The organism is Mycobacterium sp. TY815 (assembly GCF_030755135.1).
In the GTDB taxonomy this organism is placed as follows: domain Bacteria; phylum Actinomycetota; class Actinomycetes; order Mycobacteriales; family Mycobacteriaceae; genus Mycobacterium.
Window position 1 is genome coordinate 57,672 of record NZ_JAUFRX010000006.1, and the last position, 57,671, is coordinate 115,342.

Here is a 57,671-nt window from a genome sequence, read left to right on the forward strand (position 1 = left end):
CGCTGACATCAACGACTGGGGCGCCACCTTCACTGCCACTGTCAGTACCGTCGAAGTCAACGCGACAGGCACTAATCTGCGCCCGGTCACCAGGGTCGGCAAGTTCTGCAACCTGCCCGAATTGCTTGCCATATCATCAATTTTCACCGACGTGGTAACACGTGACGAAGTTCCAATCCAACTGCCGCAGCTCGTCGACGGCCGGCGACGCATCGTGAGCATCACGCCAAGCCAAGAAGTCAAGGACTTCATCAGCGATCTCGGCTGGCGTCTCGACCATCTCGACCCGCGGCGCCCCGATATCGACAACCAACTCAAGATCGCCAACGACGGTCGCAACGTCTCGCTCGACCCGAGGCTGGCCCACATAGATGCCCCGGCCAGATCAAGACCCGCCGAGGTCGCCACGGAAATCATGCGGATCCACACCGCCAACGCACATCGCATCTACCGCGATCCCGAAACCGGCTTAGAAATGCCACGACGCGGCGCATTTCAGATCGTATTCTGCGACCGCGGGACGCCGTCGAAAGACCCGCGACAGTTCACTATATACACCGCCATCCGTGGCGAACTTATCACTCGCGGAATGGAACCCGACGCTATCCGCTTCATCCATGACGCCGTCAAGCCAGCGGAGAAGCTCAGCCTCATGCGTCGCTGTCGCACCGGAGAAGTGTCAGTACTGATCGGCTCAACCGAGAAGATGGGTACCGGAACCAACGTGCAAACCAGGCTTATAGCGCTCCACCATGTCGATGTGCCCTGGCGCCCAGCCGATCTCGAACAACGGGAGGGCCGGATACTGCGCCAAGGTAACCAAAACACCGAAGTCGAGATCATCAACTATGTGACCGCGGGCGCCTACGACACGGTGATGTGGCAGAAGGTCGAAGCGAAAGCTCTTTTCATCGAACAAGTCAAACGTGAGAACGTCACCGTCAACGAAATTGAGGACCTCGGGGGAGGGGACCTCAGTGGCGCGGCAGCCGAAACCAAGGCAATTGCAACCGGAGATCCGCGCTACATCAAACAGGTTCAACTCGACGACGATGTCAAACGTCTTCAGGCGCTAGAGAATGCACACCAGGACGCAGCAGCGCGACGTGATCGCCAAAAGCTGCTCACGCAGAAAGAGATCAGGACAACAACCAGCGAAATCGACGCACTCGCACCGCTAATGCAGGACATCGCCGATCGCGTCACTCGACCAGCACACTTCGAGGTCGCAGGTCGCTCCTATGCCGAACGTAAGGACGCTGCGGCGCCGTTCGTCGCCGCATGCCATACCACGTACAACACCTTGCGCGACGCCTCAAGCTTCACGACCAAACCGCTGGGCGTGACCATCAACGGGATACCGATCATTGCCCGCCGCAACCACTTCAACAACGAGTTGCAGTTGACCCTGCAAGTGCCATCAACCACGCTAGCGATCAGCGGTGATGAGATTCTGGCCGCGAAGGCCACCGGCGGGGGAGAGGGGGCCGCTGCGAAGTCGCGCGGACTGCTACAGCGGATGGAAAACACGTACAAAGACTTGCCCCACCACTACACGCGCCTGCAGCACCGCCGAGACGGCCTACGGGGCGAACTGGACGACCTGGAAACCACCCGCCTGGGCGACTTCGAACACGCCGGCGAGCTGGCAACGAAGCGCCAGGAACTGACCGCGCTGACCATGCAACTTCGACTCGAAGCTCAAAGCGCTGCGGCGCGACAAGCCGCCGAAGCAGCAGCAAGGCGTCTGGCCGAAGTCGGACGCCAACCCGGATGGACCCTGCATCTCAACCCCGCCCCAGCACTGATCGCAGAATCAGGATTGCCCGATGCCGACAGCTACCGCGCGGCTCAACGCATTAGCGAACATCACCGAGCCGCAGAGTACCGAGACAAAGACCGCGGACTCGGCGACGACGGAATCGGGCTTTAACGCTCGTTACTGCAAGCTTTACTTCTGACTTGACCACGCCAGCGCTGGGTTGGGCCAGTTCCGTCGAATCATTCCCTATTACCCGGGAGCGCCCTCGAGTGTTGCGGGTGCGCCTGACCTGGCGGCGGAATCCGCGTGAGCTTGAGGGCTTCGACGTGAGCGGCCTCGCGAGCTGACTCGGGTGAATCGCCCTGGAAATCCCGGAGGCTCCTGACCTTGGAAACGAGGATGCAGGTATGCCGAAGGAACAGGCGTCTGGGAAGCCCACGGCGCGTCGCTACAGCCCGGAGGAAAAGTCAGCGGCGGTGCGGATGGTGCGGACACTGCGGGCCGAGTTGGGCACCGAGCAGGGCACGGTGTCACGGGTGGCTCGCCAGCTGGGCTATGGCGTGGAGTCGGTGCGTGCCTGGGTGCGCCAGGCCGACATCGATGATGGGCATGCGCCCGGAATGTCCACAGCTGAGTCGCAGCGGGTCAAAGAACTCGAGCAGGAGATACGAGAACTTAAGCGTGCCAACGAAATACTGAAACGCGCGGCCAGTTTTTTCGGGGCGGAGCTCGACCGCCAACACAAGAAATAGTCGACTTCATCGACGCCCACCGCGAGGAGTTCGGGGTCGAGCCCATCTGCACCGTCCTGCGCTCAGCAGGGGTGTCGATGGCCCCGAGCACCTACTACGACACCAAGACTCGCGCTCCCTCGGCGCGCGCCCAACGCGACGCAGAGCTTGGGCCTGTCCTGGTAAAGCTCTGGGAGGACAACTACCGGGTATACGGGGCCCACAAGCTGTGGAAAACGGCACGTCGGGCAGGCCACGACGTCGGGCGGGATCAGGTCGCGCGGCTGATGCGGGCCGCCGGCATCGCGGGGGCGCGGCGTGGCAAACGAGTGCGCACCACCACGCCGGATCCGGCTGCGGCGCGACACCCCGATCTGGTCGGGCGCAAGTTCACGGCGATCGCGCCGAACCAGCTCTGGGTGACCGATCTGACGTTCGTGCCGACCTGGGCCGGGGTGGCCTACGTCTGTTTCATCATTGACACCTTCAGCAGGATGATCGTCGGCTGGCGAGTCGCCTCAAACATGCGCACCACGATGGTGCTCGATGCGTTGGAGATGGCACGTTGGTCACGCGGAAATCGCTTGGTGGGCTTGACATGTCACTCCGATGCTGGATCGCAGTTTACGTCTATCCGATACGGTGAGCGGCTCGCCGAGATCGGCGCGGTCCCCTCGATCGGGTCGGTCGGGGACAGCTTCGATAACGCTTTGGCGGAGACGGTGAACGGTTACTACAAGGCCGAGTTGATCTACGGCCCCGCCTGCAGCGGGCCGTGGAGGACCGTCGAGGACGTCGAGCTGGCCACCCTGGGCTGGGTCCACTGGCACAACAACAGCCGCCTCCACGGCTACCTGAACGACGTACCGCCCACCGAGTTCGAAGCCGCGTTCTACGATGCACAACGGACCGACCAACCACTAATCGGAATCCAATAGCCCGAGTCTCCGGCAGAACCAGGGCGATTCACGGGAACGCCGCGGCAGCCGTGACCCGGTGAGGCAGTGCGTGAGCACGCCTGGTTACACCGCGCCGGCGATCGGACGCAAATAGGGCGAAAGTCACGTACGGAAATGAAGAAAAGTCGAAATCCTACCGCCCGACTGCCCGGTTGACGATGCCTCCCATTATGGAAAATAAATCTCGGAGGGATTTGGCCATGTCGAAGCAGGGCGGCTGAGTGGGATCCATTGCGGGACACATGGCGTTGACATAATTCCGATATGCAGCAATGTATGTGACGATTGTAACTAATAGATCAGTTTGGAACTTGCTTTGTGGCAGCGCCGATACGTCGTTCTTGAAACCCTCGATACTTGCATTTTGCAGACCGATACACGCGCTGTAGTAGCCTGCCGTAGGTTGCTGAGGGTCGCATGTGAGCGCGAGATACCCGCTGTAGTGATTTTGGATGTACTCCCACGTGCCCGGTTGCAGGGTGACGGTCGAAGCGGTCACCGTGACCGTTTTCGTGTCCTTGCTCCCGGCGTTGTTGCTGTCGTTGCTACACGCGCCCAGGCCGCAGGCGACGGCAGGAACCAACAGGCAGGCTACGAGCGACTTCCTCAACATGGGTGGAACCATAGGGGACGCCACCAATTCGTGCCCACGTTCGCCCCACAATCAGACTGCAAACAGCGTGACAGGGTTGCGGGGGAGGGGGCCGCTGCGAAAGTCGCGCGGACGCTACAGCGGACGGAAGACACGTACAAAGTACAAAGACCTGCCCCACCACTACACGCGCCTGCAGCACCGCCGAGACGGCCTACGGGGCGAACTGGACGTACCCGCCCACAACGCCAAGTGCGCCTAAGGCCAGCGCAATTGAGACTCACATCGACGAGCGCGCAAGACGCCCTCAGCACCCTAGCGAGCCCCGATAGCGCGGCATTGCGTTCATCGGGACCAATTTGGTCGCCGGGCTGGAAATGCATGCTCTTGGATTCAGATGAGTCGTTTAATCGGCGATGGCCTCGACCAACATCGTCGGACCGAAGTGGCGAACTCGCGCGGGGGTGAATCCGGCGTCACGCATCAGAGCCTGTACCTGTTCAGGGGAGCGTTCTCGCCCACCTTCGCAAAAGACGAGCATCATGACGTCGGCCATGGCAGTAAACGGGTTAGGACGGGCAGATTCGTGATGTTGATCGATGGTGACCAGCTTGGAGCCGATCGGCATGGTGGCGCGCACCCTTTTGAGGATGTCGCGACATGCGTCGTCGCTCCAGTCATGCAAGATCCATTTCATCGTGTACACGTCCGCTTGAGCGTCGAGTTGGCTGAACAGGTCGGCGGCGCGGCATTCGATCCGGTCGGCGAGCCCCTTCTCGCGGAGAAATCCGTCTGCCTGCTCGAGGACATCGGGGGCATCGAGCAGGATGCCTCGCGCATCAGGGCGCTGTTCAAGGATGGCCGCAAGCAGGTGGCCGACTCCGCCGCCTATGTCACAAATGATTCCGCGCTTCGGCCAGGGGTAGGACCGCGCGATCCCGGCAAGATCGAACTCGGTGAGTTGGCGCATCGCGTCTGCGAATGCCGCTCCCCGTTCCGGGCGTTCACCTAGGTACTCCCACAATGATTTGCCGAATGCTCGTCTATATCCGGATATTTCGGCCCCCTCGCGCAGTTGGCCGTCCAGGTGTGCGTACACCGCCGCGGTGTCTGCGTCTGCGTAGTAGGCGGCCCAGGATGCGATCGACTTCGGGTGATCACGCCGTAATGGCGCACCGACCCTCGTCAGGCGCACACGTCCGGTGCGGTCGCGTTTGATTAGCCGCAGGGTGATCGCTGCGTTGACGATCCTGGTTGTCACGTCGGAATCCAAACCGAGTTCGTCGGCCAGATCGACGGCCCGACGGGAGGTTTCGCCAAGGGCATCGGCGATCCCAGAGGTGACGAGCACCCCCGCGATCTTCGTCTTCTGTAGCCCGAAAATCACATCGAGGAACAGCGTGATCTCGCCGGGGACTGTGGAGTCGGCGAGGCCCAGCAGCCGTTCTCGAAGGTCGATTACCCCGCGTGCGACCCATAGTGGGAGTGGCAGGAACGGCAGGCGCATCATCGGCTCCTCGTGTCAGTTGGCAGCCAGTTGCATCAGGTGGTCCGTGGCTGGCGCACGTCACCACTGACCGGGCTAGCTGTGTTGTCAGGCCGTTGCCGTGGGTGCAGGCGTAACAGAAAGTCGGATGGTTTCAGAGTCAATGTTTCGGCGATCTTGAGGTGATATCCCGGCTTGGGCTCCAGGTCGAACTGGTGCAGAATCGCGGCGAGGGTCAATACGATTTCGTGGAGTGCGAATTGGCGGCCTATGCAGGCTCTTGGCCCGGTGCCGAAGGGCTTGTAAATGTGCGGGCGCAGCTTGCGCAGGTTCTCCGGGAGAAATCGGTCTGGGTTGAACTCGTCGGCGTCGGGTCCCCAGGCCGGGGAGCGGTGGGCGGCCAGCAGAACGACAGCCACCCAATCTCCTTGTCGGAAGGGGTATTTGCCATCGCCGATGGTGGTATCGCGGCGGGCTTGACGGTAGTATCCGGGGGCGACCGGCCACAGACGCAACGTTTCATCGACCACCCGGCGAAGATATCTGAACTTGGCGATGTCGTCGAACTCTATTTGCGGAAATTCCGACTGAGGCCAGCGTTGGTCGATTTCGGCCCGTGCCCGAGCCGCCACTTCGGGGTGGGCGGAAAGGTAGTGCAGGGCGAAAGAGATTGTGTTAGCTGACGTCTCACTACCGGCAGCCATCATGGTGAGGATCTGGTTGACAACGTTCTCGTCGCTGAGTTTTTCACCGGTGTCTGGATCCGAGCTGTTAAGCATGATGTCGAGCATGTTCTCGGTTGCGCCTGGCGTCGGATTGTTGCGGCGTGCATCGACAATGCCGCACACGAGGTTTCGAATAAATTCCCGGTCGGCCAAGTGCTCTAGATAGCGTCTCTTCCCGAACAGCCTGGTGTAGAAGGGAATCGGGTCGAGGCGCATCGCGCGCCGGACATAACCCAGCTCGCTGATGATGGCCGCGCTGAAAGCGTTCTCCCCAGGAGCACCGAGGTTGCCGAAGGTGTGGCCCAATCCCGCGCGGGCGATGATCTCGACGGTAAGCCGGTTGGCTTGGGCGGGGACGTCGATCCAAGATCGGTTGGCGCTATGGCCTTTCCATGCCTGGACGAGTTCTTGGACGGTGGTAGCCATGCTTTCGTGGTAGTTCTTCATGGCTGTTTTGGTGAACGCCGGCATCAAGATGTTGTGGGCCTTGTGCCAGTTGGGTTCATCGTTGTAGGCGGTGAAAAGCCCGTCACCGAGTGTGAGGCGCAGCTTGTCGACAAGCGGCCCGACATGTTTTTGCCAACGGGTTTCGTCGTTGACTTCCTCGATCAGGGCAGCATCGGAGATAGCGACGGCTGACAGGGCGAAGATGCGCTGTTCGAAGATTCCGTCGGCGGACTTGCGCAGCTTGTCGGTCGTTCCTAGTACAGGGCTGGCGAAGTCGATGGTGAGGAGATCGCCAAGCAAAGGAAGCCGAAAGCGTGAGTGCGGAACGGCGGCGGCGGTTGGCGTGGTCATGGTGTTGGACTCGCTTTCGTGTGGGCCGCAGAACTCGCTGCGGCGTACGCGCTCGGCCACCATCTCGCCAGCGTGACCAGTTCGTCCGCTTCTTCTTCGAGAGTTGTCGCTCGCGAGGTGACGATCAGCGCGGAGTCTCCGTCGGCGGGATCGGGTGTGATGCCGACAGTTTTCGCTTTCGCGGCATGAGCGAGGCGCAGCGCTGCCAGCGCCGCCTCGCGTTCGCTCGCAGGAACAGACTTTGACTCACCTAGAAAACGAACCACTTCATGCTCGGGCATCGCACGGACATACGGACGCAGGCGCAAGATCGCGTCGCGAATCTCTACGACGGTGTGATGCAACTGTAGCGTCGACTTTCCGCGCCGGCCGAACTCCTCGTCGTCCGATTCGACGAATCCTCCTGGGGTGACGGCCCTCATCGCCTCGCGCAGGGGTTGTAGTTTACGCCAGCTTCGAGTCGTGCGATCCAGTCCGAGCGATCGGAGCATCTTCAGCTCGAGTGGCACTGCGGCGATCACAAACGGTGCCAGGATGCCGAAGAAGAGGCCGGCCTCGTGCGACCCCTTGCGGTAGTCGGCGGTGTGAGTCCAACCCAGCTGGTCGAACAGTTGCAACGTAGCCTCTTGTAGTACAACGCCGACACCGAACAGTCCCATTAGCAGTGTGCTAAGCGCAATCCAGCGTTCCCGCTTGCTGTTGGCCGCCCGCAACTCGCTGAGGGAATTCCACACCAGGCGAATGGCAAGGACCATCAGCATCGCCGTGAGGCAACTCAGCGTTGTCACTGAATCCCAGCCCACCAACAGCTCCAAAGGTTTCTTGGCAAGACGGGCGCGAGTTCCGAAGATGAGAAACCCGGCGATCAGCAATATTGCCGCCACGCGGTAGTACCGGTGTTTATGACGGGTTTCCACTTCCGACATTCCCGACCACAGCATGCTGAATCCGATGAATTCGGTGAAGCTGTAGCCCATAAGCGCGGTACTCAATTGCCACGCGCCCGGCTCAGTGACGAACGCTGAATCGACCATCACCCTTTGTACGAAACGTTCGCGGAGTACCTGCGCCGCCCACAAGAAAGCCAAGGTGTTGTTGATGTACTTCTCCGAGAGATTCTCGTTGAACCATCGGTAGCGCCCCAGTAAAACCACACTCATGAATGCGATCAACGGCCAGGCGAGGAAGCCCGGCACCGTGGAAGCGCTCACCGACGGAAGAACACGCGACGCAACATCGATTGGCGTTCGGAGGCTTCTGCAACGGCCATCACCAGCGCGGAAGCGAACAGCTCGGCCTCGCGCTCCTGCTCGCTCCCATAGTCAGTGCGACCCAACATCGCTTTTACGAAGCTAGGGTCAAGATCACTGAGGTATGTGCTACACAACTCGGCATAATCGGCGCCGGCGCCGCCCCGCACGCCCTTGTCGTGCTCAAGGAGCATATGGCCGATTTCGTGCCCCACTATCTGGTCGATGTGATAATCGGACGTCCCGGCTTCATGAAGGATGACGTCTTCGTCGTCGTACATCACCCATAGCCCACACGGGCCATCGGCAAATGCAGCCGTATCCGCAGCGACCAGCCGGATTGGGCGGCCTCTCAGCTGCGCGACATTCTCTATGAATGCATTCCTATCCCAGGGGACAGGAATCGGAAGCTCGCGTGCGATCGCGAGCATTTCAGCACCCGATCTTCTCATCTAAACCTCGCCGGGAATCTGAGCGATCGGCGGTAAACGCTCAATTTTACGGGCCGCATCGACCATAGCAGCTACGCCTCTAAGTGCATCCGGGGTTAGCCCTGATGCGCGCGCTGCCAGGTCGCGCACGCCGCTGTCACGAAGATTGACAAGTAATCCAAGCTGCGCTTCGATTCGTTCGTCACTTTCATTGTCGACCAAGTAGGCGGTCGGCACCCCGAAAAATTTCGCAATCGCGCGCACGTGCTGAACCGTAGGGTTAGTGCGGGAGCCGTTCCTGAGCTGCCACATGTACGTCGCACTGATCGCAACGCCAGTCTTCTCCTGGATTTTCTCGACAGCAGCCTGATTCGACATGGGCGGCTCGTTTGGCTTGCGCACGATGTCAAACAGCCTGTTCAGCTTCGCAGCTAGATCAGAACTGACCTGAGATCCACCGCCGCCCGATGCGCCAGCTGACACTTATCACTCCCTTACTGCACCCATAACCTAGTCCCGCTGTGACCTGGAGTTTTTCCCCATAGTCGCTCGGGCAAGCGCCAGCACTGGCGAACGCGTCACCGCAGCGAGGAGAGAGCGGACGGACCGGACTGCGGGTGGTCAGCGCACCGAACCCTCGATGGCAATTTACATCAGCAACGGCGAAGAACGAAAGTCGGGCCGTTCGCTGGAGTAAACACGGGCTGCGAACCTGGCCCTGGGAGCTGTTACATGGCGCCGGTCGCCGATGCTCAGACGTCTGCAGCTTGCGTCTGCACAGATGTACGCATCAGCGCGTAGGCGCATGAAGGAATCGTAAAGCATTGTCTCTCAGGGGGTTTACCCGTTTCGAAGGATCCCTCTGGTTCGGACACCTCCCAAGTCTCGTCGCGTCTATGCAGTTGATGGCCGGTCGAGGCCGTCGATTTGCGCGTTCCGCGCGGAACGTCCAGGTTAGGCGACTGCGGTGGCGGCTATAGCTGAGATAAATGTTGCACCTTTCCAATACTCGCTGATATAAACAGCGCCATCGCGCAGGACCGCGCAACAGGCTACGTACTGACGAAGAAACGCTGGGCGACACAGGAGGCGGGCGAGATGCTGGAAGGGCAGCCAAGCCGAGTCCGAGGCATATCGGATTATCGGGTCCATCTGCGCAGACGCCCCAGGTGTTACGGCGCTGCGGCCCGCCACGCGACCTTAACTGTCGACTTCACGCCCGCCTAAGCAAATTAGAGGATACCCACGCCATGAGCCTTGCTGTATTCGAAGAAGCCGCCCGGGCGCACTTCGCTAACCCGCCTGTCACGTGGTATGTGGTTGCGGCACAAGAGATTGGGTGGCGACTCGTCGACAACCACGACGTCGTCGTAGACCGGGCCCCGACAAGAGAGCGGGCTGAACAGCTTCGCTACAGCTGCCCGGCGGCCATACGCTGGCATGCCCGCACTGACTGGTACCTGGGTTATGACACTCAGGGCAGGCGGCTTACCGCTTCCGAACAGCTCGTCATTTCCGACATCGTCGAGCGCATCGCGGCTGCTGCAACCGTGTTTAAGGACCCGGCCGCCACCATTCGGCCGGCTCAGTTCCGCGAACGAGGGGCCGACGATGATCGCATCTGGCCGGCCGTGGCGCTCCCGGACGGCCGCTACCAATTGCGCGGCGACTACCTGCACGCCTACGACCCGGACGACCTCGATTTTCTGGATGAGACATCCGCTAGCGACTTCATGGCGTTGCTGTGTGACCTGCTGAATATCGACGCCCTTCCACGCTCGGCGTGATCAGGAAGCCCTAAGTCACGGTCGTGTAACTGCGCGAGTGACGAAGCGCATAGACCGCGTGGTGCGAGCATTAGATTCTTTAATGTATCGTATCCACAAAAACATCCGATGCGTTACCGTCTTGGTTAGCACTGCGGTGACACACGCCCACCAACTTCTACGAATTGCGGGAACCTGAAATGTCGTTTGTCACCATCACTCCTGAGTTGGTCGAGTCCGCGGCAAAAGACCTGGCCGGGATCGGTTCTGCGCTGGAGGAGGCTGGTGCGGCCGCGGTCGCGCCGACCACCACCGTATTGGCAGCGGGCGCCGACGAGGTATCAGCGGCTATTGCTGCGCTGTTCAGCTCCCATGGCGCGGCTTATCAGGCGGTGAGCTCGCAAATGTCGGCGTTTCACGGCCAGTTCGTGCAGTTGATGACTGCTGGCACCGCGTCGTATGCCTCGGCCGAGGCAGTCAACGCCGATCCGTTGCAAAGCGTGGAGCGTGAGCTGTTGGGGGCGATCAATGCGCCGACGAACGCGCTGCTGGGTCGCCCCTTGATAGGTGACGGCGCGGCCGGAACGGCGGCCAATCCGAACGGGCAGGCCGGGGGTCTGCTGTGGGGTAACGGCGGCAACGGCTACAACGGCTTGGGCGGAAACGGCGGCGCGGCAGGGCTGATCGGCAACGGCGGCTCCGGAGGTACCGGGGCCGCTGGCGGTGTCGGCGGCACCGGGGGCGCCGGGGGCTGGTTGTACGGCAACGGCGGCGCCGGGGGTACCGGTGGTCTGAGTCTTGTTGCCGGCGGCGCCGGGGGTAATGGTGGCGCTGGCGGGGCCGCGGGGCTGTGGGGCACTGGTGGCGCCGGCGGGAGTGGCGCCATAGGGACCGCCGGCCTGAGCCCGGGTGTGGGCTATGGGGGCACCGGTGGAAGCGGTGGGACCGGCGGCATCGGCGGTAACGGCGGGCTGCTTTACGGCAACGGCGGCGTTGGCGGTGCGGGCGGTGGCGGCGGCATCGGCGGCACCGGGGGAACGGACCCTGTCATCAACGGGTGGGGTTTTAACGCCGGTGCCGGCGGGCATGGCGGAGCCGGCGGAGCGGGTGGCAACGGCGGCTGGATCTACGGCCACGGCGGCGGCGGGGGGGTCGGTGGTGCGGCCGGCCACGGAGGGACTGGCGGTGCGGCTGGACCCCTTAACGGCTTCGGCGGCGTCGGCGGCACGGGCGGCACCGGGGGAGTGGGCGGCGCGGGTGGTCAGGGCGCGGCCCTCATCGGTAACGGTGGTGACGGTGGTCTGGGTGGTGCCGCCGGCAACGGCGGTATGGGAGGTAAAGGCTCACCGGTCGGTGGCGGCGGCGGTGCAGGTGGATGGGCCGGAACAGCCGGTTTGGGCGGGTCCGGCGGCAAGGGTGGGGCGCTGTTCAGTCAGCCGGGTCTGACCGGTGCCACGGGAGCAGCCGGATTCAACGGCGGCTCCGGAGCCTCGAGCCCGATCAGTGTGCCCGGCATCCAGCAAGGCCTTAACGGGGTCTCTCAGCAGTGGCAGAGCTTCGTCGGCGGCATCGGCACGAATTTCGATTCTGCGGTCGCCAATTCCGTGTACAACGCCAACCTGCTCGCCTACAACGTGAACTTCAATACCAACCTGCTCGCGGTTAACGCCAGTATCAACACCAACCTGGCCATCGCCCAAGTCAACGGCTCGGTCGATGCTGTCGGTGCCTCCATCACTGTTGGGATCAACAACCAGATCGCCAGTTTCAGCCTGAGCATCCAGCAGGGCATCCACCAGGCCGCTGTGGGCATGCAAAAGACAGCGTTGAACGCCTTCGGCCTGGGCTTTCTGGACTCTGGCACCGGGAACCTGGGTCTATTGAACTTCGGTGACCGCAACACCGGGTTCATGAACTTCGGCAACGGCAACAACGGTGTCTTTAACTTCGGCGATGGCAACAACGGCAGCTTCAACATTGGCAGCCGCAACATGGGAAGTCTGAACTTCCTTGGCGACAACAACATTGGCATGTTCAACCTCGGAGGTAGCAACGCCGGCAATTACAACGTCGGCTTCAACAACATCGGTAACAACAACCTCGGGTTCGCCAACCTCGGCAACCGCAACTTCGGTGTCAGCAACGTCGGTGATAACAACCGCGGCATCGAACTCATCTCGAACCGCGCCCTCGGGTTCGGCCCACTGGCTATCGGGCTGCCGTTCTGAGATCACCATGACCACGCAACCAGCACGTAGAACGACCCCACTGGCGTTGTTCCGCCGCGCCGTAACGGCATCCGGCGGCGCCAGCGCGCGGGCGGATGACACGGTGGTCGGCGTCAAAGTGCTGGGCTTAGCTCTGTGTGAGTGCGGGTGACGCGACGTCATGGATTGCACCCTGCGGCAGGACCCGCCTACCCGGTATCTGAACTGGTTTGATGCCTGCGCTGAGCTCGGCTTGGTCGGAGTCAGCGTCTGCCGTGAGCTACGGGCGGTGGTGAAGGCCGCCGTGTTATCGGTTTGCGGGAACCGTCGGCATTGCGGGGCGCCATGCTGACCCGGCCCACCGCCGCGGCGATCGGAGCCCTCGCCGTGGCGTTGTTGAGCGCGGGCTGCACCATTCGCGTGGACGGAAACGCGGTTGCTGCGGCGGATTTGGGTCGTTATCCGGCTCCCGTCGCCGTCAGCGCACTGGAAGCGTTACTGCTGTCGGCGGCTGCTTTGGACGCAGCACTGCGCGTGGAGGGGATGACCGTCGAGGACTCCTCCCACAGCGGAATCAGCGGGCAAACGGCCTCCGACGATTGCGCCGCGATCTGGAATGTCGCGTGGCGCCCGATGTATGCCGGTTCGGGATGGATAGCCATACGGAATCAGTTCGTGCAGACACACGACCGGTTGATGCGGGTGTGGCAGGCGGTGGCAGCCTTTCCGCTGCCGGTAGATGCCACCGCATTCCACCGCAAGCAGGCGGCCGCGTGGCGTACCTGCGAACACCGCCGCCTCGAGATGCGTTTCCTTGACGAACCGGCATCACGAGACGGGTTCTTCAATATCGGTGCAGCACAGGATCATCAGGGCGTTCTATTTCAGTCCTCAACTCAAGCCAACGACACCACATGGGCGTGCGAGCACGCGCTGAGCGCTGCCAACAACGTGATCGTCGACGTGCAGGTCTGCGGGGAACGGTTAACCGGGCAGGCGGAATCGCTGACGCGGGCCATCGCAGCGAAAGTGCCGGTGAGCTAAATGAGTACACGATTTGCCGTCACGGTAGCCGCCGGTGTGGTGTGCGCGGCGGTCAGCGGCGGATGTTCCACCACGGTGCCAGGTGTCGCCCATGTTGCTCATGCCCGGGTTGGCGCGGCGCCGACGGTCACAGCCGACGGATTGGACCGGTTGTTGCTGACCGAACAGCAGATCGGGCCAGCAGTGGGCGTCAGCGCGCTGCTGGCTGGGCGCAGCTACACGGTAATCGAGCCCCCACGCGGGGAGTCCTACACCGATCCCTCCTGCGCCTCAACACTGTTCAACACGATGTACACCGGCTATGAGGGCAGCGGCTACACCGCGGTCGCAGGCCGCAAACTCCACGAGTCCTCAGCGCACCACACCCACGAAATCGATGAGGCGGTTGTGGCTTTCCCGAGCGCCGACGCCGCCGCGCGGTTCGTAGTGCGCACCGCACTGGACTGGGAGCGGTGCTTCGACATCCACCTGGGCGTGAGCAACCCTCACCCAGATCCGGTGACCGTCTTCTACACCTTGGGTTTTCCTTCCACCTCCGGGGATGTCGCCACCGTGGTCAACACCCTGGAAGGGGGAGAGGGCGCGGTCTGCGCACACGCGATCGCCTCGCGTTCCAACGTCGTCATCGATGTACACGTGGGCGGTCCCGACATCACCGCAGCCCAACCGGTCGCGGTCATCACCGCGATCGCCGCGAACATGCCGCAGTAGGAATGGAGAAATTGTCATGAACGATTGGTCACCGAGTCCGTGGACCTCGCCGCCGGCGCCGCCGCACGCCCCCTTGCCGCCGCAAGGCGGACTGCACTCATGGGCCCCGGCCCCGGCCCCGGGCCCGGCGCCCGCGCCCGGGCCGCTACCGGGACCCGCCGGGCCGCAGGGTCCGTACTTCGTGCCGACCTCCGCAAATCCCAAGCGCCGCAAGGCGTTGTGGATCACCCTGGCGGCAGGCGCCGCGGTCGTGGTGACGGTAGCGATCGTGCTGGTCCTCACCCTGGCGGGGGGAGGACCCGCCAACGGTGGGGCCGCCAGCGCCGGCGATGCCGTCAAGGGCTATCTGCAGGCGCTGGCGCGCGGTGATGCCGAGGCGGCGCTGTCCTACGGGGTGGATCAGCCCGCAAGCAAACAGTTCCTGACCAACGAGATCCTGAAAAAGCAGATCACCCAATGGCCGATCTCCAATATCCGGATCCTCAGCGACGACTCCGGCGGACTGGGGATGGGGCGGGTGCACGTGGTCGCCAATTTCGGTGACAAGAACTCCGACACCACGCTGTATGTGAAGAAGGATCACGGCAGCTGGAAGCTGGATGCGGCCGCGATCAAGCTCGACGGTCAACACTTTTCCACCTCGGGCAACGCCGCGGCCAAGACAATCACATTTTTCGGCAAGCCGGTGGCCGACGGGACGGCGTATGTGTTTCCCGGCTGGATCGACATCGCCTCCACCAACCCGTATCTGACGGTCAGCGCCAAACCAGTACTGCTTGACCAGCTCTCGCTGAGCGGGGGGACATGGATGAGCCCAGAGATCGCCCTGTCTGACACAGGAAAGGCGGCGGTCAAGGATCAGTTCAACGCCGCGATGGCGGCCTGCCAGCACTCGAACCTGCTGACCCCACCGGGGTGTCCGATCAAACTGGACTCCTACGACACCCGCACCCTGGTCGATGGCACGGTCAGCTGGGGCGCGGCCGACACCAGCGCCGTGGATTTCTCCCGCTTCGATCCCTACCGGCTATCGGTGAGCTTCTCCGGCAAGGTGACGGTGCCGATCACCGCCGCCACCCGCAAGGGCGGCACCGAGACGGCCACCGCGAGCCAATTCCTCTTCGGCGCAGCGGATATGGCGAAAACACCGCCTGCGCTGACCTTCGACTAACCCAGCAAGGAGACCCGCTCATGACCGTGGACAACACGTGTGTGTCCCCTCACGAAATTGAGGGCGCGCAGATGAGCATCGCCGCCTTGGTGGCGGCATTTTCGGCCAAAGTCGTCGGCCAGAGCACGCTGCGGGAAACGCTGCTCATCGGGCTGCTCGCCGGCGGGCACGTGCTGCTGGAAAGCGTTCCCGGGCTGGCCAAGACGACCGCCGCACGAGTGATCGCCGAATCGATCGAGGGTCGCTTCGCCCGCATCCAGTGCACCCCGGACCTGCTGCCCAGCGACATCATCGGCACCCAGATCTTCGACTCGGCCACCAACTCGTTTGTGACACGCCTGGGTCCAGTACACGCCAACATCGTGCTGCTCGATGAGATCAACCGCTCCAGCGCCAAAACCCAGAGCGCGATGCTGGAGGCGATGGAAGAACGGCAGACCACGATCGCGGGAACGCTGTATCCGATCCCGGACCCGTTCATGGTGATCGCCACCCAAAACCCGGTCGATCAGGAAGGCACCTATCCGCTCTCAGAAGCCCAGACCGACCGGTTCATGCTCAAAGACATTCTGCGGTATCCGAGCGTGGCCGAAGAGGTCGAAGTCATGATGCGCCGCGACAACGGCGTCTACCGCAAAGACCGCCCGACCCCGCCGGTGATCGGGCTCGAGGTAGTGCGTCGGCTGCAGGCCGTGACCGCCAGCATCCACCTGGATCCCGCGCTGATGAGCTACGCCAGCCAGCTGGTCGCCGTGACCCGCACCCCTGGGCAGTTGCTGCCGCCCCCGCTGGCCGCGGTCATCGAATACGGCGCCTCGCCACGGGCCAGTCTGGCGTTGTGCCACGCCGCGCGCGCGCTGGCGCTGCTGCGTGGCCGCAACCACGTGCGACCCGAAGACATCGCCCACGTCGCGCACCGGGTGTTGGCCCACCGGCTGGTCCTGGGCTTTGAAGCTGCCAGCACCGGCATCACCGCCCACACGGTCATCGACGCGGTACTGGCCGCGGTGCGTCTGCCCTGAGACTGTCATGGGTCAGCTCCTGCACGCCGCCAAGCGGCATTTCCCCGGCCCCACCCGCGGGTTGCTCGACGGCGGCCGCTATGCCCTGCTGCACACCCGCACGATGGAATTCGACGATCTGCGCCCGTATGTGGCCGGTGACGAGATCCGCGACATCGACTGGAAAGCCACCGCCCGCGCCGGCACAGTCCTGATTCGCCGCTACGTCTCTGAAAAGCACCACAAAATCCTGCTGATCGCCGACGCGGGACGCAACATGAATGCGCTGGCTCCCAGCGGGGAACTCAAGCGCGACGTCGCGCTGCACACCCTGGGCGCGTTCGGGCTGATCACCCTGGGGCGCGCTGATGAGCTCGCCCTGGTCTACGGCGATCACCGCGGCAGCGTGCGGGTGGGTGCCCGCCGCGGTGAAAGCCACGTCGAGGCGCTGCTGCACCGCTTCTACACCCACACAACCACCGCACCCGGGCGCAGCGACATCACCACCCAATTAGACTATGCAGCAACGCATTACCGGCGAAGGATGCTGGTCATCGTGATCAGCGACGAACCCGACGTCGATGAGCGGCTGCACCGTATGGTGCGCCGACTGGGTGACCGCCACGACCTGCTGTGGGTCATGATCGCCGATATGCCCGCGGTCGGTACGGCCGCCGACGAACCCGACGGCTACGACGTCGACAGCGGCGCGCACGTCCTGGGCGGCGCCGCCCTGGGACCGCGCATCGTCGAGGCCTACCGCCGCCGCGAAGCTGAACGCCGCGCCGCACTGCACGATTTCTTCAGCACCCGCGGCATCCGGGTGGCCCGCATCGCCGCCAGCAGCGACATCCGAGCCAGCATCGTGGCCCTGACCCGGGAGCACTCCTATGCCGGGTGATCTGCTGCGCTACCTGGGAGCCCCGACCGGATTCCCCGGCTGGTGGTGGCTGGTCGTCGCAGGATGTCTGGCCGTGATCGTGGGATGGTTTGCCGGACTGTACATTTGGACGCTGCCCCCGGCGCGGCTGCGCCGCACCCCGCTCCTGTCGGTCTTGCACCGCCGACTCCTGCGACGCCGGTTCACCCGCTCGATCAGCCGCGCGGTCCAGGAGCACCGCGGCGGTCACCTGTCGCCCGCGCAGGCCGCCGCCCAGATGAACCACACCCTGCGCAGCTTCCTGCACCTGTCCACCGGCGCCCGGGCGCAGTACCTGCACATCGACGCCATCAGCGCCAGCACCGAGCTGATATAGATCGGGTTGGTCCTTCACAAACGCCTCCGGAGGTGTCAGGAAGGGATCTGTAAGTGATTCCTTTTGAGGTCCGTGTGTTGGCGCACGGGTTCTCCTGACACACCCCGGAGGTGTTGTTGTGTCTGTGCATGTTGCTCCAGTCACGTCGTCCACGATCGTCGTTGCCGTTGATGTCGGCAAGACTTCAGCGATGTTGTCGGCAACCGACAGTGCCCGTAGGCGGTTGTTGGGTCCGGTCGAGTTTGCGATGAGCCGTTCGGGGTTAGCTGCGGCGGTGCATCGAATCGTGGCTGTGGTGCCGCCATCTGCGCAGGTGAAGGTAGGTGTCGAAGCGGCGGGGCATTACCACCGTCCGGTGCTGGATTATCGGTGGCCGACCGGGTGGGAGGTTTTGGAGTTCAATCCGGCTCATGTTGCTGAGCAACGGCGGGTCGCGGGCCGGCGGCGCGTGAAGACCGACGCGATTGACCTGGAGGCCATCACCGAGCTGGCGTTGGCCGGGCGAGGGCAGTTGATCACCGATCGTGCGGTTCGCATTGGTGAGCTGGCTGCCTGGGCTACCCACCGATCGCGGCGGGTCGCCGCGCGTAGCGCGACGAAAAATCAGCTACTCGGTCAACTCGACCGCGCGTTTCCGGGGTTGACCCGGGTGTTGCCTGATGTGTTGGGCACCAAGATCGGCCGGCTGGTCGCCGCCGAATTCAGCGACCCCGCCCGGCTTTGTGCCCTGGGAGCCAGCCGGCTGATCCGCTTCGCCGCCCTCCGCGATGTCCAGCTGCGCCGTCCGGTCGCGCAGCGGCTGGTGGCCGCCGCCAAAGACGCGCTACCCACCCGCGACGCTGTGGTGGCCCGGCGGGTGTTGGCCGCCGACATGGGGTTGCTGGTCGACCTGGACACCCAAATCGAGGATGCCGAGGCTGAACTGGCGGCGTTGTTGCCGCTGAGCCCGTTCGACACGCTGACCTCGGTGCCGGGCTGGGGTGTGGTCCGGGTATCCAATTACGCTGCAGCCCTCGGTGATCCAGACCGGTGGCCAGGACCCCGTCAGGTGTACCGGGCGTCGGGACTTTCACCCATGCAGTACGAATCGGCCGGTAAACGCCGGGACGGGAAGATCAGCCGCGAGGGCAGTGTGGCGCTGCGTCGAGCCCTGATCGACCTCGGTATGGGTCTATGGCTGACCGAACCTGCCGCCAAAGCCTATGCCGGCGAACTGAAATCGCGCGGCAAGCACGGCGGGATCATCGGCTGCGCGCTGGCGCATCGCGCCACCCGGATCGCTTATGCGCTGGTCCGCGATCAGGCCGGCTACGACCCGTCCCGCTGGAGTTGACACCGGTTTGGGATTTCCTCGGTCCTGGCCGTCGGCGCCGGAGACGCAGGAGCTGTCCACCTGCAGCGCCCGCAGCGCAGCGAGGACGAACGACGTGGACGGCGACGAGCACCGGCGCACCCTTTGCCCGGACGAGGAAACCACCCCCCTGACGCCCCCGGGAGGCCACACCACCCTGGAACTGTCCCCTTCACAACCGCGGCTGAGAGTGCCAGGCTGGAAGGACGACGAAGGGCCGGATCAGATGCCGTCTGAGCTATGGCGGACCCGACACGGGTTACGCCGAACCTAGCTTGGCACCCGGCCCTTCGCCTCTACAGCAGCCCGAACGACGCCAGATGACCCACCAACCGAGTGAGGTCGCATAAGTCAGCGTGGGCGCTCGGCACTCCTCACAGCACACCGCGCACTCAAGCCAAGTCTTCTAACGCCAGCAACCACCGGCGACAATGCCCCACGCACCACCTATGACTTGACACGACCTACAGCCAGCTAGGTGCCGCCGCGCCGGTGCTCAGTGCGCTCAGCGACGCCCAGTTCTCCCCAGCACCGGTCGATGTCGCGGGTGTGGCCCGCCATGTTCAGCAGGTGATCCGCGCATGGACGTGAGATGGAGTGCGGTCCTGATTTTCGGGGCCGCCGCCCTGACAGCGGTCACCGCCTGGGCCCTGCTGGTGCCGCTGGCGACAACCCCTACGGTGCGCCGCCCGCTGGCCCACGTCGCGCGGCTGACCAGCATGCCCGAATACGCGCGGCTGGCCACGCTGCGTTTCTGGTCGATGCTGACCACGCTGGGTCTGCTAATGGCGTTGTTGGCCGTGGCGTTGCTGATTGCCGCGCGGCCGGTGGGCTTTTCGGCGGCCACCAAGAATTTCGAAGCCGCCCACCCCGAAGACATCATGGTCTGCCTCGGTCAGCCCGTGACCGACCCGACCACCGCCGGATTTCTGCACTATTTCGCTCACCAGATGGGCACGTTCACCACCCAGCGCATCGGGCTGACCTCACCGAGCCTGCGGGTGGTGCCGTTGACCGGCGACTACGAGTACGCCGCCGCGCAGTTCGAACGCTTCGCCGCCCTGGCCGGCCTGCAACACCAGCTCGACACCACCAAGGAACTGCCGGGCCCCCAAGCTGAGCAGCTGCGCACGGGCATCAACGACTTCTCCCGCGAGGTGAGCTACCTCGACTACACCCGCAGCGTCCAAGACATCTTGGCGCTGTGCATGACCGGCTTCCCCTCCTTCGAGGACAAGAGTGTTCGCCGGCGATCGATGATCTATTTGGGCTTCAACGATGTTCGCGACCCTCGCGAGGGCCGCCCGACACTGTTGTCCGATCAGCAGGTCAAAGACATGGCCGCCGCCGGCGGGATCCAGATCAACGTGATCAGCCGCGCTGATGTGCTCAAGTCGGATCAGTCCAGCGGCGCGCTGGCCGCGATCACCGCCGCCACCGACGGCCGCTTCAGCCTCTACAACCCGGCCGGCACCGCCGGGCCCAGCATGTCAGGAACCGACGCGAACCTCGCCGGCGTGCTCAAGACGGTCCGCGACAACCCCCCGGGTGTGGTGCTGGCCAGCGGGACCGCCATCACCCGCCGCTCCTGGGATTACCCCAACCCCGTGCTGATCGCCGCGCTGGCGCTGACCGCGGTGTTGTGGGCCGCGCTGGCGGTGCTGCGGCGATGACGTTCGAGCCTGTCCTTCCCGCCGCGGCGCTGCTCACCCTCGCTGCACTGCTCGTCGTGATCCGGATGGCGGCCCTGTACCGGGTGCTGGTGCGCACCGGCAAAGGCCGCTACCGCCGTGTCGTGGCGCGATGGGCCGCATTGACCGCCGCCGGGCTGCTACTGGTGCTGGCCGCGGCCCGCCCCGGGCTGCCTGTCGATGACGCACGCGCCCGCGCCACCAACAAACCAGCGCCCAGCTCGGCCAATGTCAACGTGTTCTTCGTCGTGGACCGCTCCGTGGACGGCCGCGTCGAGGACTATGCCGGCAACGCCTCACGGATGTCGGGCATTCGCAGCGACATCGCCGCACTGATCGACCAGTACCCACGGGCACGTTTCGCGGTGATCAGCTTCGCCTCCCGAGCCCGCCTGGACTGGCCGCTCTCCGATGATGTGTGGAGCCTCAAACCGCTCATCGCGGGACTGTCCCCGTACACCGAGGTGCCTACTGACGCCATGTTCACCGTCAACGTCGGCGCTGCCAACGACGTGTTGCGCACCCAGCTGTTTCATGCCAGCACCCAGTACCGCGACAGCAAGAACCTGGTGTTCTACTTCGGAGAAGGTGCGGGGGGCTCGCGCGCTCCCCAGAGCGGCTTTGATGACCTTGACCACGTCGCCGGCGGCGCGGTCCTGGGTTACGGCAGCACCGCCGGCGGCCCCATCCCGCAGCAATACGTCAACGGTTCCCTGCTCTACATGTGGGATCAGCAGAACAACCGCCCAGCCCACTCCGCGCTCAACGAGGCCTCCCTGAAAGCGGTGGCCGGCGAGATCGGCGTGCCCTACTTCCACCGCGACAACGCCCCGATCACCGCCGTGGTACCCGCCCTGGACCTCACCGGCGCCGCGTCCGACGGGGCGGCCCTGGTGTCCACGCTCAACGCCGAACGCCGCGAACTGTACTGGTACTTCACCGGTCTGGCCGCCGTCCTGCTCCTGGCTGAAATCGCCTGGACCCTGCGGGAATTCCGCCTGACCGCCTACCAACACCGACCAGCGAGGCGCTGATGCTGCAACGCGACCCACGCCGTGTGCTCCGCCGCGCCCGAGCGCGAACCGCCGCCTGGTGGCAGCGCGGGCCGACCCGCCTGCGGCAGCGCCGCCAGCTGCTGGTGTGCACACTGCCGGCCGCCACGGTGCTGCTGGCTCTGGCCGCCGAGATCACCCGAACCATGCTCGCCGGCCACGCGGCGCTCACCGACTACAACCACCACGACCTCGACGCGCTGCGCGCCGATGTCGCCACCCTGAGCCAGTTCAACATCGTTGATCCCGGCCAGGTGTCCTTCATGGCCGCAGACCTCGCCGTCCTGGAAGGACGACTCGACGACGCCGAGCACCGCTTCACCGCCGCGCTGGCCCACCACGGTGGCCCTGCATCATGCCCGGTACGGGTAAACCTGGAACTGCTGCGCGAGACCCGCGGCGACCTCGCCGCCGCCACCAGCAACACCGCGCAGGCCGAACAGTTCTACACCACCGCGCTGCAAGCGATCTCGGCTGCGCCGCCGGGATGTTTCGCCGACAACACCGACCCCAACCCCGACCGCCGCGAGATCCGCGCAAACGCCGCCGCGCGCGTCGCCGACAAGATCAAAGCGCTGCACCTGCCGCTGCCCTCGCCTGCGCCGGTGCAGACCCTCACCCCGCAACCGCCGCCGACATCGCTGACCCCCACCCCGGTGCCGCCGCCCCCGCCACCGGGGGCCACCTCCACACCCACACCGCCACCACCACCGCCGCCCACACCCGGCGGCACCACACCCGCCATCGGGCCCACACCCGGCGCAGCCGGCCCGGGCCCCCTCAACGACGTCACCCCTGACCGGCTGCCCGTCTCGGGCACCGGCCCCGCCCCCGCGCACCGCCTCGCCCCCGGGGACCCACTTGAGCGCCTGCGCTCCACCCTGGCCGACGCCGACGCCACCGGCGCCAGCGGCGAACCATCAACCTAGAACAGCACCGAAAGGAAACACCATGCACCACAAACTGATCGCAGCCCTGGGCGCGGCAACACTCGCCGCAAGCGGCGCCGCAGCCTGCTCCAGCCACCACGCAACACCGGCCGCTCAGGACACAGTGCGGGGCAGCGGAATCGCCGTCGCACGCACCAACGACGCCACCGTCATCGTCGACGGCCAGCAACACAAGGTCGACGGACAGCTAGCCTGCACCACCTACGAGACTGACAACGAGGTCGGCATCGGCATCGGGACCGCACCCAAAGACGTCCTGATCGCCGTCACGCTCGGCGACAAACCCACCGTCAAACGAGTGACCCTGCAAAGCATCATCGGCGACTACAACCTGTTCGCCGTCTACCCCGAACACGGCGACAACACCGCCACAGCAACCAAAAACGGGAAAACCTACACCATCACTGGAAAAGCCTGGGGAGTCAACAACTCCGGGCAAGAACTCACCGTGCCGTTCCAAGTCACCGTCACCTGCCCCTGACCCGGGTCCGCCTGCGCCCCTGCGCGAATGCGCCACCCCGAGAGGAACAACACACCGTGTTCACCACCCCCCGTCTAGCCGCCGCTACCGTGGCGGCGGCACTGGCCGCAGCCGCGGCCCCCCGACAGCACACGCTGACGTGATCTATATCCGCTGCCAGTTCTCCGTCGACCAACCGTTCACCTACAACGTCGGCGGCGCCCAATACGCCGGCAGCCGCATGAACGCCTCCAATTGCCAGACCAACCTGCCCAGCGCACCAGTCACCCTCGAGTTCCACATGCAGGTCGGCTACGGAGACCAACCGGGGGAGCCACAGACGTTTTCCGCCGCGACTACAGCGCCGTGATCGACGTCCACGACGGCGGCTCCTACTCCGTGCAATTCCCCAACGACGACCAACTCATCGCCCTCAAACCCGGCTCCTACATGGCCAGCGGCACAGCCACATCCACACTCGAAGGCTTTGAACACCCCAAATTCGTCAACACCAAAATCGCTACCTGGGGCGTGAACTGGGGCAGTCTGCCGCACATGTCGTGATGCGCCCTAATATTGCACTTCGGCGATCTGGCGGCGGAACTGGAAAGTGGTCGCGAGCGTGAAATTCGTCCTGGTGCAATCCATCACGATCCTGGCCCTGCTGCGGCTGGTCCGCGGCCGGGCCTGATGAGAACCAACGTGCTCGACCCTATCGCGCCGGAATTCCGCACCCTCATCGCGGAGGAACTGCAACGCCGTAACCCGACCCTGCTGGCCGAGCTTCTCAGCTCACAACGCCCGACCCACGAGCAGAGCCAGGCCGTGGTGGATCTACTCATTGACGCGATGAGCCACACTTACGGTCGAGGCCATAACCCAGACGAGCGGGGCCGGGCCATCGACAATGCAATCGGCCAGTATCTGATGGCGTGGCCCATGATTCCCTCAACGGGCTGACCGCGGAGGCCAAGGCGGATATGACGGCTTGTTTGACATCGGTGATGTTCTCAATTCATTCCTCTATCGCTGTGATTGAATCACAGCGAAAGGGGCGCGCGCTGCTGCTGAATATTCGAAACTATGCGACGAGTTGAATGATCAATTCGGGGGAGATGGCAATGGAGGCCCATGCTCAGGGCATGTCGTTTGGACGCTACCGCTTGATTAATCTGATCGGCCGCGGCGGCATGGGCGAGGTTTGGCGAGCCCGCGACGAGCTGATCGGGCGGACAGTAGCTCTGAAGGTGCTCCCCCCGAACTACGCGGACGATCCGCAATATCGCGAGCGATTTCGTCGCGAAGCTCTGAAAGCCGCGAGCTTGAACCACCCGCACATCGTCACGGTGCTTGACGTGGGCGAGATTGAAGGCCGCTTGTTTGTCACGATGCCGGTGATCGAGGGCCGTGAGTTGCAGGCTTACCTGAACGAGGGCCCAGTGTCACCCGAGTTGGCGGTTGCAGTAGTGGAGCAGATTGCCACTGCGCTCACCGCAGCGCATCATGCCGGCTTGGTGCACCGGGACGTCAAACCTAGCAACATCTTGCTCACTGATGACGACTTCGCCTACCTCATAGACTTCGGCATCGCGCGGGCCGAAAGCGAAACCGGCCTGACCTCAACGGGTCTGACGGTCGGCACTTGGGGATATATGGCCCCAGAGCGATTTCGAAGCGGACTAGCCGAGCCAAGTGCCGACACGTACGCCTTGACGTGTGTTCTGTACCAGTGCTTGACTGGCTGCCTCCCATTCCCCGGCAGCACTTTTGAGCAAATCGCTTTAGCACACATCGCCGACCCCCCACCGAAGCCGTCTGAGAGCGATCCGGCGATTCCTCGCACACTCGACGAGGTGATCGCTACGGGGTTAGCCAAGGACCCAGCGCAACGCTATGGCAGTCCAACAGAGATGGCCGCGGCCGCGCGCACCGCTCTAAGCCAGCGACCACATACTGGCGAGTCAACTCCGCCGCAGCGTACGCATCCGCAGGGCCTCACGACGGACGATGCCACCGGCGACGCGAAGACTGCCATCAGCAACAACTCACCGGAAGGTCACGCTGCGCCGGCCAGCGCTGGCGAGCCGACGGTGATGGCGGAGACGAGGGAAGCTCCCTCGTCGGAGTCTCAAGCAGACCGCGACACGCCGCGAACCGAGGATCTGCCAGCAGCCCCAGGGATCCGCTCGCCCTTGATCAAAGGCCGCGGAATTCGCATGAGCGAGCGCACCAAGGCTGCGGCCGTGGTCGCTGTCGCCATCATCGGTGGTGGTGGCTACTGGATGGCGCACCACAGCCAGGACACGCCGACATCAGATCTTGCACTGGTCACTACGAGCACGCTCGATGGCCTTCTTTTGACCCCCGCAGAGGCAAGCACCGCTATCGCAGCCCCCGGCCTGCGGTCTAGCGGTCGTGGCACGATGAGCAACGGCGCGGGTGAGGTCGTGTCGCCCCCGCAGTGCCGAGCTGTCTTTACCGAAGAAATCGGTAGCTACGAGAACAGTGGATTCACGGCGGATATCGCCGACCGGCTGGTGGACAACCCAATGACCACTGTTGTGGACCAGGCGGTCGTCCTATATCCGACAGCGCAAACCGCACAAAGCTTCTACAACGACTCTGCAGCGCGGTGGGCATCGTGCGCGAACCACACTGTGTCCTCGACATTTCGTGACGGCCATGTAGGTAAGACCGCCATCGGCCAGGTATCCAACAAGAACGGCGTTCTAAGCGTCCAGCTTAGGGATGACGACGGGCCAACTTATCAACATGCCTTAACTGCGGCCGCAAATGTGCTAATAGATGTCACAGTGCTAAGCGCACAACCCGCGGACGAAGCGGTCGCGGTTGCTCGCAGAATCGCCGCCAAAGTACCCAAATGAAGACGACCAGATCCCGCGGGGCAGAGCGGCGCTGACGGGTGAGTGCCGACGAATGATGCTGCGGCTGAACCCAGCGAGAAGTACAACAAAGGGAAGCTCCGTCTGGAAAGCGCGCCTACGTGATGGCAGTTCGACGTATCCGGTCTCCGAGCTGCGGCAGCTTCGTGTCAGACCGCTGGGCTACGGTTGGGCGTCTAGCTATCCACCAGTGCTTAAGGCCAGACTTTGGACAATATTTTTTCGTACGCGCCCAAAGAGCTTACCAATTCAGCGATGTGGGCATGGATTCTCAGCGCTCTCAAGAGTGATGAGGTAAACAACCCGCGTTACCTAATCGCGCGAAATGTGCTGGCCAAACTCGGTGTCCCCACTCCGGCGCCGCAGGACGTCTCCGAACTTCATACCGAAAGGTCGTTCAAGCAGATCTACACCCGCCAGGTAGCCATACCGCCGCTCCCAGGAAGGCTTGATATCTATCTGCGCATCAGCGGTGCAACGCCGGCGATCGTCTTCATTGAGAACAAGGTTGCCGACAATCAAAATCACATCGAGAGCCTCTACAAACAGATTGCCAGCTACGACCGGAATTTCCACGTGCTCAAAGCGGCGTCACCCGCATACCCGCGCGACATCTATCCAGCTTATTTCGGATACGAGGAATGGGTCGCCGGCCAACTTTCAGAGTTGGCAGCACGGTCTGACCCCGAGTTGGCTGCTCGCCTGCGATTTTTCACGCTCGGGGACATGCTTGAAGCGTTCAAAGACACCGGCTTCCAGAAGGAGCCCGTCCTTCAGCAATTCTATCTGTGGCTGACGGTCAAAAAGAAATTCGTAACTATTCGACGGAAGGCACGAACAGGCAACCACGCCAGCGTCGACGAGGTAATCGATGCCGCTATTGAAGTCGGCTTCGGCGAATTGCTGCAAGCGTTCATGGATGGCTTTCACCGCCACCCAACGTTTCGCCATTCAGTCACTAACATCCAAACGGACATCCGGAACATTAACTTTCGGCGGGGCGGCAGTACGCCGCTGACCGTGAGGTGGTTCTACAACAGCGGACCCAATGGCCTCTACGTAGGTGTGCACACCGACGTCGAACGCATGACAGGCGTAAACCTCTTTCGCCGATTACCCGCTGACTTCGGCTACGAACAAGAACAGCAATGGGTTTTCGGCTACCTGAGGACTCAGAGCCAGGTCGAGGCCCTCTGGGCCGGAGAATGATCGACCTGTGGTCAACAAGGAGCCGTTTCAGGCTTCACTGGGGGAGCGGAGCCGAGCGCGGAGGGTGGCTAGTTCGAGATCGGCCTGCGCCAGGACGGCTTCGGCTTCCGACAGAAGATCCGCAGCAACATCAGCCATGGTGTGAGTCGTTGACGGCACGAGTCTGCTTATCTCGCCTTCAATCTCGGTAAACGTCGCACGAATCGCTGCGAGAAGGACAGAACATCGTGCGTACTGTGCTGCGATCGCCGGCGGCAAGGGGGGAGTGGGTACGGGTGGCCGGCGTGGCGTGGGCTCAATGTCTCGTGGCAACGTGGGCGTGAGGATGTAGCCGTTCGCGGGAAAGTCGCCATAGATAGTGACATCATCGGGTCGGTGCTGGGCGTAGACCGCGACGTAGGCGCACATCACCGCGTCGATCTGATCCTCGGCCCTGTTCAGTTCGAGTTGTCGCTCGGCTTTCTCGACGGCTCGGCGCAAGTCGTTCCACTCATCATGCTCGACGACGTGAATCGGGACCGGAGCTGATGCGAGGCTTTCGATGGCTCGGATGTACCGGAGCATCTCCGGTTTGCGTTGTGCGGGAGTTCCTTTCTTGAACTTGAAGATTCGTCCCAATTGAAAGAGCGCGACAGTTGCCGGGTGAGAGTAGACCTCGATCGCGCGTCGGGGACGCGCCGAATGCGGGTCGATGTCCAAGTCGAGGGCTCGAGCCAAGCGAGCACCGCGAGGATCCGCGGAGAACCGCGCGATGTTGGCGGAATTCGCGCCCGCGTCGAATCTTGCGAAATCGCGTCCAAGTGTCGTCTCCGCGAGTCGCTGCCCATCCTGATTGGTGATTTTGAGCGGCGCGTCGATCGCGACCACACAGGAACCTCGTGCGTAAGGAGACACCGTGGCAACGATGTCGTCATCAAAGACATGGGTGCCGAGGTATGTCAGGTATCCACCGCTATTGAGGACCGCGATTCCTGTGCGGTTCGGTATATGACCAGGGTCAGGGGTGCGGCTGCCCCACGCGAGGTCGAGGCCGATGAAATTCATCCGTCCCCCCGTTTGATGCGTTCCGATGAGTTGCCGACCAAACCATCTCGCGACCCCATTATCCGTCGTCGCGCCAGGTAGTCGATCCTGCATCAGGGTCTCTTCGACTGCGGCGACACTACCGCCGAACGGAGCTGTCTCGACGATCAATAGCACCCTGTCTCATCAAATCGGTCGTATCCGGCGCCGCCACTATTGCGGTGAGTAAGAGTTCGGCCTGACGCGCCGATGCCCGTGAGTGCCGTCACCGTCTGGATGATGTCATCGGTGGTGTCGGCGACGGCGTGTGACCACGTGGCTAAATTCTTGGAGGACCGCGCTTCCTCTTGTTACACCTCGGCGAGCCAGCAGAGCAGGGCCTGTTTCGTCGGTGCCAGAAAGTATCGTCGGGACCGTTGCAAGGAGGAGATGAGGTTGTCACGTCGAGTGGTTGTCGGGCGGTACGCCGAGATTGCCAATACGCGTCGTGTGGGTGGGCAGTGGGAGGTATTCCAGGCCAGCGATCTCGACCGGGGTGGTCGTCACGTGGCGGTGAAAGTCGTGCCGGCAAAGTCTGACGAGATCTTTTGGATCTACTTTGAGCGGGAGACCGCGGCGATGCGCACCCTGAGCCACGCGAATGTAGCCGCACTTCTGGACAGTGGTATCGATGACGCGGCGGGACTCTATTATGTTGTGCTCGAATGGATTCCGGATACCCTGAAGACGTGGTTGGCCAGCTTGTCGGAAACACCGGGCTGGGACGATGTTGCCGACACCGTCGCTTTGCCGTTGGCTTCGGCGCTGGCGCATTCGCATTCGCTATCAGTCTTGCACCGTGATGTGAAACCGGGAAATGTGCTGTGGACCGGTGGCAAACCGTTGCTGGCCGATTTCGCACTGAGCAAGATTAAGAAGCAGATCGCCGGGGCCGAGGATGCCACGGTGAGCGGGATGACCAGCGCCCCCTGGGCGCCACCGGATCAGACCTCGCGGGGGTCGGCGCGGTTCGATGTGTATGGGCTGGCAGCTACGCTGCTGCAGTGCGTGAGCCCCCAGAAGTTCTCTGATTACCACCACGTCACCGCGGCACTCGACGATGCCGACACTCCACCGCCGGTGACTGACCTGCTACGCCGAGCGCTGGACCCGGATCCGGCGGGCCGCCCCGCAGACGGCCAGGTCTTCTTCTATGAGCTGCAAGCTATCCAGACAGCCCGCGCAAAGAACTGGCATCGGGCGCGGCAGGTGCCGTTCCTGTTGACACGTCCTGCCCGTGAGACGCTGATGCAGGCAGGGGACGGCCGCCCCGCTGAGGACGTGATTGAGCAGCGGATGGGCACAGCGACCTACGCGGTACCGCGACTGAAGACTGCCCCCGATGGGCAGACACACCTGAGTGCTGATGAGTTCCAGCTGGTGGGCGATCAGGTGAAACTGGTGCTCGCGTTCGAAGGTGACACCAAGCTGAAATGCTTTCGCGCCGAGGTGGCCGACTTTGAAGATCTCGAGTATCTGCGCCGACTCGAAGAAGCGGTCATGCTTGATTCGCGCGAACTTGTGTTTACTGCGCGACCGCCGGTGAGGCCGCACGAGTCGGCCAAGGCGACCTGGGAGCTGCGAGCCCGATTACGCAAAGCGGTGCAGGACGCCGGTGATCGATCCAGCGAAAGAATTAAGAATGCGCGGCTGACCTCGTGGTCGAAACTCATTGACGCCAAAGAGCAATTGGAGAAGCGCCTAGAAGAACCCATCACCTACAGCCGAGTCGGAAGTTCCGGAATCGAGTTCACCTTGCAGGCCAAGACTGCGTTGTCGGCGTCGATTCTCGACCAGGAGCGCATAGCGCGCCCGCTCGGTGATGAGGTGGCCGGCAAGGATGTGCGCGTGGTCGTTGTCGACATTGACGACACGGACGGCACCGACTTCACGGTGCGCGCTGCGGGCCGCGGTGCTGATATCCCGTTCGACGGGGTGCTGGTGCGTGATCGCACGCCGTCACGGGCAGCCATCCGTCGGCAAAAGGACGCCCTCGCGGCGCTACGGGAGGGCAGCGCGGCGCGGCCGCATCTGCGTGAGCTGGTTCTCGATCCGGCGCAAGCTCAAGCGCCCGATCCAGTCGAATTTTCCGCTCGTACAGCGGGTTTGGACGAAGACAAGAAGGTTGCTGTCTCACGGGCCCTGGGCTCTTCAGACCTGTTCTTGGTCGAAGGGCCACCCGGGACCGGCAAGACGTCGTTCATCTGCGAACTGGTCAACCAGTATTTAGCGGCGCGACCCCACGACAAGGTGCTGTTGGTGAGCCAGATGCACGTCGCGATCGATAACGCGATCACCCGGCTACATAAGTCGGGGGTGGAGGCGGTCGTGCGGCTGTCAAGCAAGGACGACCGGGTCGATCCGGAGGCGACGCATCTGCTGTTGAGCAACAAGCTGGAGGCATGGCGGGCCAAGGTGGCCGAGCGGGCCGAGGAAGGCATGAGCAAGCTGGCAGCCCGTGAAGGTGTCCAAATCGAGCACCTGATCTTGGCGTTGCGCGCCGAGGAGGCCTTGGCGACACTGCGCCGCCAGCGCGGACACGCCGAGGCCCTGGGAACGTTGTCAGCCGATGACCGACTCGACAACGAGGACCTGCCCGAACAACGGGCCGACATGCTCGCCGACTACCAGCGTGCCAGCGAGCGCGCTGAGCAAGCTGTGGCTGAGGTGCGTGCCGCGGCCGGTGAAGTGGGCGTGGACGTGCCCGACGAGCTCGACCAGTCGACCCTGGAGGCCTTGGTGGAGGATGTCCTGGGTAGCGCGGCGCAACGCAGATTGCACCAGCTCGTTCAAACGCAGGGAGATTGGCTGGCCAGTCTGAACGATCCGGCGGCGGCCGAACCGATGTTCCTACCCACCCAGAACGTGGTAGCAGGCACGTGTATGGGGTTCGTGGCCAATCGCAACGTCGGAGAGATGCAGTTCGATCTGTGCATCATCGATGAAGCATCGCGGGCGACCGCGGCCGAACTGCTGGTGCCGATGACACGGTCCAAGCGGTGGGTGATGGTCGGGGACACCAAGCAACTGCCACCGATGGCGGAGGAAGTGCTCGGCCACCCCGATCTGATCAAGACGTTCGACCTTGACCGCGCCGCGGTGTCGACATCGCTGTTTGACACCTTGTTGGCTGAGGTGCCCGATGCGTGCCGGACTCGTTTGGTGACCCAGCACCGGATGGCAGCCCCGATCGGTGAGCTCATCTCGCAGGCCTTCTATAGGGGTGAACTGGTCCATGACCCGGTGCCCGTCGTCGATCCTTCCAGCATCGAAGAGGATGAACGGCTGATCTGGTTCTCCACCAGCCACCGCGGCAATCGGTTTGAGGAAGCGAAGTTCGCCGGCAGCGTGAGCGCCTCCAACAAGCTGGAGGTCGAGAAGGTCGCTGATCTGGTGAAGCGTCTCGACGAGCGCGCGGCCGCGGGCCGGTACCGGCGTTTGGACGGCGAGAAACTGTACGTGTTGGTGCTCAGCGGCTACAGCAAGCAGTGCGGGGAGATCACGCGCGCACTGCGCCGCCTGGACTGCCGTCACGTCGATGCGCAGGTGAAGACCATTGACGCGGTGCAGGGCAGGGAAGCTGACGTAGTCATTTTCTCGGTCACCCGCGCCAACCTCGCCGGCGAACTGGGCTTTCTGGGCCAGCCGTATGCGGGGCGGATCAACGTCGCGCTGTCGCGGGCCCGTGAAGCCCTGTGGATTGTGGGCGACTCCGACTTCTGTACCTCGCGTGAGGGCCCCCTCCGGGATGTCCTGCACCACATCGCTTCAAACCCGGTGGGGCGGGTCGAGTACCTGTGAGCCGCGACATCCTGGCCGACGCTGCCCGCAAGCACGCCCACATGCTGCCCGGCCATATCCTGCTGGCGGCCGAACCAGCGGCCCTTCCCGCCTCCACGCTGACTCTCGACCTGCTCGTCGAGCACGCCGAAGAGCTTGACGCAGCACAGAAGTACGCGCTGCGAGCCATGATGAACGGCATCGATACCCCCGACGACCTGCAATTGTTCCTCGGCCTGGATCACTCCGATACCGCCCGCGCCATCGCGGGATTACTGGAAGCGGAGTACATCGACTATCGGCCTCCCAAACCTGGGCATGCGCGGCGGTTGACGCTGCTGGACACCGGCCGTGAAGCGGCGCGTGACGCACAGCTGCGCCGGCCGAAACCGGCGTCGATCCAAGTGGTCTACGACCGCCTCACCGGGCGGTTGACCGGGTGGCGCAAGCAAGCTCTCAGCAGAGCGGCGGTGGCCAAAGCCGATGAGGGCCGGATCCTGCTGCCCCCGGCCAGCAGTCGCCACATTGAACTTGAGGATTTGACCGTGGGCCAGCTCACCGAGGCGCTGCAGTTACGTCGCGAGACGGTGCGGGTTCTCGGTATCGCTGGCGTTACGGAGAACCGGCACTACTACTACAACGCAATCCTATTGGTGTACAAGGACATCGACTCCAACACGTTGCGCCTGGGGGTCGACATCGATGGAGAGTGGTCCGAAGCGCACGACATCGCGTTGGACAGCATCGGTGCCGTCGATCGGCTTGGTCTGTCTGCCGCGCCTGCAGACAGCCCGTATGAACCGGTCCCTGACCCAGATGCGACTGGGATCCGGCTGTCTCGCGAGGAAGTCATTGCCATCCAGAAGGCGTTCACCGAGGAGGAGGCCGAGGCTGACAGCGCGGCACTGGACCGTGCGCAGATCAGGTGGCTGGGCGTCTACGAGCACCCGCAGTGGCTTGATGACGCGCTGAGCAACTCCAAGCGGCGGCTGTTGATCATCAGCCCGTGGATCACACGCAGTGTCGTGACTGCGCAGTGGGTGCGCCGCCTTGAACAGCTCTCCCGCACAGCCGATGTCACCATCTTCTGGGGATTCGGCGACAACGAGAAGACTGACATCAACGCATTGAAAGACCTGCACGAGGCGGCGACACGCTCGACCCGGTTGGCGATCGTCAAAGTGGAAGATACCCACGCCAAAGTGCTTGTCAGCGACACCTACTACATCAAGACCAGCTTCAACTGGTTGTCGTTTCGTGGTGACCGGTCCAAGAGATATCGACAGGAAGAGGGCGATCTGGTCCAAGACCGAGAACTCGCCGACCGCCAGTACGACCGATACATGACCGAAAACTGTGGCCGCGCACTGGAAGTCGTTGGCACGCTGCCAGAAAGGTACCGGCCCCTGGTCGAAGCGGGCGGCACTACTGGACGCGGTGCATCGACTGTGCATCCCACGGCTTCTGCCGGGCAGTCGGCGACCGGCGCCCTTGCGGCGTCTCGGGCCAGAGGGGCGCGGAAGGAGCGCGGAAACCCGCGAAAGTCAACTACGCCGGCGGGCTCTCGGGATGAGATCCGCAGGGCCGCTCTGCGCAAAATTGCTGTCGGGCAGACCATGTCGGGCGTTGTCAAAAGCATCGCCGTTTTTGGAGCGTTCGTGAATCTCGGTCATGACGTCACAGGTCTTATCCACATTTCCCAGTTGGCAACCCGCAGGGTCGGGCATCCCACTGAAGTCGTTAACGTCGACGACAACGTCATAGTGACCGTCCTGAATGTCGATGTGGAAGCCGGGCGGGTCTCGCTAAAACTGACCCGCCGCATCTAGTCGGCCAGGGCGCCGGCAGACCGCCTCAACTTAGGCGCCGCCCCGACTCTTGACTTGCTCTGCTCTCTAGCGGCGAAGGGCGGGCAGATGCAAGGTCCGCGCGCATCGGCGGCATGCTGGGGCTGCGCGAAGGGCAGCGTCCATCACAGCAAGACTGCGCCGAGATCGATGCCGGGCGAATGGACCACGGGTCAGTACACGACGCTGATGTCTGCCGCACAGACGAGACCACAAACATTGAAGTGGTGAAGGCATAGTCCCGGGCACGCGCTGACGTGGACCTCACGAAAAGCCGATGAAGGTGACGGCGCGCAGCATCGAAGTCCATCGTGACGCTCGGTAGCGGTTCCACGCCCTGTCATGGCCTGTCGCGCTCGTAGATTGCCACCAGCGCCTCGTGGTATCGCTCGATATTCATTCGGGCAAGTTCGAACTGCTGCAGCACTGTGGCCAACGTCGTCTGGCCTGAGTGACCCCACACCGAGCACGACAGCAGGTCGACCCCGAGCGGCTCATTGGGATTCTCGCGTGCCTCAGCGATGTCGTTTCGGACGGCCTCCATTTCCACGCCGATGCGGTCGACGAGCTTAACGGCACGGGCTAGGTGATAATCGCGACGCTTCTCGATGAGACGACGACACTCTTCCCATGTCGGCACCGCATCGTCTGGTAGGTAAGCCCCGCCATTCGTCGCCCGAATCGCCTGTGGCAGAAGTTGATCCGCTATCAGCAACTTCAACGTCGTTGCACTGACGCCGCAAAGCTTGGCCGCCTCAGACAACTTGAGGGTTTCACTCATTCAATCCTGCTCACTCCGCCAATCCGGCGGTCGCAGTGACACTATGGCGGATCGCATCCAGTGGACTGCTATCGCCCCGCTTACACCCGTGAGCGCACCAGCAGCGATCCCGCCGCCTGCAGCAGGTGTCATCGTCACCGGCGCCGACCATGCGCTGCACTTCCTTCTGACCCTACTCACCTCTTGACCCTCTGGCCGGCAACGATTGAGTGAAGCGCGACTCACCGGCGGCGCTCTGCGGGCCGCTTAGGTGCCAGTCGGCGCGCGTCGGATCTGATCCTGGGCCAGAAACGTTGCCCACGATTCGACGTCGGGGCGCGCTTTCAACAGTGCGCGGCGCTGGCGCTCAGTCAGTCCACCCCAAATGCCGAACTCCAGCTGATTATCCAGTGCTTCGGCTGCGCATTGAATCTGGACCGGGCAGCCGCGGCAGATCAGCTTGGCTTCAGTTTGCTTCGCCCCACCTACGAAGAGGTCGTTGGGATCGCCAGACCTACAGCGTGCCTGCACACGCCATTCGGAGTCGTCAATGGCAGCGGCGCGCATCGGCGGTGACACGGTTTCGGCCTCCTTTGGAAATTGCGGGCGTTGAAGACGCCATCATATCAATACATATGAGTATCCGATACGCTAGCGACTCTGATTGCAGGGATATCTGCCTCGCGCCATGCAGACACGATCAGGCCGTGCAAAGTTGTCGTCGACGTTCTGGGTTTCGTGTCCGCGTTCCCCGGTGCCCCCTGGGGGGCAGGTAACTGCTGGCATGGCCGCCGATGAATCCGACGGCCTTGGACGTCTATAGCGCCCATGTCCTCAACGGCGCGGTCCTGGGTCCGCGAATCGTTGAGGCCTTACCGCCGTCGTGCCAGCCGACTGGGGCACCGACAAGCCCTCGTTGAGTTCTCGTTCACCCAACGCCGTCGGATTCACCCGGGCGGCCGCGGGCCCGACCTCCCGAGCCCCGCATCGTGCTGGCTGAGCCGCGAGTCCTACTCCCGCTACGGCCTCGCGCCCACGCCATCCCCAAGGCGGAGCGCGATCCTGAAGCAGCAGACCAGCTCCTCGGTTGCCGGTCTCGCGAGTGCTCTCGTCCTGGACTTACGTTACGTTACGTATTTCGTTTTGTAGTTACGTTACGTCTTTGCGCGAGACGAAATCGACTATCATGAGCGCATGACTGACATCGCGTATCCCGGCGGTGGATCGAAAGGTCCCTGCAACTACCCAGGCTGCACGCGGCCGAGCCGTCCTGATCCAACCACCGGTCGCCCGTCCCGGTACTGCGAGCAATCCGACAGCTCCGGCGGGCCGATTCACAACCGGGCCAGCGCGTGGCGGGCCCGGCGCGCCCAGCAAGGCGCAGTCCTCACCGAGGAGTCCACCACCGCGCCGGTATCGCTGGCGCGGGTCACGCTCGAGCAGCGCCTGATGGCGCTGCCGGAAAAGATCGCCGAGCTGCGGACATATCTCGATGACGTGGTTGTTGATGTCCGTGCGGCCGGCGATGTCGAGGCCGCCGGCGCAGAGGTCGAAGATGCGCATCGGGATGCGCTGGCCAAGGTGACCGAGGCCGAACGGCGTGCCGTAGCCGCCGAGCGGACCGCCCGGCTTGCCGAAGAGCGTGTGCAGCGCGCCGAACGGGAACGCGAGGAAGCCGACACCGTGGCTGAGGACGCCCTCGCCGAGACGGCGCGGGTGCGGGGGGAGACCGCGGCCGAACTGGAACGGGTCCGAGCCGAGGCTGACGCTGCCGCCGCGCATGCACAACAGCAGCTAGCGGCGGACATCGAACAGCACCTCAACGAACTCGCCGCACGCGACGCCGCAATCGACAAGGCACGCCAGGACGTCAGCACCGCTCGCGCCGAGACCGCCGCCGCTCAGGCCGCCGAGCGCGCCGCAACCGAGACCGCTGAGCACGAGCGTGCCCTTGCCGCCCAACTGCGCGCAGAACTCGACCAGGCCCGCCGTGAGGCCCAGGACGAACGCCGTCAGTTGCAGGCCGAAACCGACACCGCCCACCAGGCCGCACAACGCGCTGCCGTCCAGGAAGCCGCCACACAGGCAGAACTTGCCGCCGCCCGGCGAGCATTGGAGACCGAACGGAACACTACAGCGGCACTTGTCAGCGATCTTGAACGTACGCGCGCCGAGGCCCGGGCGGAGCGCGAAGCCCTGCGTGTCGAACATGCCGAGCACCTCGCCCAAGCCCGACACTCTGCCGAGGAGCGCGCACAGGCACTTACCGAGGCGTTGACGGCCGAGCGAGCAGTCGCGGAGACCTACCGCTCACAACTCGCGGCCGCGCAAGCCGACGCCGGTGATCCTGCCGCGGCACGCCGACGACGCGCCCCCACCAAGACGACAACCCAACGAGACGAGGTCTGAGCCTCGCGCTAACTCGACTGCGAGCGACGAAATCACCCGATTGTCGCGCGCTAGACGAGGGGACAGCTTGGCCCCGGGATGAGACCAGACGACGTCGCAGCCATCGCTTCTCAAGTTGTCGCCCGCACCGACGGGCGGTTCAAGGTCGCCGTAGCGGGGCCCTGGCAGATGTGTGACTGTCCCGCTGCCGATGGACCGATGTTGGCCACGCGCAGAACTGAATTGCCATTGGCAGCAGGGGGGCCCCGGGCATCTGCGCTAGCGATGTGCCGCGCCCAGTGAGCGTAGGCGAGAGCCCATCGCGACGAGGGATCCATTCCGCGCTGCACCGGGCGGCTCAAGGCGTGCCGGGGACAGCGGGATAGATGAAAAGTGAACCAGCGCTTGTGAATCGGCTCCTATCACCAAGAGCGTGCGAATCTGCTGCCATTGAACGATTCGATCCATGCGCTCTCCCGTCCATCTGCCGACCCGATGCAGTCACGGGGCGACTGCGTTGGTGGTGTGCAGAATGCACGGCCGTTGATGTTGTTGTTGTGCAGAACGGTCTTGTTCGGTAGAGGTCCGGCGCCCAGAATCCGCGGTGAGCCAGCAGGATTGCGCGGAAGTAGGTGTTGCGTGCACCGGATACCGGATGCCGTTCAGCCCGGGTTTTCGGGCGGGTGGCTGGCTGTGGTGAGTGTGTCGATGGGCGGTAGTGATAGCCGGTCGGGGTGACTGCCTCGACGGCGCAGCGCCGTCAGGCCGAGAGGTTCTTCTGTGTCGGACTCACCGATGGGGTTGTCGGGTTGGGCTCTGCGGGTGGTTCTTTCGTCTCCATCAGAGCGGGGCATAGCTGCACTGGGCGCGTTGATCGGAGGATTTCATGTCAGTGGTGGTGATCCCGCAGTTATTGAGTGCGGCCGCTTCCGAAGTGGCGGGTGTGGGTGCGGCAGTCGGCGCGGCCAATGCCGCGGCGGTGGGGCCCACGACGGGCCTGCTGGCCGCGGCCCAGGATGAGGTGTCCGCGGCGGTCGCGGCCCTGTTTTCTACTCATGGGCTGGGTTATCAGGTGCTGAGCGCGCACGCGGCGGCTTTTCACGAGCAGTTTGTGCCACGCACTCGCTGGTGCCAGCGGCGCCTACGTCGCCGCGGAGGCTGCCAGCGTCTCACCGCTGCAAGGGTGGGGGCAAAGCGTTCTGGATGCGATCAACACCCCCACCACGATGTTGTTGGGGCGTCCGCTGATCGGTGATGGCGCCAACGGGACGGCCGCAGACCCCAACGGCCGTGACGGGGGATTGCTGTATGGCAACGGCGGCGCCGGGTATTCCGCGCCGGCGGGCTCGGGGCTGGCCGGGGGCGCCGGTGGGTCTGCGGGGTTGTTCGGTCACGGCGGAGCCGGCGGCAACGGCGCCTCCGGGGTGTTGGGCGCTGCCGGTGGTGGCACTGGTGGTGCTGGTGGTGCTGGTGGTGCTGGTGGTGCTGGTGGCCGCGGCGGCCTGCTATTGGGCAATGGCGGTGCAGGTGGTGGGGGCGGTAACGGCGGCACCGGTGGGGTCGGCGCCACCGGGATCAATAGCACGACCTTTGGGGTGGCCGGCGGTGCCGGCCAGCTCGGCGGCAGCGGTGGTCAGGGCGGCCTTGGTGGGGCTGGCGGGGCCGGCGGGTTGTTCGGGTCTGTGGGCGCGACGGGTCCTGCCGGCATCGGGGGCACCGGCGGCCAGGGCGGCCAAGGCGGACTCGGCGGCGCAGCTCTTGCGGGTTTTGCCAGCGGCACCGGCGGTGCCGGCGAGGCTGGCAGCCTGGCTACCGGTATCTCCGGTGGGGCAGGCGGAGTCGGCGGCACCGGCGGGGCACCCGGCAGCGTCGCCACCATCACCGGCCTTGGCGCCAACCCATGGGGGGTGGCGGTCAACCCCGGCGGCAACATCTACGTCACCAACTACGGCAGTAACACGGTGTCAGTGATCAGATCCGGTGACCAACACCGTCACCGGATCACCCATCGCCGTCGGCACCGCCCCGGGCGGGGTGGCGGTCAACCCCGGCGGCAACGTCTACGTCACCAACTACGGCAGTAACACGGTGTCGGTGATCGATCCGGTGACCAACACCGTCATCGGATCGCCCATCGCCGTCGGCGCCGTCCCGGGCGGGGTGGCGGTCAACCCCGGCGGCAACGTCTACGTCGCCAACAGCGGCAGTGGCACGGTGTCGGTGATCGATCCGGTGACCAACACTGTCATCGCATCACCGATCGCGGTCGGCTCCCGCCCGACCGGGGTGGCGGTCAACCCCGGCGGCAACGTCTACCTCACCAACCACAACATCAGTGGCACGGTGTCGGTGATCAATCCGGTGACCAACACCGTTACCGGATCACCCATCACCGTCGGCGCCTCCCCGTGGGGGGTGGCGGTCAACCCCGGCGGCAACGTCTACGTCGCCAACCTCAACGGTGGCACGGTGTCGGTGATCGATCCGGTGACCAACACCGTCATCGGATCGCCCATCGCCATCGGCGGCGCCCCAAGCGGGGTGGCGGTCAACCCTGCCAGCGACTATGTGTTTGTCGCGAACTCAGGCAGCGACACGGTGTCGGTGATCAACGCCAACACCAACACCGTCACTGCCACCATCGCCGTCGGCGATGGTCCGGCTGGCGTGGCGGTCGATCCCCTTACAGGTAAGGTTTACGTCTCTAACAGGAATGCCGGTACCGTTTCGGTGCTCAGCGGGTAAGCGTCAATAGCCCAACCCTTCCTCACGCAGCTAAGTCGCATTAATCACCCAGCACCACAACCGATTCCGACTCGCCGGCAATGCGTCCGACTGTCGCCCGCTGCGCCTCGGTCAGCCTGCCCTCGGCATAGCCGTCTCTCGCGAGAGCCCGCGCCGCGCTCACTGTGGCGACCGCAGCGCCAGTCCCCCGGCGGGGGAGCGGTCTAGTCACGTGAGTGTGAGTCGCACAACCAAGGAGAGCGTCGTTCGAGCGATTCATCTGATGAATCACTCGGCGCATCAACACAACCTTGTAGCCGCGGTTGAGAACTGTTGGTTAGCAACATTTGCGCGCCCGCTCGGTTATCGGTGAATCTGATAGACCGAAATAAGTTGTACAACAACACTTTACAGGATCACGACGCGGTTACTGGTAACCCGCCATATCGGTCCCGCCGTATTCCTCCCGATGCGCAGCAGTGAATCGGGCGGGATGTGACGGGGGAGAGGTGCTGACTGCCGGCCAGATCGCCACCGTCGGCCGGGCCAGAACTTCTATCGGTGTGCGGCATGAGATGTTTGCTGACTGCCCGATTGGGCCTGATGCGGACCCCGCGGAAGGGTCACGGCCTTGCTCCTCCGCTGCCTCGAAGTTAGCTACCGGTTCATCGAGATAGCAGCACCATCGAACGCCTGCGAGGTCGATGTCGGCCAGGACCTCCGCCAGCTTTAGGGGCTGTGCCCGGGTCAGTGCACGACCAGGCGTGTCGCCGGAAGAGTGATCGAAAAGCTTTCTTTGGACGGCTACCGTGTCCCTCGTGAGACGCTCGGTATCCGCCACTGCTCTTGCAGCCACATTTCTGCTAGCAAGCTGTAGTGCGCAAACGTCGCCGTCGCCTAACTCGTCGGGCACAGAGGCGCCAGCGGCCACAACGCCCCAAGGTCCGCGCTCGCAAGTCGTCAAGCAACTGACACTGCCAGCAGGTGCAGAACTCCTTGCCGGTGACAGCGGACACGGCTGGGAAATGTGGAGGTTGTCTCAGCCAGTGTCTGGCGTGCAGTCGTATCTGGAGCCTCAGCTGCCAATCTCACGAACCTACGAAGGTGGTATGGCTTGGTGCAAGACGATCACCAAGCCGAACGAAACGAGGTGGCTGTGGGGGTCGCAGGACAACGGGCTCTCGATCGCCGTCTATAAGGGTGCCTACGGCGACGAGACGCGCGTCTCCATCATGACCGGCCTCGACGGCGGCGCGCTCGCGACCGGATGCGAATAGCGGTGCCTTCGCGCGGCCGGGACCCCGGTTCGGCCGTCGACGAGCTCCCGACAGGTGGTCCTCGCTGGACCATCGGCCGCCTGGCCGGTCCGATGAGCATTGAGGAAGGCGTCGCACCGTGCCCACACCCCGCGAGATCGTCCGACTGCACTTTCCGTGGGACGTTCCTGCCGATCTGCAGGACCACCCCGTCTACCTCTTGATGCGCCTACACGGCGACTACATGGCGACCGGAGGCCGGGACATGCCCGCCGACGACGTCGCCGCGGTGCACGAGTTCTACGCTCAACTGCGTGAGCACGACTGGGTTGTCGAATACGACCCCAACATCACCACCACTGAGGGGATCGACGAACGGCCCGGCTTCGTTTACCGGCCCCGCACCATCGAGGATGATGACCTGATCATCCGCAACAACGGGCACACCGTGATCACCGACGAAGGCGAACTCATCTGGCGCTATCCACCTGACCTCGACTGCTGACCCCCACCCGCCCGACGGCGCGGCTGATGGCAGGCAGTCACTGCTCCAGCTCGTGATCTGGCTCGATGGCTTCGAGGATGTCTGTGATTGCCTGCTGCGGAGTACGGACGTCCTCTTCACCAAACCCGGTGACGATTGCGAGGTTCCATAAAGCCCGACGCTGGCATCTAGCGGCGTCCCCCCGTTGGGGTCCGCGCGAGGGATCTCGGGTTCTGCTGGTCGGGTGCGCGGGCCGTACGTCTTGACGCTGCACGACGCACCGATAGTTTGCTGCAGACAGTGGGTCTGATGCACACACCTTCGTGCGGATCGTGGCTGCCTCACCCAGGATGGCCGGGCTTTGTTGACACGGCTTCAAGAGGGGCTGACCATTCACTCCACTTCATCGCGTGGCCCGCGAATACCATCAGCCAGGCTTGCTTAGCGGAATATATGTCGGCGCAGCTGAGTAGGGTCAATCAGCATGCCGACGATTGCATTAAGCAAATGAGCGTAGAGCTGCCCCCCGACCTGGCGGGCGCCTTGGCCGAACCGCCGAGGCCGCAACGGGCCTTCTCGTGGAAACCGGCGGGGTGGCGCACTGAGATGCATGATCTTCCTGAAGTACTGGAGGTGCTTGAGGCTCTTCCTGACAAAGTCGATCGGACCCTGATCCGCGAGACAGTGCTGGCCGAACTTGCCGCCGGGCGGGTGCTTCCAGCCTTTGTCAGTGCCATGGTTTGGGGGTACGGCGATGCCGGCTACGGCGCGACGCGCGTCCGCTGGGTGCTCACCGGAATCAAAGACGGAGCCCATGGTGCCCCAGTGCGCAGCGATGTTGCCGGTCTGCTCGGCGTGGCCGTTAACCGAGTTCGCGCTGAAGGCCCTGTCGAAGGTTTCCGCTTCATGAGTAATGCCGGCCGGATTAAACATCTCGCCAGTGCCTTTTTCACCAAATGGCTGTACTTCTCCTCAGCGCTGGCCAGCCCCGACGACCCTAACGCGGCGCCCATCCTGGATAAGCGCGTACACGACTGGCTCGAAGATCGCGCCAATTTGACTCTCGACATCAGCCGTACGCACGAATACCAGCGATATCTCGATGCCCTGACCAGTTGGGGCGAAGCCTTCGGCCGGACCGCCGTCCAGGTCGAAAAGGCGATCTTCGGGCTTGCCACCGGGCGCGACTAACTTCGGTCCGCCCCCGCCAGGTCATCCACGGCAGGGCCACTTGTCCCCCGGCGGGGGAGTAGCGCAATTGATTGCTGAGCAAGCGAACACCGTCATTGGGCGACAGAGCGCTCAGACTGATTCATCTGATGAATCAAGCGCTTCGCACTCGCTCCAAACGATAGCGGTGAAAAGCGCTCCATACGAGCACAATACAGAGCGTACAAGTTATGAGTACGGGAACACTTGTAGAAATACGGTGCGGTGCAACGTGTTAGAGAATACGTCAGGGTTTAGTTGACATAATATTCGTTATAGGGCAAAACGGGTGCGCCGCAGCATGTTTCGCGATGCGACTTACTTATCAAGTTGCCAGAAAGGCACTTTCGATGAGTTACCGTCTTTGATAGCGGGCTGCACATACGGCACCGCCGCTAGCTCGTGAAGGTCGCTCTAAGCAACAACCGCAAAAATCACCACCACGGCCCGCCATCCAACGAGTCACCCCGCAGAGCCTTGCAGAGTCGTTTCGTCACGGTGATGTTACTGCGGTCGGGCAACCCCAACCTTGACGAATCCCCCCACGCTGATTCGCCTCTGACTGTCGCTTGGATGGAAAGGAGGCGCAGCCGAAGCTGCCGAATGAAGCAGCGTCGTCGCGACGCGCTCGTCCACCCGATGGAATTCGTTCTGGGATGTTGGATTACTAGGTTGCAACGCGGGTTGATGGTGGCGCAGCAGGAGAAGCGAGTGCGATCAGGAACATTATCGCAATCGGCGCCAGCCCGAGGAAGGTGGCTGCGTAGACTGTACATAATTTCGGTGTACCGTCAGCATTTATTCCCACCCTGTTGGCTACAAGACCAAAAAAAAGTGGTCCGAGGAATGCAAGAAGCACAGTGAAAAAAGACGCCCGAGCTGCATACTTAAAATTTTGCTCCAGATGAAGATCGGGGGCGGCGTCAAGACCATCTCTGCTCTTTTCCGCTAGAACATGCATACTGAAGCGCCTCGCGTTTATGCCGGCCATGCAAATGATTACCAATGGAATTATAAAGTAGGCAGCCTGGCAAATTGACCTTACACAACATGCTGCCGGGGCATGAAAGGAGTCGGCCATAACATCCAAATAAACATTTGCTGTCTGGACTAGCAATAGTGAAGTCGCGGCAATGACGACGCCGCTGAGTAATCCGGGAAGTTTGAGAATCGCACCGCTGGGCTCGTCCTGAGATACGAAGTACTGTGCCAACATCCAGGACAACCCAGCAATCATAAGGCACCCTCCGAGGGCGAGCATGCTGCTCGCGGGCAAGGTTTGGGTCCAAGCGATTCCACATTCGGTCGGCGACACCATCTCATGCCTTTCGTTCAGAATAGGTGCCATGGCGGAGATGTGGCCGAACAAATACGAGTCGAGGCCGAGTATAAGGACCCCTGGTCCGAATAAAGCAAGAGTATAAGTGTGCAGACCGATTTTATCCCGACCGCCGAAATAGATTCGCGCATCGTTGACGCTAGGAGTTTCTCCTGCGCCATCTTTACGAAGGAGAAATATGGCTGCTGTCAGCATGAAACCAGCCAGGACAGTCGCGAGCGTAGCGTTAGGGCCAGCCGATGTTACAACGCTCCATTGCGCGTCGGGCGTTTTGCAATTTTCGTAAACATCAGTCGCCAAGTGTGTGATCTTTAAGTGGTGCACGTCAATGCGCCTCCCGCCCCGTGAGACCATCCATGTAGTTGTGAAGAGGATATGCTGCGAAACCGGGCTACCCGGGGCCGATCCAGGGTGTGTCGCTCGCGACTATCCAGAATTGAGTATTTGTTGACAGCAGACCTTGTTGCAACGTGCCCCTAGCAGGGACCGCAGCGACGCGCAGCCAGAAATGCTTTGGCAAACTGACTTGTTCGCGTCTGCGGGCGGGCTCTCCCAAGTCGGCAGGCGCGCCCGCGTTGTCGGCAGGCTACTCCGCCAACGAGGTCGCGATCAGTCGGCAAGTCCCAGTCCGTCGTGTGCAGCGCTGTAGCCGCCGCAGGCAACAATGCCTACGGTAAATGGCTCGACAACAAGACCGACGAGAATTTCATTATTCCCTGTTAGCGCGTGTCAGCAGGGATGACCTCCCGCCGTTCTCGCGCCTGCATAACGCGCTCGAGGATGGTCTGAACTCGTTCAGCAAGGGCATCGAATGCAAGAATGTAGGGCCGGGCGAGACAAGGCTCGGTCATGACTTCGGTGGCATGCGGAAGCATGCGTGCGATCTCTGATTGAAGTTCCATCGCTTGATCTCTCAGCGCTGCGTCGGCCCGCGGGTGTTCCGCCACGTACTGCATCGCGCGACCCATCAATGCGCCAGATCTGTCGAAAAACTCAGTCCTGGGTGAATCTGTCATGGGTGCATCAAAGCACGCGGCTGGGCGTTATACGACAATGGAACTCAGAAAGTCTGACTCAATTTGCAGGCTTCAGCTGGTGCAGCGGCCAGATCCCCAAGCCCCGCGGCTTTGTGGGGTGTGGTGTGCCCGGACTCGATTGACTGCTGGTCCTCCAAGGGGGCCGACTGGCAAAGCCTTCCATCGCGTACGGACAATCTTGCAGGGGCGGCATAGCTTCAAACCACCTACGCGCAGGGCGATTTCGACTCGGCAACGCCATCGGGTCCGTTGATGCCAGGTTGGTTTCTCGGCGGACCCACTGTCACCCGCCGATTCTGGGTCTCTCAGACTTCTGCGGCACCACTTGCGCGCTCGTTACCTGACGTTTGCGCAGGCCGTGGCACGGTCCCACGTCGGGACAGCCGCAAGCCAGGCGGTGGTCACTCGCCCAAATGTGCCAGCTCGTATCGCAGTTCCTTGCCGGCAACGGTGACAACCAGCTGCGCCTCGGCGCCTGCAGCGTGGATATAACTCGCAAGCGTCGAGAGAAGTAGATCGTCCTGCCGTTCCAACTTCGAAACCGCCGCTTGTCCTTTTCCGAGGCGAGCGGCCATGTCTTGTTGAGTCAGTTGCGCGGCCTTGCGAATCATCGCAAGGTTCATCGCGTAAACGCGGTCCATTTCCTGCATTCCATCGCGAATCTCCGCCACACGCTGAGCACGTTCGGGGTCAGCGAGTGTGCAACGCAGCCGGTTACTCCCCTTGTCTTCCAGTTTCATGATTCCCGGTTCCTTTCTCGCAACCACTGGTCAATGGCAGCATCAGCGCGCGAGCCCGCACTGAGGTAGAAGGCGTCGCCGATCCTCTTTTTGTCTCCACCGAAGGCGACCACCACCGCGGCAGCCGCGCTTTCAGGAAACCACACGATCAGGCGCACGGCGACGTCGTTGTCAAACGGGTGTGACACGCGCCAAATCGGATAACGGCCCCTTTGGCGTACTCGTTTCAGAACCGCGGAGTCCTCGCTGGGCGGTTCGAGCAAATCTGTGAGCACCGATATACCCGCGTCGGCGTACTCGACGATTCGCCGCGCGATGTCATCACCGGCATCTGCCTTTTCGTCAAAGCCGTCGAGCCAATTCTGAAACTCGCCGGTCCAGTCGGTAATCACACCAAAATACTACCTCAAATGCCTATTCCATGCAAGGCATAATTGCTAGGCGGGAGCGGCGTTGTTGCCGATGCTCGGGTCGTCCTCACCCCGCAAAAGGTCGCGCCGCCAACGACTTCCGTGACCAACAGGCGAATGCGGTCAACTGGCAATGACGATCCCTACTCGCATAGCTTTCATTGTGCGCTGGGGGTGTTACGAGATGCCGGAGAGCAGCGTGGCCGGTGCCACCCCAAAGTGGTCGGCGATGTCGAACAGTTTCGCGATGGAGATGTTGCGTTGGCCGGCCTCTACGCCGGTGAGAAATATTCGGTCAATGCCCGTGGCTCGTGATGTAGCGCTTTTGGTTTCGTTGGCGGCCTCGCGTAGCCGCGTGATGTTGGCGCCCAGGGCGGCTAATCGCTGCTGGGCGCGGTCTGCTGCCATCTGTCCGCCCACGTGCCGACTATAAGCCGCATTGGATTGGCTCTGCAACTGGCACGGATTGGCCATCATGCTCGCTAGTCGGGAGCCGTCTGGAAACTGGCGCCGAACCGCGACTTATCTACAGCACCTTGGCAATCCACAACGCACGACCCTCGTTGGGCGAACGAAACAAGGCAGACACTCGCGGCCCTATGCTTACTATAAGCAACATCGTCGAAGAAGGAGATGCCCCGTGGCCCACCCACCCGCAATGACACCTAGCAGCACTGCGCTTCCACCCGGTGTGTTCGAGCACTTGGACCCGCAGACGTTGGAATTGGAGGACAACGTCCGCGCCGACGCCGATACCGGGGCGGCATTCGCGGCCCTCGTGGCCAGCGTCCGTCAGTTCGGAGTTCTTTCTGCGTTGCTGGCCGTGCGCACCTCGCACGGTGTAGTGACAGTACGCGACGGTCAGCGGCGGCTGCTGGCTGCGCGCGCGGCCGGTCTGAGCAGCGTCCCGGTCTATGTCAGACCCGACGCAGCGACGACCGTACATGCCCGCGCGGTGGAGCGCATTACCGAGCAGATTGTGGCAAACGACCACCGCGCGGCACTGACGGAATCCGAGCGCGCCAAAGGAATTCAGCAGTTGCTGCTGGAAGGATTGACTCCGGCCAAGGTCGCCCGATCACTGACCGTGTCAAAGGCGACGGTAGAAGCGGCCGCGATCACCGCAGCCTCAGAACCTGCAATGGCAGCATTGTCGGCAAACCAGCTGACCATCGAACAGGCGGCGGCCCTGGCGGATTTCGACGACGATCCGGAGACGCTGCGCTACCTGACCGAGGCCGCCACTGCCGGCGATTTCGATCACCGCGTCAGCGAAGCCCGGCAAAAGGTAGCCACCGCTGCGGCGCGCGCACGTACCTCAGAAGCGCTGTGCAACAGCGGATATCGCCTTCTCGACGAACGGCCGTCGTGGACCTCAGAACTGTTTGCCTTCAGGTTGGACCGTCTGCGCGACACGGAGGGTAACCGCGCACCAGACGAACTACCCGCCCAGCAGCCCCAGTTGTGGGCGATCTGGCTCGAAGAAGTCGAAATCTATCGCGACACCCGCACTGGTATAGAGGTCGACGAGGGCGACATCGACTGGGACATCGAGGCTGCCGACCACGACGCGGTACCCGACGAGGGTTATGTTCACCCCCGGTTCATCGCGCACGAGAACGCTTTTCAACCTGAGTATTACTGCCTCGACGTCGCTGCGGCCGGGTTGCAGAACTCCCCCAAGTACTCCCCGAACGCGTATAACGGCAGCGTCCACTCGCGACGCAACGACCAGTCAGCGGAGGACGTCGAGGCCCGCAAAGAGGCCGACCGTCGCGAGAAGCGCAAAGTCATCGCGCTCAACAAGCTCGGCCTGGCTGCCATCGAAGTGCGCCGAGCATGGGTGAAAAGCAGGCTGCTAGCCCGCAAGGCACCACCTGTCGGTGGGGCGTTGTTCGTCGCGACTCAACTCAGCAAGCACCCCGGCCTGCTTACTGGACACGGTGCAGCGCCGACCGCAGCCGCCCTGCTGGGCCTGGACGCCGCCGCGACCATCGCCGACGCCGCCGCCGCACTGCCGTTGGCCGGCGATGCGCGCGCCACTGTCCTGACGCTGGGCCTTGTACTGGGCGCTCTAGAGGCCGAAACTCCGAAGGACGCCTGGCGCCGCAGCTACTGCAGCTACGGCAAGCACTATCTCAGGTTCCTCTCCGACAACGGCTACGAGCTAGCGGAAATCGAAAAAGTCATCACCTGCGACCTCACGGCCGACGTGTTGTACGACAGGATCGTCGCGGATCAGAAGGCCAGCGCAAAAGCCAGCTGATAGTCAGCGGGGGTGAAGGCCACGGTCTGGGGCTGGCCCTCGACCGTGGCCTTCACCCTCTGCGACGTCCGTGGATCGCTCACTCCACTGCAGGCCGATACCGCGCTGACTCGGTCCCGTCCTCTTTGCGGTGTGCTCGCCCGGATGCCGCCGTGCTATTGAAATTCGTTGCCAAACAGAGAATCCCGCGTGAACCAAGGGTGTCGCGGCTTCCCCGGCAGCATTGCTAGAGACCGGCGGGGCTGATATAGTGATGACTATAATCATCATCCAAAAGAAAGGAATGCCGTGGCCCCCCAGTCCCGTGTAGAGCCTGTGCCGCCAAGTCCTGCAGCCGTTGTGACTCACACCCTGATTCGGATACAAGGCGAACAGGAAGGCGACATCACGGTGTTTCACGCTTGCACCAGCACGACGCGCATGGCAGTGACATGGGGAGGCATTCTCATGACCTTCTGGTCGACGCAGGCCGTGCAAAGCGTGTTGGAAGCCTTCGCTGCCGCCCGGGCGTTGACGGCACCGCTGATGCGTCGAATCCCGGCGCCACCAACGCCACCGTTAGAGCCTTTCGCTGTTCAGACCATCGCGTTGGACTGGACGCGCGGTGTCAGTTATGCCGTGCTGGCCCGAGAGGAGTTGGCGCGTGACCGTACGCGAACGCTGCGCTGGATCGACCTTCACTGCGGGCCTTGCACATGGCAAATCTTGGACCAGGAAGGTTACGCCAGCGCCCTAGAACTGCTGCGGCGTGCGCACCGCACCGCTGTGCACGTGTTTGCCGATGGTTCGACTCACAGCGACGACCCCACCCTCGATGACTACCGCCCGAGACAGTAATCCACAAGCACGCTCGCGGGCCGCATCATGTCCACAAGGGCAGATGCGGCCCGCATCGTGCTGCGCCGTGGTCGTTCACACTGGTGGCCTATGACCTCTCACTCATCGCTAAAGAGAAGGAGCCGCACCCCCTATGCCGAATTGGACATTGACTCTTAGGCACCCCGTGGGGATCGAAAGCTCCTACACCGGAACCCAACTGACACCCGCGGATGCTCTTGGCGCGGCGATCGCGGCCACCCGGAAGCACCAGAACCGGCTACCCGAATCGCAACGATGCCGCTACACCATCCACGTGGACGGCGCCCTGGTGGCGCTCATCTCCGCCGGCGTAGAAAAGTCAGGCGAGCCCGGCAACCACGAGATCGCGAACCTCTTGGCGGCCCTGGGCACACCGCCCATACCGCAGGCAATGGATCCCTAGCTGCGACAGCCTCGACATCGTCAGCCCGCCCCATTGAGGGGCCGGCAGTTGGGCCCAAGAGGCGGGGCGTAGATCACCGACTCGCACGTACGACAGGACCAGCACCGGTGACCGCCACGGCGCAAGCATCGGCACGGCTGATGGCCCACCAGGAGGTTTCCAGGGCCTAGCGCGTGGCCGTTCTCGCAGAAAGGCGGGGCCTGCTCAGCCCAACCGCGCCGCGTGGGTCTGATCTGGCCGATCGCCATCCTTGTCCACCTTTACCGTGCTGTGCGGTCGGTCGAAGAGACCGACTCAGCTGATCCGCTGTTCGTCGCTGTCGCGTCACCGTCATACCGATCTTCGACCGCCCCGCCGACAATCACGACCTCTCGTTGGTGGCGTTGTAGTCGTCACCACTGATACCGCCGTTACCGCCGGGCACCCCCGGATAGCGTCCCAGGGAGTGGTGGACTTCGGATCTGGCGTCGGGTCACGCGTCATGATCAACGAGTCATGTTGAACGCTAGGTGATTTGGTGTTGTTTGGCAAGCGCTGCCGCAGCGTGTTTCTTCGCAATCACGGCCCGTAGTTCGTCCATGGAGACATCGGAGAGGTAGCGGCGGGTGACCTGCCACTCATCATGAGATTCGATGACTACCGCCGTGGCCAGCCGCAGAAGCGCGGCCGAGTTGGGGAAAATCTCGACGACATCGGCTCGACGCTTGATCTCTTTATTTAGACGCTCTATGGGATTGTTGGACCAAATTTTTTGCCAATGAGCCCGCGGGAACGCGGTGAACGCCAACACGTCGGTCTTGGCGTCGCCCATCATCGCCGCCACCTTCGGAAATGACGAGGCCAGGGTGTCGGCAACCCGGTCCCACTGGCCGGCGACCTCGGCCGGGTCGGTGTGGGCGAAGATGGTCTTGACCGCCGCAGTCACCGCAGGGGCGTGCTTGGCCGACACGGCGGTGTGTAGGTTGCGCATGAAATGCACCCGGCACCGCTGCCACGAAGAGTTCGTGAACTGTTGTGCCACAGCAGCTTTCAAACCAGCATGAGCATCGGAGATGACCAGATGCACCCCGGAGAGTCCGCGGGTCTTCAGCGACGCCAGGAACTCCCGCCAGAACTCATAGGACTCGCTGTCACCCACCGCGGTGCCCAGCACTTCGCGGGTGCCCTCGATGGATACCCCGGTGGCCACCACCAGCGCTTGAGAGACAACGTGCGCTCCGACGCGCACCTTGCAGAACGTGGCGTCGCAGAACATATACGGAAACTCGGTGTGGGACAGGCTGCGGGCTCGGAAAGCCTCGATCTCTTTGTCCAGGCCCGCACAAATGCGCGACACCTCTGATTTAGACACCCCGGTCTCCACACCCATGGCGGCCACCAGGTCATCGACGCTGCGGGTCGACACCCCGTGCACGTAGGCCTCCATGATCACCGCATGCAGCGCCTTATCGATGCGCCGGCGCCGCTCCAACAGCGACGGGAAGAACGACCCGGCCCGCAACTTGGGGATTTGCACCTCAACATCACCGGAGGTCGTCGACACCGTCTTGGGTCGGTGTCCATTGCGATGCACCGTACGCCCGTTAGTGCGCTCGTAGCGGCCGGCGCCGATGGTGGCACTGGCCTCGGCCTCGATGAGCTGCTGCAGCCCGGCCCGGATCAGCTCGGCGAACACCGCGCCCACATCGGCGGACTTCAGCGCATCGAGTTGGGCAAGCAAGGCACAATGGTCCTGGGTCATCGCGTCGCGTGTCTTTCTGTGAGTCACTTTGGTCGGTAACTCACTGACCACTACGCGATGGCCCGCCCCGGCACCCTCAGCGACACGCCCGGCGCTAGGTCCGCGCCCGTCTACCCCCGGTCCCGAAACCCCACCACGCCAGGGGACGTGCCCCACCCCCGGCCCACACCACCGTCGGCACGACCCAGCACGGTGGCGCCTCGGCCTCACCATCGACACCCGACCGGCCGCCGTACTTACGGTTTAGGAGTTACTACTTCGTCCCGACGCTAGCCGGAGGCGCCCGTGGCCCCGCCGAAACCGGTCAGCGAGCCGGTCTGACGGCCTGGCACCGCCGTCACCAGATTTCATCCCGCCTAGGCCACCGATGCCGCCGGCTCCACCGATGCTGAGCAGCCCGCCGCCGTTACCGCCGCCGCCCGCGCCGTGCCCGCCGGTGAGGGGGGCGCGCGAACTGCGACTACGGGGGCTGATGTACCTCGGTGATGAGCAGCTCCGAAGAGCGACGCAAATCGGGGACTCGGAGATCTGGGCGCCCAGCGGCGGCGCGAGCCTTGTGGAACATCGGGTAAAGGACTGACGGTGAGAGATGGCGGTCGCAATCGAGGACTGAGGGGAAAAGTAGGGCCTCATCATCAGGTCGAACGTGGTGGCGAAGGTGGGCGTTGATTCTTGGCGCCAGCGTCGGCGGGATGGGGATGTCTCGAATCCCGAGCGTACTTTTCGGTGTGGTGGCGTGAAACTGCCCGTTGGTAAGCGCCACCGCGCGGCGCACGCGAACGATGCCGGCATTGAGGTCGATGTCTTTGCGCCGTAGCTCTGCCAGCTCGCTGAACGGCATGGCCAACCAAGCCGCCATGAGGATCAGAGGTTGGTATCGCGGTGGCATCGCCGCGGCCATCGCGTCGAGTTCCTCGGCCGTGGCGGGGTGAACCGCATCGGTGCGTCGTGAGGTCTTCACATCGGGGTTATGGCAGGGATTGCTGTCAATGATGTTGCGGGACAACGCGTCCTGAAGGATTGCCCGGAGTAGCGAGTAGGCATGAATCCGTACAGTCTGCGGGCTGAGTTCGGTGGCGGCGTACCAGGTCTCCACCATGTCAGGGGTAATATCGCCGATCGCCATGCACGCGAAAGACGTCAGAATAATCTTGTCTAGCAGTCTGCGGTAGTGCTGGCGGGTGCGTTGACTGATCTGGCGCTGTTCTACCCACGCACGACTGTAGAACCCGAACGAGTCTGGGGTGCAGTGGATATCGATGCTAGCCATCTTGTGGCGCTGATGGTTCTGTGTTGCGGGCCGCTGGCGGGCCCGCGGCTCGACGCGCAAAGCATGCCGGGGTTTCCAGGCGGTTCATAAGGCTACCTGCTTTGCGTTGGACCCGAAAAACACAGCGACGCGAGGAGGTTCAGGAAATCTCGTGCAACAACGTTGCCGGAGTAATGCCAAGGGCACGTGCCAGGCGGACCAGAACAACAACGGTGGCGGCCTTGTGGCCGTGTTCGACTTGGTTGATGTAGGTGCGATGCAGACCCGCCTGCTCTGCGAGCGACGCCTGCGTCAGGCCTGCTCGCACCCGGTAATGCCTGACGGCTGCACCCACATGCTGCTGTATGGACGCATCGTCCAGTGCATTGCTGTCCATGGCGGCCCTTTGCGTCGTGCCCCGAACCTCTGTCGCCGATAGTCTACACGCAGTGCGGCCGACGGCTCGTTTAGAACAGGGCATCGCCGGTCGCCTCCTGCCACCATTCTTCGAAGCCCGCCCGCTGCTTCTCGACTGGCCCCACAGGGGCCGCCACGATGAGATGATCAACGCCCTGCGTGCTGCGCTCCTTCAGGACGTGACGTATCACTCCATCGGCGCCACAGACTCGCTGCCCGGGCTGAACCGCCAGCTGTGCAGCCATCTCGGAGCGGTTGCCCGTGCCCGTGATCCGGACCGAGCGCGCCGTGATCCCCCGGCGGCCGTCGCGGCCAGGCCGCTGCAGGCGGCGGACCTCGTAGAGCGCCCACCGTGATCCCTCGAGGCGGGCCCTGAAGCGGGACAGGACGTCGTCGAGGCCGGCTCTCGCCACCATCTCTGCGGCACTGCTGCCCTCGATAAGGGTCTGGGGCCGGATTGAGGCTACGTGCAACGAATTCAAGAAACAGTGTTTCAGCGCCGCGTTCCGGCTCGGCCCGATAGCGTTCGATCTGACGCGCTCGTCCCGACTCGGTCGTCATGCTAAACGGGCAAAAGCTGCACGCTGATTTCGGCACCGTCTCGCCGAGTTCCGCTAGTAAGAATTGACGGCAGTCTTCGCGGTTCCAGCCCCACTCCTGCAGCGGATACCAGCCCGTCCTGGTCTCGGTGTTGAATCGCCCTGGTTCTGCCGGAGACTCGGGCTATTGGATTCCGATTAGTGGTTGGTCGGTCCGTTGTGCATCGTAGAACGCGGCTTCGAACTCGGTGGGCGGTACGTCGTTCAGGTAGCCGTGGAGGCGGCTGTTGTTGTGCCAGTGGACCCAGCCCAGGGTGGCCAGCTCGACGTCCTCGACGGTCCTCCACGGCCCGCTGCAGGCGGGGCCGTAGATCAACTCGGCCTTGTAGTAACCGTTCACCGTCTCCGCCAAAGCGTTATCGAAGCTGTCCCCGACCGACCCGATCGAGGGGACCGCGCCGATCTCGGCGAGCCGCTCACCGTATCGGATAGACGTAAACTGCGATCCAGCATCGGAGTGACATGTCAAGCCCACCAAGCGATTTCCGCGTGACCAACGTGCCATCTCCAACGCATCGAGCACCATCGTGGTGCGCATGTTTGAGGCGACTCGCCAGCCGACGATCATCCTGCTGAAGGTGTCAATGATGAAACAGACGTAGGCCACCCCGGCCCAGGTCGGCACGAACGTCAGATCGGTCACCCAGAGCTGGTTCGGCGCGATCGCCGTGAACTTGCGCCCGACCAGATCGGGGTGTCGCGCCGCAGCCGGATCCGGCGTGGTGGTGCGCACTCGTTTGCCACGCCGCGCCCCCGCGATGCCGGCGGCCCGCATCAGCCGCGCGACCTGATCCCGCCCGACGTCGTGGCCTGCCCGACGTGCCGTTTTCCACAGCTTGTGGGCCCCGTATACCCGGTAGTTGTCCTCCCAGAGCTTTACCAGGACAGGCCCAAGCTCTGCGTCGCGTTGGGCGCGCGCCGAGGGAGCGCGAGTCTTGGTGTCGTATGAATCGCCCTGGTTCTGCCGGAGACTCGGGCTATTGGATTCCGATTAGTGGTTGGTCGGTCCGTTGTGCATCGTAGAACGCGGCTTCGAACTCGGTGGGCGGTACGTCGTTCAGGTAGCCGTGGAGGCGGCTGTTGTTGTGCCAGTGGACCCAGCCCAGGGTGGCCAGCTCGACGTCCTCGACGGTCCTCCACGGCCCGCTGCAGGCGGGGCCGTAGATCAACTCGGCCTTGTAGTAACCGTTCACCGTCTCCGCCAAAGCGTTATCGAAGCTGTCCCCGACCGACCCGATCGAGGGGACCGCGCCGATCTCGGCGAGCCGCTCACCGTATCGGATAGACGTAAACTGCGATCCAGCATCGGAGTGACATGTCAAGCCCACCAAGCGATTTCCGCGTGACCAACGTGCCATCTCCAACGCATCGAGCACCATCGTGGTGCGCATGTTTGAGGCGACTCGCCAGCCGACGATCATCCTGCTGAAGGTGTCAATGATGAAACAGACGTAGGCCACCCCGGCCCAGGTCGGCACGAACGTCAGATCGGTCACCCAGAGCTGGTTCGGCGCGATCGCCGTGAACTTGCGCCCGACCAGATCGGGGTGTCGCGCCGCAGCCGGATCCGGCGTGGTGGTGCGCACTCGTTTGCCACGCCGCGCCCCCGCGATGCCGGCGGCCCGCATCAGCCGCGCGACCTGATCCCGCCCGACGTCGTGGCCTGCCCGACGTGCCGTTTTCCACAGCTTGTGGGCCCCGTATACCCGGTAGTTGTCCTCCCAGAGCTTTACCAGGACAGGCCCAAGCTCTGCGTCGCGTTGGGCGCGCGCCGAGGGAGCGCGAGTCTTGGTGTCGTAGTAGGTGCTCGGGGCCATCGACACCCCTGCTGAGCGCAGGACGGTGCAGATGGGCTCGACCCCGAACTCCTCGCGGTGGGCGTCGATGAAGTCGACTATTTCTTGTGTTGGCGGTCGAGCTCCGCCCCGAAAAAACTGGCCGCGCGTTTCAGTATTTCGTTGGCACGCTTAAGTTCTCGTATCTCCTGCTCGAGTTCTTTGACCCGCTGCGACTCAGCTGTGGACATTCCGGGCGCATGCCCATCATCGATGTCGGCCTGGCGCACCCAGGCACGCACCGACTCCACGCCATAGCCCAGCTGGCGAGCCACCCGTGACACCGTGCCCTGCTCGGTGCCCAACTCGGCCCGCAGTGTCCGCACCATCCGCACCGCCGCTGACTTTTCCTCCGGGCTGTAGCGACGCGCCGTGGGCTTCCCAGACGCCTGTTCCTTCGGCATACCTGCATCCTCGTTTCCAAGGTCAGGAGCCTCCGGGATTTCCAGGGCGATTCAGTGTTGTAGATGCGATCCTTTCTGGCGCGGGCAGGCTCATTGGCCTCAAAGCCAATTGCGTGTCGGTAGGGGCGCCCGTTGGTGATACGGGCGATCAGCGGATCCAGCGCGTCCCCTTTCGCGTGCATCGAGCTTCTCTGCACTAGTCAAGTGGTTGCCTAGGTGAGTGAGTCGATGCGGCTGGCGAAGGCGAGGCCGCGATACTGCTCGATCATGACCGCCCCGCTGCCGAAGTGGAAGCGGTGACAGGTATCACCGCAGCCTCATCGCGGGGTCACGGGTATTAGGGGTTCGATGTTCTGGCGGGCTCTAGGAGTGAGAACTGCCCGGGCAATGTCGGATCGACGACGTTCAGGTAATTGGAGTCAAGCTCGGGTCCAAGTAGCACGAGGGCGGCAAGACGGCGAGCGATTGTCGTGAATGTGCGAGCCTCGGTCAAGGTCAGATCGCTGCCAAGGGCTCGCTTTTCCCGGTAACTTAGCCACTTTCGCAGGACTTGGAATCCGCCAATCTTGAAGTCCCACACCGCCGCCGGGATTCCTTGCCAGCTGACGTGCTCATTGAGATAGACGTCAAGGACTTGCTCACCCAATAGCTCGATCTCCACGTCCAAGAGGCCGGCCTTGTCGGATGACAGACGTTTGCGAACATCGAATCTGCCAGGACCCGGCATCACTGCCCGCTGCTGAACGATGCCCCAACCGGCCGTAACTGCGAGATCGCCTCGGCCTGGGTCGATCGCACTACCGTCATGGCGTGCGATCGTCGCGACGTGTTGAAACCGCGATTCGATCGGCTGCTTGTCGATTCCAGCAAGGGGCTCGTCAAGGTTGAGTACATGGGCCACGCGCCTTCCGAGTGTCGACGAGTCGCGCAACGACGAATCAGACTGGGGCAGCGGGATACGAGGCCAATCGGAGCGCACCGCCTCTCCGTTCTGTTCAACGTAGAGGGGTGAGACTCCGATCGCTAGGGCGTGTAGCCAAATGAGCGTTGCGCTTTCCTTATTGGACTGTGCGTCATCAATGCCCAGCCCTTGGAGGTACGTCAGCGCCTGTGCGGACAGATTCGGCCGCCATTCCTCCTCAGGTTTGTCGCTTTCGATCTCGAATAGAGCCGGGGCAGCGTCCTCCGGGGCTCTCGAAATGGGTGACAGCCAGAGTGGCACCGCGTACGCGTCGGTGAAGAGCACCTTTTGGTCGATCAGACATTCGGAGAAATGAAGTGCGGCACCATCGAGGGCGCGTGGTGCACGTCGACGAACGAGTAGGAATCCGGACTCGGTGGACTCCGCTGCTACGAG

Annotated in this window: 49 protein-coding genes, 3 pseudogenes and 2 other annotated features (2 of these 54 cut by a window edge); of the genes and pseudogenes, 31 read left to right on the top strand and 21 right to left on the bottom strand. The window is 63.2% G+C overall.

Annotated features, from left to right (window positions below):
- A protein-coding gene (locus tag QXK92_RS32635; RefSeq protein WP_306248788.1) for a helicase-related protein crosses the window boundary here: on the top strand, positions 1 to 1,933 show its final stretch. Its footprint begins 3,452 nt before the window's first position; the window shows 1,933 of its 5,385 coding nt (coding positions 3,453-5,385); its start codon lies off the left edge, out of view; its stop codon occupies positions 1,931 to 1,933.
- Positions 1,934 to 2,169: 236 nt separating this feature from the next.
- A protein-coding gene (locus tag QXK92_RS32640; RefSeq protein WP_306248790.1) for an IS3 family transposase occupies positions 2,170 to 3,431 on the top strand; the annotation gives its coding sequence in 2 pieces (ribosomal slippage) (positions 2,170 to 2,479 and positions 2,479 to 3,431; 1,263 coding nt in all).
- Positions 2,469 to 2,600, top strand: a sequence feature (AL1L pseudoknot). Its footprint overlaps the gene before it by 132 nt.
- A 154-nt stretch (positions 3,432 to 3,585) precedes the next feature.
- Here the strand turns inward: QXK92_RS32640 and QXK92_RS32645 are convergent.
- From QXK92_RS32645 to QXK92_RS32670, 6 genes are all read right to left on the bottom strand, one after another.
- Positions 3,586 to 4,065, bottom strand: coding sequence for a hypothetical protein (locus QXK92_RS32645; protein ID WP_306248793.1), 480 nt, complete (start codon positions 4,063 to 4,065; stop codon positions 3,586 to 3,588).
- Positions 4,066 to 4,450: 385 nt separating this feature from the next.
- The gene (locus QXK92_RS32650) at positions 4,451 to 5,551 is read right to left on the bottom strand and encodes a methyltransferase (RefSeq protein WP_306248795.1); all 1,101 of its coding nucleotides are present in this window, start codon (positions 5,549 to 5,551) and stop codon (positions 4,451 to 4,453) included.
- A gap of 35 nt (positions 5,552 to 5,586) precedes the next feature.
- Positions 5,587 to 7,116 carry a cytochrome P450 gene (locus tag QXK92_RS32655; RefSeq protein ID WP_306248797.1) on the bottom strand — a complete coding sequence of 510 codons (1,530 nt, stop codon included), beginning with the start codon at positions 7,114 to 7,116 and terminating at the stop codon, positions 5,587 to 5,589.
- Positions 7,050 to 8,264, bottom strand: a complete 1,215-nt coding sequence (locus tag QXK92_RS32660) for a DUF6545 domain-containing protein (RefSeq protein WP_306248799.1) — start codon at positions 8,262 to 8,264, stop codon at positions 7,050 to 7,052. The genes QXK92_RS32655 and QXK92_RS32660 overlap by 67 nt, the downstream gene beginning before the upstream one ends.
- Positions 8,261 to 8,734: an ImmA/IrrE family metallo-endopeptidase gene (locus QXK92_RS32665; RefSeq protein WP_306248801.1), complete on the bottom strand. Its 474-nt coding sequence runs from the start codon at positions 8,732 to 8,734 to the stop codon at positions 8,261 to 8,263. Before QXK92_RS32665 ends, QXK92_RS32660 begins: the two co-directional genes overlap by 4 nt.
- A gap of 21 nt (positions 8,735 to 8,755) precedes the next feature.
- Entirely contained in the window at positions 8,756 to 9,217 is a 462-nt protein-coding gene (locus tag QXK92_RS32670) for a helix-turn-helix domain-containing protein (protein WP_306248803.1), read from the bottom strand.
- A 767-nt stretch (positions 9,218 to 9,984) separates the two neighbouring features.
- On the opposite strand from QXK92_RS32670, the gene QXK92_RS32675 reads away from it, so the two are divergent.
- From QXK92_RS32675 to QXK92_RS32760, 18 genes are all read left to right on the top strand, one after another.
- On the top strand, positions 9,985 to 10,521 hold the full coding sequence (locus tag QXK92_RS32675) for a hypothetical protein (protein ID WP_306248805.1): 537 nt from the start codon (positions 9,985 to 9,987) through the stop codon (positions 10,519 to 10,521).
- 179 nt (positions 10,522 to 10,700) lie between these two features.
- Entirely contained in the window at positions 10,701 to 12,728 is a 2,028-nt protein-coding gene (locus tag QXK92_RS32680) for a PE domain-containing protein (RefSeq protein WP_306248807.1), read from the top strand.
- A 372-nt stretch (positions 12,729 to 13,100) separates the two neighbouring features.
- Entirely contained in the window at positions 13,101 to 13,751 is a 651-nt protein-coding gene (locus tag QXK92_RS32685; protein WP_306248809.1) for a sensor domain-containing protein, read from the top strand.
- Positions 13,752 to 14,462, top strand: a complete 711-nt coding sequence (locus QXK92_RS32690; protein ID WP_306248811.1) for a sensor domain-containing protein — start codon at positions 13,752 to 13,754, stop codon at positions 14,460 to 14,462.
- Positions 14,463 to 14,478: 16 nt separating this feature from the next.
- Entirely contained in the window at positions 14,479 to 15,633 is a 1,155-nt protein-coding gene (locus QXK92_RS32695) for a hypothetical protein (protein ID WP_306248813.1), read from the top strand.
- Positions 15,634 to 15,653: 20 nt separating this feature from the next.
- Entirely contained in the window at positions 15,654 to 16,655 is a 1,002-nt protein-coding gene (locus tag QXK92_RS32700) for a MoxR family ATPase (RefSeq protein ID WP_306248815.1), read from the top strand.
- Between the two features lie 7 nt (positions 16,656 to 16,662).
- On the top strand, positions 16,663 to 17,535 hold the full coding sequence (locus tag QXK92_RS32705; RefSeq protein WP_306248817.1) for a DUF58 domain-containing protein: 873 nt from the start codon (positions 16,663 to 16,665) through the stop codon (positions 17,533 to 17,535).
- A complete protein-coding gene (locus QXK92_RS32710) occupies positions 17,525 to 17,890 on the top strand; it encodes a hypothetical protein (protein WP_306248819.1) in 366 nt (121 codons plus the stop codon). The genes QXK92_RS32705 and QXK92_RS32710 overlap by 11 nt, the downstream gene beginning before the upstream one ends.
- 118 nt (positions 17,891 to 18,008) lie before the next feature.
- Positions 18,009 to 19,223 carry an IS110 family transposase gene (locus tag QXK92_RS32715; RefSeq protein WP_306248821.1) on the top strand — a complete coding sequence of 405 codons (1,215 nt, stop codon included), beginning with the start codon at positions 18,009 to 18,011 and terminating at the stop codon, positions 19,221 to 19,223.
- Between the two features lie 599 nt (positions 19,224 to 19,822).
- Positions 19,823 to 20,914: a hypothetical protein gene (locus QXK92_RS32720; RefSeq protein WP_306248823.1), complete on the top strand. Its 1,092-nt coding sequence runs from the start codon at positions 19,823 to 19,825 to the stop codon at positions 20,912 to 20,914.
- Complete coding sequence (locus QXK92_RS32725; protein ID WP_306248825.1) at positions 20,911 to 21,966, top strand: VWA domain-containing protein; 1,056 nt, start codon at positions 20,911 to 20,913, stop codon at positions 21,964 to 21,966. Before QXK92_RS32720 ends, QXK92_RS32725 begins: the two co-directional genes overlap by 4 nt.
- Positions 21,966 to 22,913, top strand: a complete 948-nt coding sequence (locus QXK92_RS32730; protein WP_306248827.1) for a hypothetical protein — start codon at positions 21,966 to 21,968, stop codon at positions 22,911 to 22,913. Before QXK92_RS32725 ends, QXK92_RS32730 begins: the two co-directional genes overlap by 1 nt.
- Positions 22,914 to 22,935: 22 nt before the next feature.
- Positions 22,936 to 23,415, top strand: a complete 480-nt coding sequence (locus tag QXK92_RS32735; RefSeq protein WP_306248829.1) for a lipoprotein LpqH — start codon at positions 22,936 to 22,938, stop codon at positions 23,413 to 23,415.
- Between the two features lie 139 nt (positions 23,416 to 23,554).
- Positions 23,555 to 23,764, top strand: coding sequence for a hypothetical protein (locus QXK92_RS32740; RefSeq protein WP_306248831.1), 210 nt, complete (start codon positions 23,555 to 23,557; stop codon positions 23,762 to 23,764).
- Complete coding sequence (locus QXK92_RS32745) at positions 23,761 to 23,958, top strand: hypothetical protein (RefSeq protein ID WP_306248833.1); 198 nt, start codon at positions 23,761 to 23,763, stop codon at positions 23,956 to 23,958. The genes QXK92_RS32740 and QXK92_RS32745 overlap by 4 nt, the downstream gene beginning before the upstream one ends.
- Positions 23,959 to 23,970: 12 nt before the next feature.
- Positions 23,971 to 24,354 carry a hypothetical protein gene (locus tag QXK92_RS32750; protein ID WP_306248835.1) on the top strand — a complete coding sequence of 128 codons (384 nt, stop codon included), beginning with the start codon at positions 23,971 to 23,973 and terminating at the stop codon, positions 24,352 to 24,354.
- 161 nt (positions 24,355 to 24,515) lie between these two features.
- Positions 24,516 to 26,279, top strand: coding sequence for a serine/threonine-protein kinase PknH/PknJ (locus tag QXK92_RS32755; protein ID WP_306248837.1), 1,764 nt, complete (start codon positions 24,516 to 24,518; stop codon positions 26,277 to 26,279).
- Between the two features lie 273 nt (positions 26,280 to 26,552).
- The gene (locus QXK92_RS32760; protein ID WP_306248840.1) at positions 26,553 to 27,506 is read left to right on the top strand and encodes a hypothetical protein; all 954 of its coding nucleotides are present in this window, start codon (positions 26,553 to 26,555) and stop codon (positions 27,504 to 27,506) included.
- 27 nt (positions 27,507 to 27,533) lie between these two features.
- Here the strand turns inward: QXK92_RS32760 and QXK92_RS32765 are convergent, their stop codons facing one another.
- A complete protein-coding gene (locus QXK92_RS32765) occupies positions 27,534 to 28,550 on the bottom strand; it encodes a DUF429 domain-containing protein (RefSeq protein ID WP_306248842.1) in 1,017 nt (338 codons plus the stop codon).
- Between the two features lie 258 nt (positions 28,551 to 28,808).
- Here QXK92_RS32765 and QXK92_RS32770 point away from each other — a divergent pair, with 258 nt between their 5' ends.
- Together QXK92_RS32770 and QXK92_RS32775 are read left to right on the top strand one after the other, a co-directional pair.
- Positions 28,809 to 32,369, top strand: a complete 3,561-nt coding sequence (locus QXK92_RS32770; protein WP_306248844.1) for a serine/threonine-protein kinase — start codon at positions 28,809 to 28,811, stop codon at positions 32,367 to 32,369.
- Positions 32,366 to 34,177 carry a S1 RNA-binding domain-containing protein gene (locus tag QXK92_RS32775; protein ID WP_306248847.1) on the top strand — a complete coding sequence of 604 codons (1,812 nt, stop codon included), beginning with the start codon at positions 32,366 to 32,368 and terminating at the stop codon, positions 34,175 to 34,177. The genes QXK92_RS32770 and QXK92_RS32775 overlap by 4 nt, the downstream gene beginning before the upstream one ends.
- 358 nt (positions 34,178 to 34,535) lie before the next feature.
- On the opposite strand, the gene QXK92_RS32780 is transcribed toward QXK92_RS32775, so the two are convergent.
- Positions 34,536 to 34,976, bottom strand: a complete 441-nt coding sequence (locus QXK92_RS32780; protein ID WP_306248849.1) for a DNA-binding protein — start codon at positions 34,974 to 34,976, stop codon at positions 34,536 to 34,538.
- A gap of 246 nt (positions 34,977 to 35,222) precedes the next feature.
- Entirely contained in the window at positions 35,223 to 35,522 is a 300-nt protein-coding gene (locus tag QXK92_RS32785; RefSeq protein WP_306248891.1) for a WhiB family transcriptional regulator, read from the bottom strand.
- A gap of 627 nt (positions 35,523 to 36,149) precedes the next feature.
- Here QXK92_RS32785 and QXK92_RS32790 point away from each other — a divergent pair.
- The 6 genes and pseudogenes from QXK92_RS32790 to QXK92_RS32815 all read left to right on the top strand — a co-directional run bounded on the left by QXK92_RS32790 (position 36,150) and on the right by QXK92_RS32815 (position 42,998).
- A complete protein-coding gene (locus QXK92_RS32790) occupies positions 36,150 to 37,364 on the top strand; it encodes a hypothetical protein (protein ID WP_306248851.1) in 1,215 nt (404 codons plus the stop codon).
- An 865-nt stretch (positions 37,365 to 38,229) separates the two neighbouring features.
- Positions 38,230 to 39,698, top strand: a pseudogene (locus QXK92_RS32795) (PE domain-containing protein); the annotation flags it as partial.
- 3 nt (positions 39,699 to 39,701) lie between these two features.
- Positions 39,702 to 40,088 (top strand): annotated as a pseudogene (locus QXK92_RS34255) (YncE family protein); the annotation flags it as partial.
- A 1,088-nt stretch (positions 40,089 to 41,176) separates the two neighbouring features.
- On the top strand, positions 41,177 to 41,344 hold the full coding sequence (locus QXK92_RS32805; protein WP_205878794.1) for a hypothetical protein: 168 nt from the start codon (positions 41,177 to 41,179) through the stop codon (positions 41,342 to 41,344).
- 118 nt (positions 41,345 to 41,462) lie between these two features.
- Entirely contained in the window at positions 41,463 to 41,828 is a 366-nt protein-coding gene (locus QXK92_RS32810) for a hypothetical protein (protein WP_306248856.1), read from the top strand.
- Between the two features lie 486 nt (positions 41,829 to 42,314).
- Positions 42,315 to 42,998, top strand: coding sequence for a hypothetical protein (locus QXK92_RS32815; protein WP_306248858.1), 684 nt, complete (start codon positions 42,315 to 42,317; stop codon positions 42,996 to 42,998).
- A gap of 685 nt (positions 42,999 to 43,683) precedes the next feature.
- Here the strand turns inward: QXK92_RS32815 and QXK92_RS32820 are convergent.
- The 5 genes from QXK92_RS32820 to QXK92_RS32840 all read right to left on the bottom strand — a co-directional run bounded on the left by QXK92_RS32820 (position 43,684) and on the right by QXK92_RS32840 (position 46,962).
- Positions 43,684 to 44,655 (bottom strand): hypothetical protein, encoded by a 972-nt coding sequence (locus QXK92_RS32820; protein ID WP_306248860.1) that lies wholly within the window; start codon positions 44,653 to 44,655, stop codon positions 43,684 to 43,686.
- A gap of 419 nt (positions 44,656 to 45,074) precedes the next feature.
- Positions 45,075 to 45,371 (bottom strand): hypothetical protein, encoded by a 297-nt coding sequence (locus QXK92_RS32825; protein WP_306248862.1) that lies wholly within the window; start codon positions 45,369 to 45,371, stop codon positions 45,075 to 45,077.
- A gap of 422 nt (positions 45,372 to 45,793) precedes the next feature.
- The gene (locus QXK92_RS32830) at positions 45,794 to 46,132 is read right to left on the bottom strand and encodes a helix-turn-helix domain-containing protein (RefSeq protein ID WP_306248864.1); all 339 of its coding nucleotides are present in this window, start codon (positions 46,130 to 46,132) and stop codon (positions 45,794 to 45,796) included.
- Positions 46,129 to 46,524: a hypothetical protein gene (locus tag QXK92_RS32835; RefSeq protein WP_306248866.1), complete on the bottom strand. Its 396-nt coding sequence runs from the start codon at positions 46,522 to 46,524 to the stop codon at positions 46,129 to 46,131. The genes QXK92_RS32830 and QXK92_RS32835 overlap by 4 nt, the downstream gene beginning before the upstream one ends.
- A 195-nt stretch (positions 46,525 to 46,719) precedes the next feature.
- Complete coding sequence (locus QXK92_RS32840; RefSeq protein ID WP_306248868.1) at positions 46,720 to 46,962, bottom strand: helix-turn-helix domain-containing protein; 243 nt, start codon at positions 46,960 to 46,962, stop codon at positions 46,720 to 46,722.
- 238 nt (positions 46,963 to 47,200) lie between these two features.
- Here QXK92_RS32840 and QXK92_RS32845 point away from each other — a divergent pair, with 238 nt between their 5' ends.
- The 3 genes from QXK92_RS32845 (at position 47,201) to QXK92_RS32855 (ending at position 50,069) form a co-directional block, all read left to right on the top strand.
- Complete coding sequence (locus QXK92_RS32845) at positions 47,201 to 48,808, top strand: ParB/RepB/Spo0J family partition protein (RefSeq protein ID WP_306248895.1); 1,608 nt, start codon at positions 47,201 to 47,203, stop codon at positions 48,806 to 48,808.
- A 339-nt stretch (positions 48,809 to 49,147) separates the two neighbouring features.
- Entirely contained in the window at positions 49,148 to 49,645 is a 498-nt protein-coding gene (locus tag QXK92_RS32850) for a hypothetical protein (RefSeq protein ID WP_306248870.1), read from the top strand.
- A 166-nt stretch (positions 49,646 to 49,811) separates the two neighbouring features.
- Positions 49,812 to 50,069: a hypothetical protein gene (locus tag QXK92_RS32855; RefSeq protein ID WP_306248872.1), complete on the top strand. Its 258-nt coding sequence runs from the start codon at positions 49,812 to 49,814 to the stop codon at positions 50,067 to 50,069.
- 505 nt (positions 50,070 to 50,574) lie between these two features.
- On the opposite strand, the gene QXK92_RS32860 is transcribed toward QXK92_RS32855, so the two are convergent.
- From QXK92_RS32860 to QXK92_RS32890, 7 genes and pseudogenes are all read right to left on the bottom strand, one after another.
- Entirely contained in the window at positions 50,575 to 51,810 is a 1,236-nt protein-coding gene (locus QXK92_RS32860) for an IS256 family transposase (RefSeq protein ID WP_306248875.1), read from the bottom strand.
- Positions 51,811 to 52,270: 460 nt separating this feature from the next.
- Complete coding sequence (locus tag QXK92_RS32865) at positions 52,271 to 53,080, bottom strand: hypothetical protein (protein ID WP_306248877.1); 810 nt, start codon at positions 53,078 to 53,080, stop codon at positions 52,271 to 52,273.
- Positions 53,081 to 53,219: 139 nt separating this feature from the next.
- Positions 53,220 to 53,456, bottom strand: coding sequence for a helix-turn-helix domain-containing protein (locus QXK92_RS32870; RefSeq protein ID WP_306248879.1), 237 nt, complete (start codon positions 53,454 to 53,456; stop codon positions 53,220 to 53,222).
- A gap of 70 nt (positions 53,457 to 53,526) precedes the next feature.
- Positions 53,527 to 53,892, bottom strand: a complete 366-nt coding sequence (locus tag QXK92_RS32875; RefSeq protein ID WP_306248881.1) for a hypothetical protein — start codon at positions 53,890 to 53,892, stop codon at positions 53,527 to 53,529.
- Positions 53,893 to 54,199: 307 nt separating this feature from the next.
- Positions 54,200 to 55,021: pseudogene (locus QXK92_RS32880) on the bottom strand (IS3 family transposase); the annotation flags it as partial.
- A gap of 31 nt (positions 55,022 to 55,052) precedes the next feature.
- Positions 55,053 to 56,314, bottom strand: a protein-coding gene (locus QXK92_RS32885) for an IS3 family transposase (protein WP_306248790.1) whose coding sequence is annotated in 2 segments (ribosomal slippage) — positions 55,053 to 56,005 and positions 56,005 to 56,314 — 1,263 coding nt in all. Because the reading frame shifts where the segments join, the coding sequence is not laid out codon by codon here.
- Positions 55,884 to 56,015, bottom strand: a sequence feature (AL1L pseudoknot). It overlaps the preceding gene by 132 nt.
- A 337-nt stretch (positions 56,315 to 56,651) precedes the next feature.
- A protein-coding gene (locus QXK92_RS32890) for a type ISP restriction/modification enzyme (RefSeq protein WP_306248882.1) crosses the window boundary here: on the bottom strand, positions 56,652 to 57,671 show its final stretch. Its footprint extends 1,227 nt past the window's final position; the window shows 1,020 of its 2,247 coding nt (coding positions 1,228-2,247); its start codon lies off the right edge, out of view; it ends in the stop codon at positions 56,652 to 56,654.

Excerpts from the sequence above, each read along its gene's own strand:
- QXK92_RS32645 (WP_306248793.1), bottom strand. The coding sequence starts at position 4,065 with ATGTTGAGGAAGTCGCTCGTAGCCTGCCTGTTGGTTCCTGCCGTCGCC.
- QXK92_RS32650 (WP_306248795.1), bottom strand. The coding sequence starts at position 5,551 with ATGCGCCTGCCGTTCCTGCCACTCCCACTATGGGTCGCACGCGGGGTA.
- QXK92_RS32655 (WP_306248797.1), bottom strand. The coding sequence starts at position 7,116 with ATGGTGGCCGAGCGCGTACGCCGCAGCGAGTTCTGCGGCCCACACGAA.
- QXK92_RS32665 (WP_306248801.1), bottom strand. The coding sequence starts at position 8,734 with ATGCTCGCGATCGCACGCGAGCTTCCGATTCCTGTCCCCTGGGATAGG.
- QXK92_RS32675 (WP_306248805.1), top strand. The coding sequence starts at position 9,985 with ATGAGCCTTGCTGTATTCGAAGAAGCCGCCCGGGCGCACTTCGCTAAC.
- QXK92_RS32680 (WP_306248807.1), top strand. The coding sequence starts at position 10,701 with ATGTCGTTTGTCACCATCACTCCTGAGTTGGTCGAGTCCGCGGCAAAA.
- QXK92_RS32690 (WP_306248811.1), top strand. The coding sequence starts at position 13,752 with ATGAGTACACGATTTGCCGTCACGGTAGCCGCCGGTGTGGTGTGCGCG.
- QXK92_RS32695 (WP_306248813.1), top strand. The coding sequence starts at position 14,479 with ATGAACGATTGGTCACCGAGTCCGTGGACCTCGCCGCCGGCGCCGCCG.
- QXK92_RS32700 (WP_306248815.1), top strand. The coding sequence starts at position 15,654 with ATGACCGTGGACAACACGTGTGTGTCCCCTCACGAAATTGAGGGCGCG.
- QXK92_RS32705 (WP_306248817.1), top strand. The coding sequence starts at position 16,663 with ATGGGTCAGCTCCTGCACGCCGCCAAGCGGCATTTCCCCGGCCCCACC.
- QXK92_RS32710 (WP_306248819.1), top strand. The coding sequence starts at position 17,525 with ATGCCGGGTGATCTGCTGCGCTACCTGGGAGCCCCGACCGGATTCCCC.
- QXK92_RS32720 (WP_306248823.1), top strand. The coding sequence starts at position 19,823 with ATGGACGTGAGATGGAGTGCGGTCCTGATTTTCGGGGCCGCCGCCCTG.
- QXK92_RS32725 (WP_306248825.1), top strand. The coding sequence starts at position 20,911 with ATGACGTTCGAGCCTGTCCTTCCCGCCGCGGCGCTGCTCACCCTCGCT.
- QXK92_RS32730 (WP_306248827.1), top strand. The coding sequence starts at position 21,966 with ATGCTGCAACGCGACCCACGCCGTGTGCTCCGCCGCGCCCGAGCGCGA.
- QXK92_RS32735 (WP_306248829.1), top strand. The coding sequence starts at position 22,936 with ATGCACCACAAACTGATCGCAGCCCTGGGCGCGGCAACACTCGCCGCA.
- QXK92_RS32755 (WP_306248837.1), top strand. The coding sequence starts at position 24,516 with ATGGAGGCCCATGCTCAGGGCATGTCGTTTGGACGCTACCGCTTGATT.
- QXK92_RS32760 (WP_306248840.1), top strand. The coding sequence starts at position 26,553 with ATGTGGGCATGGATTCTCAGCGCTCTCAAGAGTGATGAGGTAAACAAC.
- QXK92_RS32765 (WP_306248842.1), bottom strand. The coding sequence starts at position 28,550 with ATGAATTTCATCGGCCTCGACCTCGCGTGGGGCAGCCGCACCCCTGAC.
- QXK92_RS32770 (WP_306248844.1), top strand. The coding sequence starts at position 28,809 with ATGTCATCGGTGGTGTCGGCGACGGCGTGTGACCACGTGGCTAAATTC.
- QXK92_RS32780 (WP_306248849.1), bottom strand. The coding sequence starts at position 34,976 with ATGAGTGAAACCCTCAAGTTGTCTGAGGCGGCCAAGCTTTGCGGCGTC.
- QXK92_RS32785 (WP_306248891.1), bottom strand. The coding sequence starts at position 35,522 with ATGCGCGCCGCTGCCATTGACGACTCCGAATGGCGTGTGCAGGCACGC.
- QXK92_RS32790 (WP_306248851.1), top strand. The coding sequence starts at position 36,150 with ATGACTGACATCGCGTATCCCGGCGGTGGATCGAAAGGTCCCTGCAAC.
- QXK92_RS32805 (WP_205878794.1), top strand. The coding sequence starts at position 41,177 with ATGGCTTGGTGCAAGACGATCACCAAGCCGAACGAAACGAGGTGGCTG.
- QXK92_RS32815 (WP_306248858.1), top strand. The coding sequence starts at position 42,315 with ATGAGCGTAGAGCTGCCCCCCGACCTGGCGGGCGCCTTGGCCGAACCG.
- QXK92_RS32825 (WP_306248862.1), bottom strand. The coding sequence starts at position 45,371 with ATGACAGATTCACCCAGGACTGAGTTTTTCGACAGATCTGGCGCATTG.
- QXK92_RS32830 (WP_306248864.1), bottom strand. The coding sequence starts at position 46,132 with ATGAAACTGGAAGACAAGGGGAGTAACCGGCTGCGTTGCACACTCGCT.
- QXK92_RS32845 (WP_306248895.1), top strand. The coding sequence starts at position 47,201 with ATGACACCTAGCAGCACTGCGCTTCCACCCGGTGTGTTCGAGCACTTG.
- QXK92_RS32860 (WP_306248875.1), bottom strand. The coding sequence starts at position 51,810 with ATGACCCAGGACCATTGTGCCTTGCTTGCCCAACTCGATGCGCTGAAG.
- QXK92_RS32865 (WP_306248877.1), bottom strand. The coding sequence starts at position 53,080 with ATGGCTAGCATCGATATCCACTGCACCCCAGACTCGTTCGGGTTCTAC.
- QXK92_RS32870 (WP_306248879.1), bottom strand. The coding sequence starts at position 53,456 with ATGGACAGCAATGCACTGGACGATGCGTCCATACAGCAGCATGTGGGT.
- QXK92_RS32875 (WP_306248881.1), bottom strand. The coding sequence starts at position 53,892 with ATGGTGGCGAGAGCCGGCCTCGACGACGTCCTGTCCCGCTTCAGGGCC.